The 57671-nt window shown below is 61.5% G+C and carries 45 protein-coding genes (2 of these 45 only partly in view); 25 read left to right on the forward strand and 20 right to left on the reverse strand.

Annotated features, from left to right (window positions below; translation table 11 throughout):
* A protein-coding gene (locus KKQ10_RS10085; RefSeq protein WP_127652176.1) for an MFS transporter crosses the window boundary here: on the forward strand, window positions 1-1261 show its 3' portion. It extends 86 nt beyond the left edge of the window; only the last 1261 of its 1347 coding nucleotides appear in the window; the start codon falls outside the window, past its left edge; it ends in the stop codon at window positions 1259-1261.
* A 35-nt stretch (window positions 1262-1296) separates the two neighbouring features.
* The gene (gudD, locus tag KKQ10_RS10090) at window positions 1297-2640 is read left to right on the forward strand and encodes a glucarate dehydratase (protein ID WP_215500990.1); all 1344 of its coding nucleotides are present in this window, start codon (window positions 1297-1299) and stop codon (window positions 2638-2640) included.
* Window positions 2641-2757: 117 nt separating this feature from the next.
* Here the strand turns inward: gudD and KKQ10_RS10095 are convergent, their stop codons facing one another.
* Window positions 2758-3630, reverse strand: coding sequence for a LysR family transcriptional regulator (locus KKQ10_RS10095; RefSeq protein ID WP_215500991.1), 873 nt, complete (start codon window positions 3628-3630; stop codon window positions 2758-2760).
* Between the two features lie 160 nt (window positions 3631-3790).
* Here KKQ10_RS10095 and ampC point away from each other — a divergent pair, with 160 nt between their 5' ends.
* Entirely contained in the window at window positions 3791-4957 is a 1167-nt protein-coding gene (gene ampC, locus KKQ10_RS10100; protein WP_215500992.1) for a class C beta-lactamase, read from the forward strand.
* Window positions 4958-5026: 69 nt separating this feature from the next.
* Here the strand turns inward: ampC and KKQ10_RS10105 are convergent, their stop codons facing one another.
* Window positions 5027-5593 carry a DUF4174 domain-containing protein gene (locus KKQ10_RS10105; protein WP_127652180.1) on the reverse strand — a complete coding sequence of 189 codons (567 nt, stop codon included), beginning with the start codon at window positions 5591-5593 and terminating at the stop codon, window positions 5027-5029.
* Window positions 5594-5800: 207 nt separating this feature from the next.
* Between KKQ10_RS10105 and KKQ10_RS10110 the strand changes: the two genes are divergently transcribed.
* A complete protein-coding gene (locus KKQ10_RS10110; protein ID WP_127652181.1) occupies window positions 5801-6265 on the forward strand; it encodes a GNAT family N-acetyltransferase in 465 nt (154 codons plus the stop codon).
* 57 nt (window positions 6266-6322) lie between these two features.
* Here the strand turns inward: KKQ10_RS10110 and KKQ10_RS10115 are convergent, their stop codons facing one another.
* The 3 genes from KKQ10_RS10115 to KKQ10_RS10125 all read right to left on the reverse strand — a co-directional run bounded on the left by KKQ10_RS10115 (window position 6323) and on the right by KKQ10_RS10125 (window position 8419).
* Window positions 6323-6637 (reverse strand): hypothetical protein, encoded by a 315-nt coding sequence (locus KKQ10_RS10115; RefSeq protein ID WP_215500993.1) that lies wholly within the window; start codon window positions 6635-6637, stop codon window positions 6323-6325.
* Between the two features lie 9 nt (window positions 6638-6646).
* Window positions 6647-7432 carry a sulfite exporter TauE/SafE family protein gene (locus KKQ10_RS10120; protein ID WP_215500994.1) on the reverse strand — a complete coding sequence of 262 codons (786 nt, stop codon included), beginning with the start codon at window positions 7430-7432 and terminating at the stop codon, window positions 6647-6649.
* A 237-nt stretch (window positions 7433-7669) separates the two neighbouring features.
* Window positions 7670-8419 (reverse strand): hypothetical protein, encoded by a 750-nt coding sequence (locus KKQ10_RS10125; protein WP_215500995.1) that lies wholly within the window; start codon window positions 8417-8419, stop codon window positions 7670-7672.
* 344 nt (window positions 8420-8763) lie between these two features.
* On the opposite strand from KKQ10_RS10125, the gene KKQ10_RS10130 reads away from it, so the two are divergent.
* From KKQ10_RS10130 to KKQ10_RS10140, 3 genes are all read left to right on the forward strand, one after another.
* Window positions 8764-9912 carry an aldose epimerase family protein gene (locus KKQ10_RS10130; RefSeq protein WP_215500996.1) on the forward strand — a complete coding sequence of 383 codons (1149 nt, stop codon included), beginning with the start codon at window positions 8764-8766 and terminating at the stop codon, window positions 9910-9912.
* 165 nt (window positions 9913-10077) lie between these two features.
* The gene (locus tag KKQ10_RS10135; protein WP_215500997.1) at window positions 10078-10899 is read left to right on the forward strand and encodes an aldo/keto reductase; all 822 of its coding nucleotides are present in this window, start codon (window positions 10078-10080) and stop codon (window positions 10897-10899) included.
* A 28-nt stretch (window positions 10900-10927) separates the two neighbouring features.
* Window positions 10928-11398 carry a DUF1810 domain-containing protein gene (locus tag KKQ10_RS10140; protein WP_215500998.1) on the forward strand — a complete coding sequence of 157 codons (471 nt, stop codon included), beginning with the start codon at window positions 10928-10930 and terminating at the stop codon, window positions 11396-11398.
* On the opposite strand, the gene KKQ10_RS10145 is transcribed toward KKQ10_RS10140, so the two are convergent.
* Window positions 11363-13723, reverse strand: coding sequence for a DNA polymerase II (locus KKQ10_RS10145; RefSeq protein ID WP_164747915.1), 2361 nt, complete (start codon window positions 13721-13723; stop codon window positions 11363-11365). The two genes, KKQ10_RS10140 and KKQ10_RS10145, sit on opposite strands and share 36 nt — an antisense overlap.
* 356 nt (window positions 13724-14079) lie before the next feature.
* Here KKQ10_RS10145 and KKQ10_RS10150 point away from each other — a divergent pair, with 356 nt between their 5' ends.
* The gene (locus KKQ10_RS10150; RefSeq protein ID WP_215500999.1) at window positions 14080-14520 is read left to right on the forward strand and encodes a CBS domain-containing protein; all 441 of its coding nucleotides are present in this window, start codon (window positions 14080-14082) and stop codon (window positions 14518-14520) included.
* 84 nt (window positions 14521-14604) lie between these two features.
* Here KKQ10_RS10150 and KKQ10_RS10155 read toward each other — a convergent pair whose 3' ends face one another.
* Window positions 14605-15228: a glutathione S-transferase N-terminal domain-containing protein gene (locus KKQ10_RS10155; RefSeq protein WP_215501000.1), complete on the reverse strand. Its 624-nt coding sequence runs from the start codon at window positions 15226-15228 to the stop codon at window positions 14605-14607.
* Window positions 15229-16321: 1093 nt separating this feature from the next.
* Between KKQ10_RS10155 and KKQ10_RS10160 the strand changes: the two genes are divergently transcribed.
* The 9 genes from KKQ10_RS10160 to KKQ10_RS10200 all read left to right on the forward strand — a co-directional run bounded on the left by KKQ10_RS10160 (window position 16322) and on the right by KKQ10_RS10200 (window position 27480).
* Window positions 16322-17146 (forward strand): energy transducer TonB, encoded by an 825-nt coding sequence (locus KKQ10_RS10160; protein ID WP_215501001.1) that lies wholly within the window; start codon window positions 16322-16324, stop codon window positions 17144-17146.
* 51 nt (window positions 17147-17197) lie between these two features.
* Entirely contained in the window at window positions 17198-17905 is a 708-nt protein-coding gene (locus KKQ10_RS10165) for a MotA/TolQ/ExbB proton channel family protein (RefSeq protein ID WP_127652191.1), read from the forward strand.
* A complete protein-coding gene (locus KKQ10_RS10170; RefSeq protein ID WP_003223575.1) occupies window positions 17905-18306 on the forward strand; it encodes an ExbD/TolR family protein in 402 nt (133 codons plus the stop codon). The genes KKQ10_RS10165 and KKQ10_RS10170 overlap by 1 nt, the downstream gene beginning before the upstream one ends.
* Before the next feature lie 207 nt (window positions 18307-18513).
* Window positions 18514-21225 carry a TonB-dependent receptor gene (locus KKQ10_RS10175; RefSeq protein WP_215501002.1) on the forward strand — a complete coding sequence of 904 codons (2712 nt, stop codon included), beginning with the start codon at window positions 18514-18516 and terminating at the stop codon, window positions 21223-21225.
* Between the two features lie 147 nt (window positions 21226-21372).
* Window positions 21373-23238: an extracellular solute-binding protein gene (locus KKQ10_RS10180; protein ID WP_215501003.1), complete on the forward strand. Its 1866-nt coding sequence runs from the start codon at window positions 21373-21375 to the stop codon at window positions 23236-23238.
* A 1-nt stretch (window position 23239) separates the two neighbouring features.
* Window positions 23240-24304, forward strand: coding sequence for a microcin C ABC transporter permease YejB (locus tag KKQ10_RS10185; RefSeq protein ID WP_215501004.1), 1065 nt, complete (start codon window positions 23240-23242; stop codon window positions 24302-24304).
* Window positions 24304-25326 carry an ABC transporter permease gene (locus KKQ10_RS10190; protein ID WP_127652194.1) on the forward strand — a complete coding sequence of 341 codons (1023 nt, stop codon included), beginning with the start codon at window positions 24304-24306 and terminating at the stop codon, window positions 25324-25326. Before KKQ10_RS10185 ends, KKQ10_RS10190 begins: the two co-directional genes overlap by 1 nt.
* A 1-nt stretch (window position 25327) precedes the next feature.
* Window positions 25328-26932 (forward strand): ABC transporter ATP-binding protein, encoded by a 1605-nt coding sequence (locus KKQ10_RS10195; protein ID WP_215501005.1) that lies wholly within the window; start codon window positions 25328-25330, stop codon window positions 26930-26932.
* A gap of 185 nt (window positions 26933-27117) precedes the next feature.
* Window positions 27118-27480, forward strand: a complete 363-nt coding sequence (locus tag KKQ10_RS10200; RefSeq protein WP_215501099.1) for a hypothetical protein — start codon at window positions 27118-27120, stop codon at window positions 27478-27480.
* A gap of 70 nt (window positions 27481-27550) precedes the next feature.
* On the opposite strand, the gene KKQ10_RS10205 is transcribed toward KKQ10_RS10200, so the two are convergent.
* A complete protein-coding gene (locus KKQ10_RS10205; protein WP_215501006.1) occupies window positions 27551-28642 on the reverse strand; it encodes a DUF1615 domain-containing protein in 1092 nt (363 codons plus the stop codon).
* 194 nt (window positions 28643-28836) lie between these two features.
* Here KKQ10_RS10205 and KKQ10_RS10210 point away from each other — a divergent pair, with 194 nt between their 5' ends.
* The gene (locus KKQ10_RS10210) at window positions 28837-30372 is read left to right on the forward strand and encodes an FAD-dependent oxidoreductase (protein WP_215501007.1); all 1536 of its coding nucleotides are present in this window, start codon (window positions 28837-28839) and stop codon (window positions 30370-30372) included.
* A 109-nt stretch (window positions 30373-30481) separates the two neighbouring features.
* On the opposite strand, the gene hemB is transcribed toward KKQ10_RS10210, so the two are convergent.
* On the reverse strand, window positions 30482-31456 hold the full coding sequence (gene hemB / locus KKQ10_RS10215; RefSeq protein WP_215501008.1) for a porphobilinogen synthase: 975 nt from the start codon (window positions 31454-31456) through the stop codon (window positions 30482-30484).
* A 237-nt stretch (window positions 31457-31693) separates the two neighbouring features.
* On the reverse strand, window positions 31694-32392 hold the full coding sequence (locus KKQ10_RS10220) for a glutathione binding-like protein (RefSeq protein WP_215501009.1): 699 nt from the start codon (window positions 32390-32392) through the stop codon (window positions 31694-31696).
* A 295-nt stretch (window positions 32393-32687) separates the two neighbouring features.
* Here KKQ10_RS10220 and KKQ10_RS10225 point away from each other — a divergent pair, with 295 nt between their 5' ends.
* Window positions 32688-33362 (forward strand): histidine phosphatase family protein, encoded by a 675-nt coding sequence (locus tag KKQ10_RS10225; RefSeq protein WP_127652200.1) that lies wholly within the window; start codon window positions 32688-32690, stop codon window positions 33360-33362.
* A gap of 109 nt (window positions 33363-33471) precedes the next feature.
* On the opposite strand, the gene mnmH is transcribed toward KKQ10_RS10225, so the two are convergent.
* Window positions 33472-34575, reverse strand: coding sequence for a tRNA 2-selenouridine(34) synthase MnmH (gene mnmH / locus KKQ10_RS10230; protein WP_215501010.1), 1104 nt, complete (start codon window positions 34573-34575; stop codon window positions 33472-33474).
* Window positions 34575-35609, reverse strand: a complete 1035-nt coding sequence (gene selD / locus KKQ10_RS10235) for a selenide, water dikinase SelD (protein WP_215501011.1) — start codon at window positions 35607-35609, stop codon at window positions 34575-34577. Before selD ends, mnmH begins: the two co-directional genes overlap by 1 nt.
* 177 nt (window positions 35610-35786) lie before the next feature.
* Between selD and KKQ10_RS10240 the strand changes: the two genes are divergently transcribed.
* Complete coding sequence (locus tag KKQ10_RS10240; RefSeq protein WP_215501012.1) at window positions 35787-37154, forward strand: OmpA family protein; 1368 nt, start codon at window positions 35787-35789, stop codon at window positions 37152-37154.
* Between the two features lie 54 nt (window positions 37155-37208).
* On the opposite strand, the gene KKQ10_RS10245 is transcribed toward KKQ10_RS10240, so the two are convergent.
* Window positions 37209-47732: an autotransporter-associated beta strand repeat-containing protein gene (locus KKQ10_RS10245; RefSeq protein ID WP_215501013.1), complete on the reverse strand. Its 10524-nt coding sequence runs from the start codon at window positions 47730-47732 to the stop codon at window positions 37209-37211.
* Window positions 47733-48170: 438 nt separating this feature from the next.
* On the opposite strand from KKQ10_RS10245, the gene KKQ10_RS10250 reads away from it, so the two are divergent.
* Window positions 48171-49130 (forward strand): nucleoside-specific channel-forming protein Tsx, encoded by a 960-nt coding sequence (locus KKQ10_RS10250; RefSeq protein ID WP_127652204.1) that lies wholly within the window; start codon window positions 48171-48173, stop codon window positions 49128-49130.
* A 15-nt stretch (window positions 49131-49145) separates the two neighbouring features.
* Window positions 49146-50168 carry a purine-nucleoside phosphorylase gene (locus KKQ10_RS10255; RefSeq protein ID WP_215501014.1) on the forward strand — a complete coding sequence of 341 codons (1023 nt, stop codon included), beginning with the start codon at window positions 49146-49148 and terminating at the stop codon, window positions 50166-50168.
* A gap of 122 nt (window positions 50169-50290) precedes the next feature.
* Here the strand turns inward: KKQ10_RS10255 and KKQ10_RS10260 are convergent, their stop codons facing one another.
* The 3 genes from KKQ10_RS10260 to KKQ10_RS10270 form a co-directional block, all read right to left on the reverse strand.
* The gene (locus KKQ10_RS10260) at window positions 50291-51247 is read right to left on the reverse strand and encodes a quinone oxidoreductase family protein (protein ID WP_215501015.1); all 957 of its coding nucleotides are present in this window, start codon (window positions 51245-51247) and stop codon (window positions 50291-50293) included.
* A gap of 31 nt (window positions 51248-51278) precedes the next feature.
* Entirely contained in the window at window positions 51279-51452 is a 174-nt protein-coding gene (locus KKQ10_RS10265; RefSeq protein ID WP_127652207.1) for a DUF1427 family protein, read from the reverse strand.
* A 204-nt stretch (window positions 51453-51656) separates the two neighbouring features.
* On the reverse strand, window positions 51657-52424 hold the full coding sequence (locus KKQ10_RS10270; protein WP_252191553.1) for an AraC family transcriptional regulator: 768 nt from the start codon (window positions 52422-52424) through the stop codon (window positions 51657-51659).
* A gap of 146 nt (window positions 52425-52570) precedes the next feature.
* On the opposite strand from KKQ10_RS10270, the gene KKQ10_RS10275 reads away from it, so the two are divergent.
* Entirely contained in the window at window positions 52571-52798 is a 228-nt protein-coding gene (locus KKQ10_RS10275; protein WP_127652209.1) for a DUF6555 family protein, read from the forward strand.
* A gap of 39 nt (window positions 52799-52837) precedes the next feature.
* A complete protein-coding gene (locus KKQ10_RS10280; protein ID WP_127652210.1) occupies window positions 52838-53110 on the forward strand; it encodes a hypothetical protein in 273 nt (90 codons plus the stop codon).
* A gap of 23 nt (window positions 53111-53133) precedes the next feature.
* Here the strand turns inward: KKQ10_RS10280 and KKQ10_RS10285 are convergent, their stop codons facing one another.
* The 3 genes from KKQ10_RS10285 to KKQ10_RS10295 form a co-directional block, all read right to left on the reverse strand.
* Window positions 53134-53301 (reverse strand): metallothionein, encoded by a 168-nt coding sequence (locus KKQ10_RS10285; protein ID WP_081730276.1) that lies wholly within the window; start codon window positions 53299-53301, stop codon window positions 53134-53136.
* Window positions 53302-54205: 904 nt separating this feature from the next.
* Entirely contained in the window at window positions 54206-54661 is a 456-nt protein-coding gene (locus tag KKQ10_RS10290; RefSeq protein WP_215501017.1) for a DMT family transporter, read from the reverse strand.
* Between the two features lie 3 nt (window positions 54662-54664).
* Window positions 54665-55150 carry a DMT family transporter gene (locus KKQ10_RS10295; RefSeq protein ID WP_127652212.1) on the reverse strand — a complete coding sequence of 162 codons (486 nt, stop codon included), beginning with the start codon at window positions 55148-55150 and terminating at the stop codon, window positions 54665-54667.
* Between the two features lie 112 nt (window positions 55151-55262).
* Between KKQ10_RS10295 and KKQ10_RS10300 the strand changes: the two genes are divergently transcribed.
* The gene (locus tag KKQ10_RS10300; RefSeq protein ID WP_215501018.1) at window positions 55263-56198 is read left to right on the forward strand and encodes a LysR family transcriptional regulator; all 936 of its coding nucleotides are present in this window, start codon (window positions 55263-55265) and stop codon (window positions 56196-56198) included.
* A gap of 119 nt (window positions 56199-56317) precedes the next feature.
* On the opposite strand, the gene ctpM is transcribed toward KKQ10_RS10300, so the two are convergent.
* A protein-coding gene (gene ctpM / locus KKQ10_RS10305) for a methyl-accepting chemotaxis protein CtpM (RefSeq protein ID WP_215501019.1) crosses the window boundary here: on the reverse strand, window positions 56318-57671 show its 3' portion. The gene runs 329 nt beyond the window's last position; the window shows 1354 of its 1683 coding nt (coding positions 330-1683); its start codon lies off the right edge, out of view; it ends in the stop codon at window positions 56318-56320.

The following is a 57671-nucleotide window of genomic DNA, read 5'->3' on the forward strand; positions in this document are numbered from 1 at the left end:
GCTCTTCGTGATCATGTTCATCGTCAATTACATTGACCGGGTGAACATCGGTTTCGTCCGCACCCACATGGAACACGATCTGGGCATTGGTGCCGCCGCCTACGGCTTCGGTGCCGGCCTGTTCTTCATCGGTTACGCGCTGTTCGAAGTCCCGTCCAACATGCTCTTGCAGAAAGTCGGCGCGCGTATCTGGCTGACCCGCATCATGCTCACCTGGGGTCTGGTCGCCGCCGGCATGGCGTTCATCCAGAACGAAACGCACTTTTACATCCTGCGCTTCCTGCTCGGCGTGGCCGAGGCCGGGTTCTTTCCCGGGGTGATCTACTACTTCACCCGCTGGCTGCCGGGTGCCGAACGCGGCAAGGCGATCGCGATTTTCCTCAGCGGTTCGGCAGTCGCCTCGCTGATCTCCGGCCCGCTGTCCGGCCTGCTGTTGCAGATCAACGGCCTGGGCATGCACGGCTGGCAGTGGATGTACTTCATCGAAGGGATGTTTTCGGTCGGGCTCTGTGTGTTCGTCTGGTTCTGGCTCGATGCCAAACCCCACGACGCCAAATGGCTGACCCGCGCCGAACAGGATGCGCTGGTCACGGCCATCGACGATGAACAGAAGGCCCGCGAAGCCGCGACGCCGATCCGGCCATCGATGGGCAAACTGCTCAAGGACCGGCAGATCATTCTGTTTTGCCTGATCTACTTTTTCATCCAGTTGACGATCTACGCCGCAACGTTCTGGCTGCCTAGCATCATCAAGAAAATGGGCGAAATGAGTGACTTCCAGGTCGGGTTGTTCAACTCGATTCCGTGGTTGCTGTCGATCATCGGCATGTACGCCTTCGCAGCCTTCTCGGCCAAGTGGAAGCACCAGCAGGCCTGGGTGGCGACCGCGCTGTTGATCGCGGCGGCGGGAATGTTCATGTCCACCACCGGCGGGCCGATCTTCGCCTTTGTCGCGATCTGTTTTGCGGCACTGGGCTTCAAATCCGCTTCGTCACTGTTCTGGCCGATTCCGCAGGCGTATCTGGACGCGCGGATCGCCGCAGCGGTGATTGCGCTGATCAATTCGGTGGGCAACCTCGGCGGCTTCGTCGCGCCGACCACTTTCGGCCTGCTCGAAGAGCACACCGGCTCGATTCAAGGCGGCCTCTACGGTTTGGCCGCGACCTCGATCATCGCCGCGATCATCGTCTTCGCCGCGCGCACCACCCCCAAGTCCGCTGCTGACCTCGCCGTGGCCGAAGCCGCGGCGAAACACGCCTGACTTCTGTTTTGATGAATGCTGACAAGGATAAAAACATGACTGCACACGACACCGCCAAAGCGCCGATCATCACTGACATGCAAGTCATTCCAGTGGCCGGTCACGACGGCATGCTGCTCAATCTGAGCGGCGCCCATGGGCCGTTTTTCACCCGCAACATCGTCATTCTCAAAGACAACGCCGGTCACACCGGCGTCGGTGAAGTGCCCGGTGGCGAACGCATCCGCCAGACGCTGGAAGACGCCCGCAGCCTGGTGATCGGTAGCCCCATCGGCAACTATCAGAGAATCCTCAATCAGGTGCGCCAGACCTTCGCCGAGCGTGATGCCGGCGGTCGTGGCCTGCAGACGTTCGACCTGCGCATCACCATCCACGCCGTCACCGGCCTCGAAGCCGCCCTGCTCGACTTGCTCGGCCAACACCTCGACGTACCGGTTGCGGCATTGCTCGGCGAAGGCCAGCAACGTAATGAAGTGAAGATGCTCGGTTATCTGTTCTACGTTGGCGATCAGCGCGAAACCAGCCTCGCCTACCGCCGCGAACCGGACGCCGATAACGACTGGTTCCGCGTGCGACACGAGAAGGCCATGACCGCCGAAGCGGTGGTGCGCCTGGCCGAAGCCGCCCAAGCGAAATACGGCTTCAAGGACTTCAAACTCAAGGGCGGCGTACTCAGTGGCGATGCGGAAATCGAAGCCGTGACAGCGCTGGCCGAACGCTTCCCGGACGCACGCATCACCCTTGATCCGAACGGCGCCTGGTCACTGAAAGAAGCGATCCGCCTGTGCCGCGACCAGCATCACGTGCTGGCTTACGCCGAAGACCCGTGCGGTGCGGAAAACGGTTACTCAGGGCGCGAAGTCATGGCCGAATTCCGCCGCGCCACCGGGCTGAAAACCGCGACCAACATGATCGCCACCGACTGGCGCGAGATGGGCCACGCGATCCAGTTGCAGTCAGTAGACATTCCGCTGGCCGACCCGCACTTCTGGACCATGCAGGGCTCGGTGCGTGTCGCGCAGTTGTGCCATGAGTGGGGGCTGACCTGGGGCTCGCACTCCAACAACCACTTCGATATCTCCCTGGCGATGTTTACCCATGTCGCGGCGGCGGCACCGGGTGACATCACCGCCATCGACACCCACTGGATCTGGCAGGACGGCCAGCGCCTGACCAAGGCGCCGCTGCAGATTGTCGACGGCTGCGTGCAGGTGCCAACCAAACCGGGGCTGGGCGTGGAGCTGGACATGGATCAACTGGCCAAGGCCCACGAACTCTACAAAGGCATGGGCCTCGGCGCGCGGGATGACAGCGTGGCGATGCAGTTCTTGATTCCGGGATGGACGTTCGATAACAAGCGGCCGTGCCTGGTGCGTTGATGCGCTGCTGATGCTTCCCCTGTAGGAGCTGCCGCAGGCTGCGATCTTTTGATCTTGATCTTCAAAAATCAAAGTCAAAAGACCGCAGCCTGCGGCAGCTCCTACAAGGGTTTTGTGTCAGGCAGTGATTTGTAGCAGCCACTGTTTGAACGCCGTCATCGCCGCCGTTTCCGACCGCGATTGCAACCGCGTCAGCCAATAGCTGCCGGTGGTGATTTCAATCGCAAACGGCTGGCGAATCACGTCCGCCGCCAGTTGCCGGGCGAACATCAACGGCGGCGCCAGCGCCACCCCGCTGCCCTGCAGCGCGGCCTCCATCATCGCCAGCGATGAGTCGAACACAATGCTCTGCGGCGGTGCCGCGTGGGTCGCCAGGCCGGCAGCGTGAAACCATTCCGGCCATTCATCGGTGCGATAGGAGCGCAGCAAGCGCTGTTGCAGCAGATCCCCCGGCGTGTGCAGTTGCCGGGCGATTTCCGGCACGCACAATACCGACAGTGGAGCGTCGAGCAGTCGCGTGGCCTCGATGCCATGCCACGCCCCGGCACCGAAACGAATCGCATAATCCAGCCCTTCGGCAGCGACGTCGACCCGATTGTTGTGCGTCGACAGGCGCAAGTCGACCAGCGGATGTTTCGCCTCAAAGTCCGCCAGCCGCGGCAACAACCAGCCGACCGCGAACGTCCCCACCGCCCCGACGGTCAACGTTTCGCGGTATTGTCCACCGGCCAGACGTTCGAGCATCTGCGCAATGTGATCGAACGAGGTCGTCAGCACCGGCAACAGGGTTTCGCCTTCACCGGTGAGCATCAGCCCGCGTGGCAGGCGCTTGAACAGGGTGACGTTGAGTTGCGCTTCGAGGCTTTTGACCTGATGGCTCACCGCCGCCTGGGTCACGCACAGCTCCACGGCGGCACGGGTAAAGCTCAGATGCCGCGCCGAAGCTTCGAACGCGCGCAGTGCATTGAGCGGCAATTGAGGTCGAATCATGCCCAGTCCCAAATTTTTCTAATGGCTCATGCGAAATTTCATCGTTTGCCGATTGCGTCCGCACTGCCTAAATTGACGGCGCTGATCAGCCGCCCAACAGGAAAATCGCCCGCAGTGTAGCGGGATAACACCATCAACACTCATGGAGAGTGGTTCACTCATGTCCTTCGTCAATCCGAGTAAAGTCATTTCCTGCAGTGCCTTTGGCCTGCTTTTCGGCGCTACCGCGTGCATCGCCGCCACGCCCACCGACGAGCAACTGCAAGCCGTGGTGAAAAACGCCGTGACCCCGGTGATGCAGCAACAGCACATCCCTGGTCTGGCAGTTGCGATCACGGTTAACGGTCAAGCGCATTACTTTAACTACGGCGTTGCGGCCAAGGACACCGGGCAAGCGGTCAGCGAAAACACCCTGTTTGAAGTCGGCTCGGTGAGCAAGACCTACACCGCGACACTCGCCGGTTACGCACAAGCCATCGGCAAACTGGAATTCTCCGACAAGGCCAGCCAGCACTGGCCCGAGCTGAAAGGCAGCGCTTTTGATCACATCAGCCTGCTGCAACTGGGCACCTACAGCGCCGGCGGCCTGCCACTGCAATTCCCGGAGGCTGCGGATTCTTCCGACAAAATGCTCGGCTATTACCAACAGTGGAAACCGACCTTTCCGGCCGACAGCCATCGCCTCTACTCCAATCCGAGCATCGGCCTGTTCGGTTACCTGGCCGCAAAAAGTCTCGGCCAGCCGTTCAATCAGGTCATGACCGAAACCCTGCTGCCGAAACTCGGGCTCAAGCACACCTTCCTGTCGGTGCCGGCGTCTGAACAAAAGCTCTACGCCCAGGGCTACGACAAGAACAACAAACCGATTCGAGTCAGCCCCGGCGCCCTCGATTCCGAAGCCTACGGCGTGAAAACCAGCACCGCCGACCTGCTGCAATACGTCGAGGCCAACCTCAACACCGCCAAACTCGAAACACCCCTGCAAAAAGCCATCGCCCTCACCCACACCGGCTACTACACCGTCGGCGACATGACCCAAGGTCTGGGCTGGGAACGCTACCCCTACCCGATCAGCCTCGAACGTCTGCAAGCCGGCAACTCCACGGAAATGACGATGCAAGCGCACAAGGTCAAATGGCTGGTCTCGCCACAGCCGGAACCGGCCAATGTGCTGTACAACAAAACCGGCGCCACCGGCGGCTTCGGTGCGTACGTGGCCTTCGTGCCGTCGAAAGACCTCGGCATCGTGATTCTGGCGAACAAGAACTACCCGAACGCGGAGCGAGTGAAGATTGCGCATAGCATCTTCAGCGCGCTGACTGACTGAAGCACAAAAGAAGGCAATAAAAATGGGCGACCTGCAGAGGTCGCCCATTTTTTGTTTCAGGTCGCTGGATCAATCATCCGGCATTTCCGGTGGCTTGCTCGGTTTCGCCGGTTTGGTCACCTTGGCGCCCTTCTCGCCTTTCTTGGTCGTCGGTTCGGTGGTTGCAGGGGCTGCAACCGTTGGCGGCGCGATGTCTTTTTCGCTCGCCGGCAACGCATCAACCGTGTCGAAGACTTTCTTCAAGTCCACAGATTTTGCTTCATCGCCCGAGGCCGAGAGTTTGGTCTCGCCGTCCTTGCCGAGCAGGAACACTTTCGGGTACGCCCCGGCGCCCAGCTTCAGCGAACGCAACAGGGCCATGGTGTCCTGCTGGCCGAGGTCCTTGCCGTCGAGCTGTCCGGCCATATTGAGAATGGTGTAGACCTTGATGTTGCGATCGGTGACGCCCTTCTTGTTCGCCGGATCTTCCAGCGACTTTTTCAGCCCCACCCACACCGGGTCGACGGTGCTTGAAGCAATCACGATCAACGGTCGGGATCTGCCCAGGTCCCCGGCGATGGGCGAATCGTTGTCTGCGGCGAACAAGGGGCCGGCAATCGCCAGCAAGAGTGTCAGGGTCAGTGACCTGATGAGCATGCGCATCTCCTTTTGATATCCACGCTCTAATGATTGCGCATCGTGGCGATTGTTCCGGGCAGGCCCGGCAAATATGTTTCGCCTTGCCAGAAGCTTAGGTCAGCCCCGTCATTGCGCAACCGGATGCGCGCAATCGTGAGGTGGATTTGATTACCTTTTATGACCGCATTAGGGTGGCAGTTCGACCGACGAAATGGAGTTCTGCGTATGCACATCGACTACCTGTGCGATCACCCGCATCTGATTGAGGAACTGGCCGCGCTCAATTTCAAGGAATGGGGCGAATTCCGTGACGGCGATACCCTTGAGGCCCGTACCGTGCGGATGCGCGCGGCTTGCGGCAAGGGCGCGATTCCCTGCGCGGTGGTGGCCATTGAAGACGGCAGATTGCTCGGTGGCGCGCTGCTGATCGACAGTGACATGAAGATCCGCCCGCAACTGACGCCGTGGCTGGCGGGGGTCTATGTGAAGGCTGAGGATCGCGGGCGCGGAGTCGCATCGCAGCTGGTCAACAGGATTGTCGATGAGGCGGCGGCGCTGGGCGTGTCGCAGTTGTATCTGTACACCGACGCGGCGCAATCGCTGTACGCGCGACTGGGTTGGGAGGTGATCGAGGATCTGCTGTACGACGATCTGCCGGTGACGGTGATGAAGTTTGTCATCCAGCGCTGATGGGTTTTGATCCTGTGGCGAGGGAGCTTGCTCCCTCGCCACAACGGTTCAGTGCGTTCAGTCCAGCACGGACGCCAGCACTGAAGCATCGACTTGGCGCCCGGCAATCCTGAGCTGCCCATCCTCCAGGCTGATACTCAACGTTACCGCCGGCCGATCACCCGGATATTTGCGCAGCAACAGATCAATGCCACTGGCCGTTTCATCGGCCGTGGCAATCAGGTCCCACAGGCTGTCACTCAAATCCAGCAGCTCCCGCCCGCTCCGTTGATCGACCACCCGTGGCGCATACAGCCAGTGGCTCATGCGCATTTCCCGGGGTTCGACGGTGATGGCCAGACGCTCGTTGCAGTGCAGGGTGGTTTCGCTCATGGCTATCGATCAGAACGCCAGTTTGTAGCCGATCAGCAGCAGCATGGTCGCCAGGCACGGGCGCAGCAATTCATCGGAAATGCGCCCGGTCAGGTGGCTGCCGAGCCAGATGCCCGGCAGCGACCCCATCAGCAGGAAGGCCAGCACGCCCCAATCCATGTTGCCCATGCTCGCGTGGCCGAGGCCGGCAACCAGGGTCAGTGGCACGGCGTGGGCGATTTCGGTGCCGACCAGGCGGCGGGTCGGCAGCAGCGGATAGAGGATGAACAACGCGACTGTGCCGAGGGCGCCGGCCCCGATCGAGGTCAGGGCGACCATGGTGCCGAGGATCAGGCCGGTGATCACCGTCATCACATTCAGGCGCACGCCGCTCGGGTTGTAGTTGCCGCCGGCGCGTTTGTGAGCGAATTCCAGCAAGCGTTTCTTGAACAGAATTGCCAGTGCTGTGGCGAACAGCACGAAGCCCAGGGCTTGTTTGATGATCGCGTTCATCGCCTCGGGCGCGGTGTGCAGGGTACTGAGGAACCACAAGGTCATGGCGACCGCCGGTACGCTGCCCAGAGTCAGCCAACCGGTGATGGCCCAGTCGATGTTGTTGTTCTTTTTGTGAACGAGCACGCCACTGGATTTGGTAATGGCTGCGTACAACAGGTCAGTGCCCACTGCGGTTGCCGGGTTGATGCCGAACCACAGCAGGATCGGCGTCATCAACGAACCGCCGCCGACGCCGGTCATGCCGACAATAAAACCCACCACCAGCCCGGCGATGATCAGGCCGAAATTTGCCAATTCCATTAAGACGTCCAGAAAAACGACAGGAAAAATCTGGTCCGCAGCATAGCGATTTTTCATATAACCACATATATCGATGCGGTCTATCGTTATGCCTTTGCAAGACAGACAGAAGCCTTTGTAGGAGCGAGCCTGCTCGCGAATGGCGGCCTGTCAGTCAGCAATGATGTGGCTGATACGGCGCTTTCGCGAGCAGGCTCGGTCCCGCAGGGGAAAGAAGTTTACAGCCCGCGGTAGCGTTTATTGAACCGGGAGGAAGTTCAGGAACAGCAGACTTTGCGCGTAATTCAGGCCAATGCGCCGGTAGCGCTCATCGAGCATCTGCGTCAGCAAGTCGAGCCGCGCGACGATCTTGCCGAACTCGGTGGCGAAACTCAGGTTGCTGCCCTCCTCCGAAATTTCATTGGAGAACAGCAGCGGCTGGCCTTCCTTGTTCTGCCGCTGCGCCAGAATCCACGTCGCTTTCTCGATGTTGCGCGCGGCGTTATGCACGAAGGTCGGGTTGATCGCATCGGTCATGTAGAACTCGACACGGTTGCCGTGGGCGGTGACCAGCATGCTGCCGATGGCATAAATGAACGCGCCGACCCGATCACCGAGAAACTCCGGACTCATCGCGTAACTGAGTGCCGCCAGATCCTTGCGCCCACCCAGCACCGGCAACGGTTGCTGCTGCTCGACTGCCAGGCGCACTTGTTTTACGGCGGTGCTGATGTCGAGGAAGCCCGACTTGCGCAGCTCTTGCGGGTTGCGCAGATACAGCTTGCCCATCAACCGGTAAAGACTGTTGAGGTTGTCGCGCATCGCCAACGTGGCCATGCGGTCGACACTGGTCTGCAAGAATTCCTGCGGCTGCCCTTCACGCATCTGAGCAATAAAACCGTTGCCATCCTGGTGGCTGCAGCCGCTGAACAGCAACGACGACAGACACGCCAACAGCAGGCACGGGCGGCGAACAACAGCAGCGATCAGGTCACAAACTCTCGGCATGAATTCTCGAACGGGCACATTCCTGCGCGGCGGGCGTCGCCGCATCCTGGCCATGGATAGAGCCGTTAATTGCGAAAAAGTGCAGTGGCGAGTGTTCCCGGCTGATATCTGGCGAAGGAACGCCAAGCAAATTAGTCAGTCTTTATTGTTGAAATAAACGATGAACAAGCTATAAATCTTCTTTCACGACGTAAATAGATTGACTAGTTAACCTGTAGGAGCTGCCGCAGGCTGCGATCTTTTGATCTTCGTTTTTAGAATCAAGATCAAAAGATCGCAGCCTGCGGCAGCTCCTACAGGGAGTCGTGGTCTTTTCAAAACAACAACAAAAAGGAAGGTCAACCATGCTTCAATCACGTCACCTGCTTTCCGGCCTCGGACTGTCCCTGATGATCGCCACCCTTTCCGCCAACGCGGCGGGCCTGACCGCCGAACACAAAGCCTTCGGCAAAACCAACGACGGCACGCCCGTCGAGCAATACATCCTGCGCAACAGCCACGGCATGCAGGCGACCGTGATCACCTACGGCGCCACCCTGCAATCGCTGCTGGTACCGGACAAACACGGCAAGTCCACCGACGTGGTGCTGGGTTTTGATGATGTCCAGGGCTACCAGAAAGGCACCGCCTATTTCGGCGCAACCATCGGCCGCTTCGGCAATCGCCTGGCCGACGGCGCGTTCGAACTCGACGGCAAACGCTATCAGGTGCCACAGAACGACAAGTCCAACGCCTTGCACGGCGGCACGCTGGGTTTTGACAAAAAGGTCTGGAAAGCCGAGCCGGTCAAAGACAAGGACTCGGTCGGTGTGACCCTGACCTACCTGTCGGCGGACGGCGAAATGGGCTTCCCCGGCAATCTCACCACACAAGTGACCTATCGCCTGACCGACAGCAACGAGCTGCGCATCGACTACAAGGCCAACACCGATAAACCGACGGTGCTGAACCTGACCAACCACAGCTACTTCAACCTGGCCGGCGCCGGCAATGGCGACATCCTCAAGCAGGTTGCTACCTTGCACGCCAGCCATTACACCCCGGTCACCGGCAAGCTGATCCCCACCGGCGAACTGGCCCCCGTGGCCGGCACGCCGATGGATTTCACCCAGCCCACTGCCATCGGCACCCACATCAAGGCTGATCATCCACAGCTGAAATTCGCCGAGCCGAAACAGGGCGGCTTCGATTTCAACTGGGTACTGGATACAAAAGGTGATGTGAGCAAAGTCGCCGCCGAAGTCAGCGATCCGCAGTCCGGGCGCCATCTGCAGTTGTACACCAGCGAGCCGGGCGTGCAGTTCTACACCAGCAACTTCCTTGACGGCACCGTCAAGGGCAAGGGTGGCAAGGTCTATCCGCATTGGGGCGCGTTTACCCTGGAGACCCAGCACTATCCGGATTCGCCGAATCAGCCGGATTTCCCGAGCACGCGGCTGGATCCGGGGCAGACTTACAGCCATAGCGTGGTGCTGAAGTTTTCTGCCAAATAAAAGCTGAAGATCAAAAGATCGCAGCCTGCGGCAGCTCCTACAAGGGAAACACGGTCCCACTGTAGGCGCTGCCGCAGGCTGCGATCTTTTGCTTTTGAGCCCCATGGAACCCCTGCGCTATCCTGCTGCCCACTAAGGTATCGACCATCAGGACAGGAGGTTTGAATGCGTACCCTCGAACTGGCAGGCGTGCAGGTTCCGGTGATTGGCCAGGGCACCTGGCGCATGGGCGAAGACCGCTCGGCGCACAAGCGTGAAGTGGCCGCGTTGCGTCAAGGTATCGAACTGGGCATGAGTCTCATCGACACGGCAGAAATGTACGCCGAGGGCGGTGCCGAATCAGTCGTCGGCGAAGCCATCGCCGGCCTGCGCGACCAAGTGTTTCTGGTGAGCAAGGTCTATCCGCACAACGCCAGCCGCAAAGGCATCCCGCAAGCCTGCGAACGCAGCCTGCGTCGGCTCGACACCGATTACATCGACCTCTATCTGCTGCACTGGCGCGGCCAGTACCCACTGGAAGAAACCGTCGAGGCCTTCGAGCGTCTGCGCGAGGACGGCAAGATCGGTCGTTGGGGCGTGTCGAATTTCGATGTCGACGACCTCGAAGAACTGTCCTCCCCGGCCTGCGCCACCAATCAGGTGCTGTACAACCTGGAAGAGCGCGGCATCGAATTCGATCTGCTGCCCTGGTGCCAACAGCAGCGCATGCCGTTGATGGCGTACTGCCCGATCGGCCAGGGCGGCGCGATGCTCGCTGAACCGCTGCTCAAGCAGATTGCCGCTCGTCACAACGTGACCCCGGCGCAGGTTTCACTGGCGTGGATTCTGCGTCAGGATGGGGTGATTGCGATTCCCAAGGCTGTGCGACCGGAACACGTGCAACTCAATGCACAAGCGGCGCAGTTGCAACTGGATGCCGGGGATCTGGCGGCGCTGGACCAGGTATTCAAAGCGCCACAACGCAAGCAGCGGCTGGCGATGGTCTGAGTCGCTGACCGCTGGCGAGGGCTTCGTCATGAGAAGCACTGATCAGTACGACCCGTTCAACCTGCAGCGTTTCGTCCTGGCCCAGGACCCGGTGTTCGAACGGGTCCAGCGTGAGCTCGGCGAGGGGCGCAAGCGCAGCCACTGGATGTGGTTTGTGTTCCCGCAGTTCGCCGGCCTGGGTGGCAGCGAGATGTCCCGGCGCTTCGCCATTCAGTCCGCCGCGGAGGCCCGGGCCTATCTGGCCCACGACCTGCTCGGCGCACGACTGCGAACCTGCACGCAGTTGGTGCTGAACATCCGCCAGCGTTCGATTGCCGAGATTTTCGGCCACCCTGATGACCTGAAATTCCACTCCTCGATGACCCTGTTTGCGCAGTTCAGCGCCGACGACGGCCCGTTCAATCAGGCACTCAAACGCTACTTCCATGGAATTCTCGACGAATGGACCCTGCAACTGCTGGACTCAAAACAGGCCCAGTTGCCCCCCGATCAGGGTTGAGAAATCGTCGTCGACAAACGGCAGAATCGCGTCCGCCACCGGTTGCAGCTGACGGGTGATGTAGTGGTCGTAGTCGATCGCGGCGCGGCGCACTTCCAGCGGTTCCGGCCCGGCCAGGGTGATGACGTAACTGATCCAGCCACCGTTCTGGTACTGCCGCGGGCGACCGTGCTGCGCGTTGTAATCGTCGGCCAGCCGTGCGGCGCGAACATGCGGCGGCACGTTGCGTTCATAGTCGTCGAGGGTGCGACGCAAGCGCTTGCGATAGACCAGTCGCTCGTCGAATTCGCCGGCCAGGGTCTTGCGCACGTAGTCGCGCACGTAATCCTGATACGGCTTGCGTTGGAAGATCCGCTCGTAGAGTTCCTGCTGGAACTGCCGCGCCAGCAGCGACCAGTCGGTGCGCACGGTTTCCAGGCCCTTGTAGACCATTTCTTCGCTGCCGTCCGAACGGGTCACCAGTCCGGCGTAGCGCTTCTTGCTGCCCTCTTCCGCGCCGCGAATGGTCGGCATCAGAAAGCGTTTGTAGTGGGTTTCGTACTGCAATTCGAGGGCGCTTTGCAGGCCGTATTCCTCGCGCACGTGCTCGCGCCACCAATCGTTGACGTGTTTGACCAGCGCCTGACCGATCTGCGCCGCTTCGTCCTGCCCATGCGGGCGGCGCAGCCAGACGAAGGTCGAGTCGGTGTCGCCGTAGATCACCGCATGGCCCTGCGCTTCGATGAGCTGGCGCGTGCGCAGCATGATCTCGTGGCCGCGCAGGGTGATCGACGACGCCAGGCGCGTATCGAAAAACCGGCAACCGCTGGAACCGAGCACGCCATAGAAGGCGTTCATGATGATTTTCAGCGCCTGCGACAGTGGCGCGTTGTGCTCACGCTTGGCGGTCTCGCGGCCTTCGGCAACCCGCGCGACAATCGACGGCAGGCAATGCCGTGTGCGTGAGAAACGCGCGCCGCGAAACCCCGGCACCGAATCCGCATCGTTCGGGTGTTGCAGGCCTTCAATCAACCCCACCGGGTCGATCAGAAAGGTGCGGATGATCGACGGATACAGGCTCTTGTAATCAAGCACCAGCACCGACTCGTACAGCCCCGGCTGCGAATCCATGACGAAGCCGCCCGGGCTGGCCTGTGGCGGATTGGTCCCCAGGTTCGGTGCCACAAAACCCTGACGGTGCATCAGCGGCATATACAAATGGGTGAACGCCGCCACCGAGCCACCGCTGCGATCCGCCGGCAGACCCGTGACGCTGGCACGTTCGAGCAAAAACGTCAGCAGTTCGGTCTTGGCGAAGATCCGCGTGACCAGTTCGCAGTCCTTGAGGTTGTACTTGGCGAGCGCCGGTTTGTCCTCGGCGAACATGCGGTTGATTTCGTCCATGCGCTGGTACGGGTTGTCGATCGACTTGCCTTCGCCGAGCAGGGTCTGGGCGACGTTTTCCAGGCTGAACGAAGGGAAACTCCAGGTCGCCGAACGCAGCGATTCGATGCCGTCGATGATCAACCGCCCCGCTGCCGAGGCAAAGAAATGGGTGCGACTGCCGTGTTCGCGCCACTGCATTTCATCGCCGCCACGGCCGATTTTCAGCGGCACCCCGAGGCGCCGCGCGTGTTCGTGGAGGATGCGCAAATCGAACTGCACCAGGTTCCAGCCGATGATTGCATCGGGGTCATGCCGAGCGAACCAGGCGTTGAGTTTCTTCAGGATGACGGTGCGCGAATCGCAATATTCCAGATCGAAGTCGACGATGCTCGCGTCACCGTTGGGCGCGCCGAGCATGTACACCTGACGCTGGCCGCAGCCTTCCAGAGCGATGGAATACAGCTCGCCGGTTTCGGTGGTTTCGATGTCCAGCGAGACCAGCCGTAGTTGCGGTCGGTATTTTGGATCAGGTTTGAGCTGGGCATTGAGCAGCACGCCATCGGCATCGGCGGTACCGCTGAACAGCACCGGCGCGGTGATGAAACGCTCCATCAGGTAGCGCTCGGGCGGGCGCACATCGGCTTCGAAGACGTCGACACCGGCGCGACTGAGCGCGGTTTCCAGACGCAGCAACTGCCCATGTTGCTGGCAATACAGCCCGAGCACCGGGCGATGTTCAAAATCCTGCAGCGCCAACGGGCGCAGTTCGACGTTTTTTTCGTCCTGCAGCAGACGCTCGGCCGCCTCGCGCTGTGCGGCGGGGATAAACGCCACCGACGTCTGCGGCGCCAGTCGCACACGGCGCGGCCCGGCGTCGGTCGCCAGCCAGAACTCGACTTCGGTGCCGGCCGGGGTATCGCGCCAATGCCGGGTCAGGACGAAGCCCTGCTGTAAATCCACCACTGCGACCTCAGGAATTGAATCAGAGGGGCATTCTACGCTGCCCTTGCTGATACAGGGTTTCCCTGTTGACCTGACTCCTATGGTGAGGGGGCTTGCCCCCGTCGGCCCGCGCAGCAGGCCCAATCCTGCGTATCAGCTCGGCCAGATAATTGAGGCCGTGAATTTACGACTGCTTCGCAGCCGAACGGGGGCAAGCCCCCTCGCCACAAACGTCGTTCACCGTTCCGCAGGTTTGGGGGCAAGAAAATTCGGCAAATGACGTTTTTTGCGTGCTATCTGCCGCTTTGCCACCTTGCCCTGCGCGCAAGGGTCTACGATGCTTGAAGAACAACGACAACACCTGAGAAACCGCCATGAAGACCGTCGCCCAACTGCTCAAGCTCAAAGATCAGAACAATCAGGAAGTGCACCAGATCAAACCCGGTCACATGGTGCTCGAAGCGCTGATGAAGATGGCCGAAAAAAACGTCGGGGCCTTGCTGGTGGTCGAGGACGACAAAGTGGTCGGCATCATCAGCGAACGCGACTACGCGCGCAAACTGGTGCTGCACGGGCGCTCATCGGTCGGCACACCAGTGCGCGACATCATGGTGAAGGACGTCATCACCGTGGACACCCACCAGACCGTCGACACCTGCCTGGGGATCATGTCCGACAAACGCCTGCGGCACTTGCCGGTGGTGGAGAACGGCAAGCTGATCGGCCTGCTGTCGATCGGCGACCTGGTGAAAGAGGCGATTGCCGAACAGGCGGAGCTGATCAAGCAGTTGGAGCAGTACATTCGCGGGGAATAACAGCACAGCAAAAGATCGCAGCCTTCGGCAGCTCCTACAGAAAGCAGTGTAGGAGCTGCCGAAGGCTGCGATCTTTTGATCTTTTCAGGTGGGCCAATGCCGGGCAAACACCGGTGCCAGCACCGGATGCCGGTCAATGCGCTGCAACCACGCATAAAACCCCGGGCGAGTCTGGCGCAGATGCTCGCGGCTGCCCGCCCAGCGCGTCACCACCGCCGCCAGCACGTCCAGCGCGCCGGGCGCTTCGTCGTCCAGGTACAGCTCGGCGGAAAACTGGTCGGCAAACACTTCCCAACTCCAGTGCAAGCGCTCGCGGGCGCCGGCCATCAGGTTCTGCCGCGAGGCTTCGTCGGGCATCACCAGCCAGCGCTCGGGGTAATCGATGACACCGATGGCGGCGTAGCAATTACTGGCGATGTAGACCATGCCGCGAATGGCCTGATCGCGATCGACGGCCTTGGCCGGCAACAAGCCGGACCCGGGAAAGCTCAGGCCCAGGTGAATCAGAATCGCCACACTCTCGGTGATCGCAGTGCCGTCCGGCAATTGCAGGGTCGGCACCTGTTTCAGTGGATTGAGGCGTGCCAATGCTTCGGCGGCTTCGGCCGAGGCTTCGATATCGATAAAGCGATACGCGATCTGGCACAACTCCAGCGCCGCTTCGATGGCTGCTGCGCCCGAGTTTCTGTGCCCGTAAAGTTGATACATGCCCCCTCCTCGATCCCGACAGTTCTGGTGTAGCCCTATTTATAGCGGGTGTATCCGCTTTGGCACGTTTTTCCCATGCATTTGCGACTTGCGAATTCAACCGTCGCAAAACAGCGCTTACGGTGCCCATCCCGCACCAAGAGCAATCATCGAACGCTATCCGCGTTCTTGTAAGGTGCGATACCGAACCAAAAGTTCGCGTATCCGAGCTGGCAACAAGGAGGTCACTGCGTGAATCTTCATTCGCTCTGCCGCTTCACGGCCTGTGGGTATTCATCCGCGCAAAGCCGAGTTCGCCTGAACAGTCCCGGCCATCAAAACATTTACCTTATTACCTGAACCGAACAGTCATGCACTGCGTTTGGCGCAATTGATTGCGCCCGCGGCAACACACTATTTATTTTTTAAATACAACGCATGAAGTTAGTGAGCGAACGACGTTCAGCGACCGATAGCAGGATTGTCGAACAATAACTTCCCGCATTTTTTAATTGCACCAAAAACGCTCTCCAGGATTACAACTCACGAACACTTGAACATGGTTTTCAATTGAACAAGAACAAGGAAACGACCTGTGACCCGCTAATACATTGACCCGCACCAAATCAGTCCGCCGCGCACCATCAAATGCCCTGGCAGACCCGAGCTCAGCTGCTCTGACTGGCTATTTCGCCGGATACAGCGCCCCGTCTGACTCGCCTGCAAAAAAGCCCCGGTATTCGGGGCCGTGGACAGCCACGCACTAAAGAAAATCCGGCCGACCAATAAAACTTATATAAATGCGACATGAGTAACAGCCGCGAAATAACAGATCTACATTTCAGCAACATTTGGCACAGCGGTTGCTAAACGAACTTCGACCGCAACATCTGCAGGCGCTGCCAAAGGCTGCGCCTACATAGAACAACACCAGGGAATGGCTAATGAGAAAAAATCAACGGCACTAAACCAGTGAGTTTGCCCAAGCCTGATGAATAGATAGTTCAACAATCGGCTTGCGCACACCTTGAAGAAAGTTGCACCCACCCACTCGAACATCACCCCAATGTTCGGACGGCACCTTATTGCCCTTCATCAACCCGAGGGAGCTTTAATGAACGACGCGGTAAAGCACAGAACCCTGCCGGGACCGTTACGGGAGGCGCCAATCCCGCCGCCACCGGGCAGGCCGGCCTTCACAGCCAATACCTCGCAACCTGGCGGTTTGAACAAACAGCAGATGCTGTTGCTGGTGGCCGTGTCGGCGCTGATACATGGCGGCGCCTGGTGGTTTCTCCAGCAGACCCGGCCCGAGCCACTGCCGACACCGCCGCAGATCCCGGAAATGACCGTCGAGCTGACCAGCCCGACGCCCCCGGCACCGCCCACGCCGGAACCGCCGCCACCGCCTCCGCCACCACCGCCGCCCGAGCCGGAACAACCGGTGGAAGACGAAGACGCGGTCAAGCCACCGCCCAAACCGGTGGAGAAACCCAAACCGATCGAAAAACCGAAACCGGTCGAGAAGCCCAAACCGGTGAAAAAGGTCGAGCCGCCAAAGGCCCCGCCCGCCCCGGCACAACCGGCCGCCCCTGCTGCGCCGGCCACACCGAGCGCGCCACCGGCCCCTGCCGCCGCGCCCGGGCCGGTCAAGGAATCGGCAGCGATTTCCGGCCTCGCCAGCCTCGGCAACCCGCCGCCGGAGTACCCGTCGCTGGCACTGCGGCGCAATTGGGAAGGCAGCGTGGTCCTGCGGATTCAGGTGTTGGCCAACGGTCGCGCCGGTTCGGTAACGGTGACCAAGTCCAGCGGCAAGCCACAACTGGATGAAGCCGCCGTCGCCGCAGTGAAGAACTGGAAGTTTATTCCGGCCAAGCGCGGTGACACGCCGATTGACGGCTTCGCCACCCAGACCATCGATTTCAAATTGCCGCAATAACGGCACATCCCAACGAACTCACAACCGACTTAATGCAAGCGAGGTGTAGCCATGAACCCTTCACTGTCTTCGATGATTGTCCCCGGTGTGCTCTGGGGCCTGGTGCTGTTTTCCGTGGTCAGCTGGGCGATCCTGCTGGTCAAGTCGGCGCAATACCTGCGCCAGAAAGCCCAGAACAAACAGTTCAGCAAAGCCTTCTGGGGCGCGCCGGACCTGCTCACCGCCGCCGAACACGCCAGCCAGTATCCGGGCTCGCTGGCGCGCATCGCCAGCAGCGGTTTTGAAGCCTTGCTGGTAGAAGAATCGCCGCGCACCACGCAACAACTGGCGCACACCATCAACCGCTCGGATCGTCTGGAACGCAACCTGCGCCAGCAGATCCAGAAGGAACGCCGCTCCCTGGAAAACGGTCAGGCGATCCTCGCCAGTATCGGCAGCACCGCGCCGTTCATTGGTCTGTTCGGCACCGTGTGGGGCATCATGGAAGCCCTGCAAAGCATCGGCGAAACCGGGTCGGCCAGCCTTGAAGCGGTCGCCGGCCCCATCGGCCATGCACTGATCGCCACCGGCGTGGGTATCGCCGTCGCCGTGCCGGCAGTGCTGATTTACAACTTCTTTCTGCGCCGCCTGAAACTGGCCTCGGCGGACATGGATGACTTCGCCCACGACTTCGACGCCCTCGCCTCGCGCAGCGCGTTTTCCATCAGCCGTCAGGCCATCGCCAGCAAAACCACAGCCGCCGTGCGGGAGGCCAGCTGATGTCGTTCTCCACTCAAGACAGCGATGAAGTGCTCAGCGAAATGAACGTCACGCCACTGGTGGACGTGATGCTGGTGCTGCTGGTGGTGTTCATCGTTACCGCGCCGTTGATGACCAACGCGATCAAAGTGAATTTGCCGAAAACCGACGCCGTCGCTCCCGCCGAAAAGAAAGACCCGGTGGTGGTCAGCGTCGATCAGGACGGCAAGTTCTATCTGGCAAAAACCGAGCTTGCGCCGGAGTCCCTGGAAGCCAGCCTCAAGGAGGTCAAGGCCAAGGACGCCGAAGTGCGCGTGCAGCTGCAGGCCGACGCCAACGTCAACTACGGCCAGGTGGCCAAGGCCATGGCGTCCATCGAACGCTCGGGCATCAGCAAGATTTCGGTGATGACCACCCACTGAGTGCGGTGTCGGGCGCGCGTTGAGAACCGCGCCCGACACCGCAGATCGCATCCCGTCGCAATCAGCCGACCGAAAAACGCTGCGCGTCTTCGGAGGGGATCGGCTTGCTTGAAGAAAGTGGTTTTTCGCGGCGCGGCACCCCCGTGACCTGCGCAATCAGGGCTCACAAGGCCATTTCGATAACGTCTAACAAAGTCGGAAACAACCATGCTGATGAACACTCCACGCTTTACGCTCAAACCCTTGGTGGCCACGATCTCTCGTCACCGTTTTGTTCCGTTGTACCTGGTGGCCATGGGGATGGGCGCCGGGACTGTGCAAGCCGCCGAGGAAGACAATTCCACCGTGCCGGCTGCAGCGGCGGTGGTGGCGCCGACCACGCAACTGCAACGGGTGGAAGTGACCGGTTCGGCGATTCGCCGGGTCGATGCCGAAACGGCGGTGCCGATCACCATTCTCAAGGCCGATGAGCTGCGCAAACAGGGCGTGACCACCACCGCCGAACTGGTGCAGCGGATCACCGGCAGCCAGTCGATCAACAACAGCGCCGGTTCGGTTGGCGCCGCCACCGGCGGCGCTTCGTTCGCCGACATGCGCGGCATCGGCGCGAACAAGACCCTGGTGCTGCTCAACGGTCGACGGCTGGCCAACAACGCCTTGTCCGGCACCAACTCGGCCGGTGGCGCGGTGGATCTGAACATGATCCCGTTCGCCGCCATCGAACGCGTGGAAGTTCTGCGCGACGGTGCCTCGGCGTTGTACGGCACTGACGCCATCGGCGGCGTGATCAACTTCATCACCAAGAAATCCATGACCGACGGCCAGTTGACCCTCGGCGGCGAAACCCCGACCCACAGCGGCGGTGGCGCCACCAAAGACATGAGCGCCAGTTGGGGCTACGGCGACCTGGAACAAGACCGCTTCAACGTCCTCGGCGTGTTCAATTACAACAAGCAGCAGAACCTCGATGCCAATGATCGCTCCTTTGCCCGCGACTATGTGCCCGGCCGAGGTCTGGATCAGACCTCCGGCACGGCGTTCCCCGGCAACTACAGCCAGAACGGCAACGCCACCAACCCGTTGGCCAACAGCAATTGCAACGGCCCCAACCTGGTGGCGCGCGACGGCTTGTGCCGCTTCAGCACCCGTGAATTCATCGACCTGGTGCCGCAGACCGAGAAGACCTCGTTCTTCGGCAAGACCACCGGCAAGCTGGCGGATGACCACAACGTCAACCTCGAATACTTCTGGTCTCGCAACAACAACGCCACGGCGATCGGCCCGGCCCCGCTCACCGGCCTGAGCCTGGATTCCTCGTCGCCCTACTACCCCGGCAACGGCATCACGCCCGGCCCGACCGGCTTCGCCCTCGACCCGAGCCAACCGGTCGACGTGAACTGGCGCGAAACCGCTGCAGGCCCGCGTGAATCGAAAGACCAGAACACCAGCCAGCGCTTTTTGCTGAGCTTCGACGGTCTGGTCGGCGGCTGGGATTACAACGTCGGCGCCTCGTACAACCAGAACAAAATCGTCTCCAGCGTCACCAGCGGTTATGTCAGCGATCAGGCGATGATCGACGGCCTGGCCAGCGGTTTGCTCAACCCGTTCGGCCCGCAATCGGCTGCCGGCCAGCAGTACATCGACGCGGCTGCGTACCACGGCGCCTACTCCACCGCCGTCGGCCGCGTGGCCGGTTTCGACGGGCGGATCAGTCGCGAAATCGGTGACTGGTTCGGTGCCGGCCCTGCCGGTCTGGCGCTGGGTGGCGAGTACCGCAAAGAGAAATTCCATCAGGACTTCGAGCAGTTTGCCGGCGATATCCAGAGCCTGGGTATCGACCCGGCCGGCAGCGTCGAGGGCGACCGCAGCGTGAAAGCCGCGTACGCCGAAATCAACGTGCCGGTGCTCGACAGCCTCGAACTGTCCGCGGCCGTGCGGCACGACAAATACAGCGACTTCGGCAGCACCACCAACCCGAAATACTCGTTCCGTTATCAACCGCTCAAAGAGCTGGTGGTGCGCGGCGCGTACAGCGAAGGGTTCCGTGCGCCGTCACTGTACGAGCTGTATTCGCCGCGCAGCATCACGTACACCCAGGGCTACTACAACGACCCGGTGCTGTGTGCCGGCGGCGTGGTGCAACCGGGCGGCAACGGCGGGCGCGATTGCGGCCAGCAGTTCCTCAACCAGATCGGCGGCAATGAAGACCTGGCCCCGGAGAAGGCGCGCAACGTGACCCTGGGCTTCGTCTATCAGCCGGTCAGCAACCTGTCGGTGGGTCTGGATTTCTGGTGGATTCACATCTCCAACCAGATCCAGCCGTTCCCCGAATCCACCGTGTTCGATCAGGCCGGCACCTACCCGGATCGCTTCGTGCGCAACGCCGACGGCACGCTCAACTACATCGTCACCGGCAACGCCAACCTCGGCATCGTCGAAACCAACGGTGTCGATGTGTCGCTGGACTACCGTTTCCCGAACACGCCATACGGTCAATTCGGCCTGGGGCTGCAAGGCACCTACGTTGACGAGTACGACTTCCAGAGCACCATCAAAGGCCCGTTCACCGACAAGGTCGGCGACTTCGAAGGTGACGGCGTGATCGCGCGCTGGAAACACAACCTCACCGGCAGCTGGACTTTCGGCGCCGCACGGGCGTCGCTGACCAACCGCTTCACCACCGGTTACAACGACTACGACCGCGATACCCACGCGCGCGTGGCGTCGTATTCGGTCTGGGACCTGTCGGCCGGCTACACCTTCAACAAGGTGCTGGATGTGGATGCGGGGATGAAGAACATGTTCGACCGCAACCCACCATTCTCCAACCAGGCCTACAACTTCCAGAGCGGCTATGACCCGCGCTACACCGACCCGCTGGGCCGCACCTTGTTTGCGCGCATGACGTATCACTTCTGACTGAGAGCACCGCAACTCCTGTAGGAGTGAGCCTGCTCGCGATAGCGTTTTTTCAGTCAACCTTGCCGGGTCTGACTGGGCCTCATCGCGAGCAGGCTCACTCCTACAGTTTGATCTGTGTTGTTTCAGGGACTGAGGAGTGACTTCATGACTTTCATGCGCAACATGGCCGCCCTGCTGCTCGGCAGCGCACTGCTGTGCACCGGCACCTCGGCGCTGGCCGGCGGCAGCTACGCGCTGACGGTGTACGGCGAGGCGCCGAAGTATCCGGCGAACTTCGAGCATTTCGATTTCGTCGATCCGCACGCGCCCAAGGGCGGTTCGCTCAGCCGCGCGTCGATGGAGATCGGCCAGTACAACTACATCAGCCCGTATGCCGATCAGGGCATTTCCGTGGTGCAAGTCAACGACTGGGTGTACTCGCCATTGGCGTTTCGCTCGCTCGATGAGCCGTACACCGTTTACGCATTGGTCGCGCAGCAGATCGAGCGCGACCCGCAAGGCCTGTGGGTGCGTTTCACCCTCAATCCAAAAGCACGCTTCGCCGACGGCACGCCGATCACCGCCGAAGACGTGCGCTACACCTTCAACCTGCTGATGACCAAGGGCAGCCTCAGTTATCGCCAGCAATACGCCGACGTGCAGGACGTGCTGATCGAAGGCCCACGGCAGGTGCGCTTCACCTTCAAGAACAACCTCAACCGCACCCTGGCGCTGGACCTGGCGACGATGCGCGTGCTGCCCGAACACTGGTGGAAGACTCGCGATTTCGCCAATGGCGGCGGTTTCGAGCCGCCGCTGGGCAGCGGCCCGTACCGCGTGAGCAAGGTCGACGCCGGGCGCAGCATCAGTTTCGAGCGCGATCCGCACTGGTGGGGCAAGGACCTGCCGGTCAGTCGCGGCATGTACAACTTCGACACGCTCACGGTGAATTTCTACGGCGACACCGACGTCGCCCGTCAGCTGTTGCAGGCGGGTGCATTCGACTACAACCGCGAGTTTTCCTCGTCCGGTTACGTGGTCGGTTACGACAGCCCGGCCCTGCGCGACGGTCGTTTACAGCAGTCGATCCTCGCTCCGGAAAAACCGACGGCGGCACAGGGCTTCGTGTTCAACCTGCAGAACCCGATCTTTCAGGATCGCCGCGCGCGTCAGGCGATCAGCCTGCTGTGGGATTTCGAGTGGACCAACAAGCAGATGATGCGTGGCTTCTACGTGCGCCAGAACAGCTTCTGGCCGAAGAGTGAAATGGCCGCCACCGCGCTACCTGATGCCGACGAGTTGAAGATCCTCGAACCCCTGCGCGGGCAGATCCCGGACGAGGTGTTCACCACGGTTTATCAGGCACCGAAAACCGATGGCAGCGGCTACATCCGCGACAAGCAACTGCAAGCCTTGAGGCTGCTCGCCGAGGCGGGCTGGACGCCACAACACAATCGGCTGGTCAACGCCGCCGGCGAGCCTTTGGAATTCACTTTTCTCGACGGTCAGGGCGGTTTCGACCGCATGCTGCTGCCGTTCAAACGCACCCTCGCACAAATCGGCATCACCCTGAATTTGCGGCGCATCGATTCGGCGCAGTACATCAACCGCCTCAACGCCCGGGACTACGACATGATCGTCACCAGTTTCCCGCGCAGCGGCGACCCGATCGTCTCCCCCGGCCGCGAGTTGTACAGCCTGTACGCCTCACAAAGTGCCACGCAAGTCGGCAGTTCGAACTCGATGGTGCTGGCCAACTCGGCGGTCGATCAACTGATCGACGGGCTGGTCAAGGCCGACACTCGCGAAGCCATGGTGCATTACGCGCGCGCCCTCGACCGGGTGCTGCAATGGGGTTACTACATGATTCCCAACTACTACTCCAAAGGCACGCCGACGGTGTATCAGAACCGCTTTGGCATGCCGCCGGTACAACCGGCGTACGACGAAGGCCTCAACACCTGGTGGGAGGTCTCGGCCAAGCCGTTGACCGCGCAACAGATGCACACCCAGCTTGCGGGGGGCCAGTGACATGCTGCGTTATCTGAGCCGACGTCTGCTGCTGATCATCCCCACGTTGCTGTGCATTCTGGTGGTCAATTTCCTCATCGTGCAGGCCGCACCGGGTGGCCCGGTGGAGCAAGCCATTGCGCGTTTGCAGGGCTTTGGCGGGCACAGCATGGGCGGTGGTGGCGAGGTCGCTGCGGTTGGCGGTGCGGGCCGTAGCAGCCGTGGCCTCGACCCGGCGCTGATCGAGGAGATCAAACACCATTACGGCTTCGACAAACCGATGCACGAACGCCTGTGGCTGATGCTGAAAAACTACGTGCAGCTGGATCTGGGCAGCAGTTTCTTTCGCGGCGCCAAGGTCACCGATCTGATCGTGCAGAAGCTGCCGGTGTCGTTGTCGCTCGGCCTGTGGGCAACGTTGATCACCTACCTGATTTCAATCCCGCTGGGCATTCGAAAGGCAATCAAAAACGGTAGCGCGTTCGACGTCTGGAGCAGTACCGCGATCATCATTGGTTATGCGATGCCGGCGTTTCTGTTTGCGATGTTGCTGATCGTGGTGTTCGCCGGTGGCAGCTACGTCAACTGGTTTCCGGTGCAGGGCCTGGTGTCGGATAACTTCGACAGCCTCGGCACGTTGGGCAAGATTGGCGACTACCTCTGGCACCTGGTGTTGCCGGTGACGGCACTTGTGATCGGCGGGTTCGCCACGCTGACCATCCTGACCAAAAACAGCTTCCTCAACGAGATCAGCCGTCAGTACGTGATCACCGCGCGGGCCAAGGGGTTGACCGAACGCCGCGTGCTCTACGGCCACGTGTTTCGCAACGCCATGCTGTTGGTGGTGGCCGGTGTGCCGTCGGCGCTGATCGAGGTGTTTTTCGCCGGCTCGCTGTTGATCGAAACCATCTTCAACCTCGATGGCCTCGGGCGCATGAGCTACGAGGCGGCGGTGTCGCGCGACTATCCGGTGGTGTTCGGCGCGCTGTTTCTGTTCACCCTGTTCGGCCTGTTGATCAAGCTGATCGGCGACCTCTGCTACACCCTGCTCGACCCGCGTATCGACTTCTCGGCGAGGACTGCCTGATGTTCACACTTTCCCCTCTGGGTCAGCGTCGTGTCGCGCAGTTCAAGGCCAACCGCCGTGGACGCTGGTCGTTGTGGCTGTTTATCGGCCTGTGCCTGATCTGCCTCGGCGGCGAATTGATCGCCAACGACAAACCCTTGGTGATCCGTTACCACGACGCGTTGTACTTTCCGATCCTCAGCGATTACCTGGAAACCGATTTCGGCGGTGAGCTGCCGTTTCAACCGGATTACGCCAGCGCTTACGTGCACAAATTGATCGAGGATCAGGGCGGCTGGATGCTGTTTCCACCGATCCCGTTCAGTTACGACACGGTCAACTACGACCTCGCGGAACCCGCGCCGAGCCCGCCCTCCGCGAGCAACTGGCTGGGCACCGACGATCAGGCACGGGACGTGTTGGCGCGGGTGATTTTCGGCACACGGATTTCGATTCTGTTTGCGCTGATGCTCACCGGCATCAGTGCGCTGATCGGCATCGTTGCCGGGGCGTTGCAGGGTTATTACGGCGGTTGGGTCGACTTGCTCGGGCAACGGGTGCTGGAGATCTGGTCGGGGTTGCCGGTGCTGTATCTGCTGATCATTCTGTCCGGGTTCGTCTCGCCGAGTTTCTGGTGGTTGCTGGGGATCATGGCGCTGTTTTCCTGGCTGGCACTGGTGGATGTGGTGCGCGCCGAGTTTTTGCGCGGGCGTAATCTCGAATACGTCAAAGCCGCGCGGGCACTGGGCCTGACCGACAGTGAACTGATGTGCCGGCACATTCTGCCCAACGCGATGACCTCCACCCTCACCTACCTGCCGTTCATTCTGACCGGCGCTATCGCCACCCTCACCGCGCTGGATTTTCTCGGCTTCGGCATGCCGGCCGGCACCGCCTCGCTGGGCGAGTTGATCGGTCAGGCCAAACGCAATCTGCAAGCACCATGGCTGGGGCTGACGGCGTTTTTTGCGCTGGCGCTGATTCTTTCGTTGCTGGTGTTTATCGGTGAGGCCTGCCGTGACGCGTTCGATCCCCGGAGCTGACATGAAAGACAACCTGATTGAAATCCGCGACCTGCGCGTCGCCTTCGCCGGGCAAGCAGTCGTGCATGGTCTGAACCTGGATATCCGCCGTGGCGAGTGCCTGGCGCTGGTCGGTGAATCCGGTTCGGGCAAGTCGGTGACGGCGCATTCGATCCTGCGCTTGTTGCCGGGTAAAACCGTCAGCAGCAGCGGCTCGATCCACTACAACAGCATGGACTTGCTGCAGGCCAGCGAACAGCAGATGCGCGGTTTGCGCGGTAACCGGATCGCGATGATCTTCCAGGAGCCGATGACCTCGCTGAATCCACTGCACACCGTGGAAAAACAGATCAGCGAAGTGCTGGAGATTCACAAAGGCCTCAAGGGCCGCGCGGCACGTGAGCGGACGCTGGAATTGCTCGCACTGGTGGGTATTCGCCAACCTCTGCAGCGTTTGAAAGCCTATCCGCACCAGCTCTCCGGCGGCCAGCGGCAACGGGTGATGATCGCGATGGCGCTGGCCAATGAGCCGGAACTGCTGATCGCCGATGAGCCGACCACGGCGCTGGATGTGACGGTGCAGCAGAAGATTCTCGAACTGCTGATCGAGTTGCAGCAACGCCTCGGCATGTCGCTGCTGCTGATCAGTCATGACCTCAATCTGGTACGGCGCATCGCGCAACGCGTGTGCGTGATGCGCCACGGCGAAATCGTCGAGCAGGCCGACTGCGAAACGCTATTTCGTGCGCCGCAACATCCTTACAGCCGCCTGCTGATCGAGGCCGAACCGAGCGGTGCGCCAGTACCGAGTCAGTACGACCACAACTTGCTTGAGGTGGATGATCTGAAGGTCTGGTTTCCGTTGCCCAAGGCGCTGTTCAGCCGTCAGCAGGACTACATCAAAGCGGTGGACGGCGTGAGTTTCACCCTGCAGCGGGGCAAGACCCTGGGCATCGTTGGCGAGTCCGGATCGGGCAAGTCGACGCTGGGCCAGGCGATCCTGCGGCTGGTGGAGTCCGAGGGCAATATCCGCTTCGGCAACAAGCAACTGAGCCTGCTCAATCAGCGCTTGATGCGGCCCTTGCGACGGCAGATTCAGGTGGTGTTTCAGGACCCGTTCGGCAGCCTCAGCCCACGGATGTCGGTACAGCAGATTATTGCCGAAGGCTTGCTGACCCACGGCATCGGCACCGAGGCCGAGCGCGAGGCGGCGGTGATTCGCGTACTCGAAGAAGTCGGCCTCGACCCAAAGAGTCGCCATCGCTATCCCCACGAATTTTCCGGCGGCCAGCGCCAGCGCATCTCCATCGCCCGCGCATTGGTATTGGAGCCGGCACTGATTCTGCTCGATGAACCGACATCGGCGCTGGATCGCACGGTGCAGAAACAAGTGGTGGACCTGTTGCGGCAATTGCAGATCAAGCATGGGCTGACGTATCTGTTTATCAGCCATGACCTGGCGGTGGTCCATGCGCTGGCTCATGACTTGATGGTGATCAAGGACGGCAAAGTGGTTGAGCAGGGATCGTCGCGAGAGATTTTTGCCGCACCAAAACACCCTTACACCCAGGAACTGCTGAAAGCCTCCGGCCTGAGCGTGCCCCGCAAAACCGCCGAACTTGTGTAGGAGCTGCCGCAGGCTGCGATCTTTTGATGTTGTTTTTCAGGATCAAAAGATCGCAGCCTGCGGCAGCGCCTACATCAACCATCATTGCTATCGATGTTCACCATCACGGCAATGAAGTTCTCATAAAAAATCTGCGGCGTAACATCTGCTCCATACCAACCAACAACACCCCGGAGCACACCATCATGAAACGCCAAACCCTTCTCGGCATTGCTTTCTCGGTCTTCGCTATCAACGCTTTCGCCGTCACCCCGGCCCACACCATGATCGCTGAAGGCGGTTCGGACAAACTGATCGAAAGCCGTGTGGCTGAAGGTGGCTCGGATCGTCTGATTGAACGCCGCGTGGCCGAAGGTGGCTCGGATCGCCTGATTGAACGCCGCGTTGCTGAAGGTGGCTCGGATCGTCTGATTGAACGCCGCGTTGCTGAAGGTGGCTCGGATCGTCTGATTGAACGCCGTGTGGCTGAAGGTGGCTCGGATCGCCTGATTGAACGCCGCGTGGCCGAAGGTGGCTCGGATCGTCTGATTGAACGCCGCGTTGCCTGATGACTAGCGGTAAGCGCAACACCCCAGAGAAACCCGGCTCCCTAGGCCGGGTTTTTTATGCCTGTGTGTTTTATCCGGCCTTGGCCATGCAGCGCTTGTAACGCTCGTCCACACGCTTGGCAAACCACGCCGTGGTGAGTTTGCGGGTGATCTTCGGACTCTGCAGCACGATCCCCGGCAACACAGCACGCGGCAGCTTTTTCCCCTCCGCTTGCTCGGCCAGTTCGAACACTCGTTGATAGAGTCTGGTCTCTTCAAACTCCAGGGTTTTGCCCTTCTCCAGTTGATCGCGAATGGTCGGGTTGCGCATGCCCAGCGACTTGCCGAGGGTGCGCACCGCCAATTCCGTGCCGCCGGGCATGATCGAATCGTAGCGGATCAGGTCACCATCGAGCGCCAGCGGGATGCCGGAAGCACGGCTCACCGCATTCTGAAACGCAGCATTGCGGCTGGCGTACCACCCCGCATTGAAATCGGCAAAGCGATAAAGCGGCTCGCGATAACTCACCGGATAACCGAGCAAATGCGCGATGCCGAAATACATACCTCCACGGCGACTGAACACTTCTCGGCGGATCGTGCCGTCTACCGGGTACGGGTAATCCTTGGCGTGCTGCTCGGCAAATTCGATGCTGACCTGCATCGGCCCGCCGGTGTGTACCGGGTTGAAGCCGCCGAAAAGCGTGCGCCCCATCGGCACCCTGCCGATGAAGTCGTCGAAAATGCCACTGAGTTCTTTTTCACTGCGCGCGGCGTTCAAGCGTTCACTGTAGGTTTTGCCGTTGGTGGAGCGCACTTGCAGAGCACCGCTGACCAACAGGCTGGGAATATGCACTTTGGCGGCGCGGCGATCGATTTCGTCGCGGGCGATTTTGCCCAGGCCAGGCACCGTGGGGTCGGCCTGAAAGGTGGATTCCTGCTCGGCGACGGCCAGTACCGAACACAGATTCTGCGTGGTCGGGCTGATGTTCTGCGCGGCAAACGCGGCGTAGATATCAGTGGCCCAGCCTTGCCGAGCAGCCGTCTTGGCCGGCATCAGCCGCACGATCTCGGCCTTCACTTCAGCGGGTGCACGGCGCACCGGTTCCTGGCTGTGCTGCCCCGCGCAACCGGCGAGCACCAGCAGTGCGGCGAGTGTGATTGGTAATCGAAAGTTGTGCATGAAGCGTCATCCAGTCCGTTGTGCCGGGTTCACCATACGTTCAATGACATGGCGCAGGCTAGGACTGTAAGGGTCTGGTCATGTTCCCTCGGGTTTCACCATTCCCGTGGCGGGGCCTTTTCCGTCTGGCTGACAAACTGGCCGCCGCGCCCTGCTGATCCATACTTGCTGCACAGGCAACGGAGGACAGGCCCATGAACCGCAGCGACGTACTGATCATCGGCGCCGGCCCGACCGGTCTGGTGCTGGCCCTGTGGCTGAGCAAACTGGGCGTGCGCGTGCGCATCCTCGACAAGACCTCCGCCCCCGGCACCACCTCGCGGGCGCTGGCGGTGCAGGCGCGGACCCTGGAGTTGTACCGGCAGTTGGACCTGGCCGACACCGTGGTGCGCAACGGTCACAAGGTTAGCGCGGCGAATTTCTGGGTCAAAGGCAAACCGGTCGCGCAGTTGCCGCTGCAACGCATCGGTGAAGGTTTGACGCCCTACTCGTTCATCGAAATCTTCTCTCAGGACCAACACGAACGGCTGCTGCTCGAACGCCTCGAAGACTATGGCGTGGTGGTTGAACGCAACACCGAGCTTGAGAATTTCGAGGAAACCGGCGACGGCCTCACGGCGCATCTGCGCTTGCCGGACGGGCAACAGGAAACCTGTCAGGCGTGCTTTCTCGCCGGCTGCGACGGCGCGCGCTCGGTGGTGCGCAAAACCCTCGACACAGACTTCCCGGGCGGCACCTATCAGCAGATTTTTTACGTCGCGGATGTGCAGGCCAGTGGCCCGGCACTCAACGGTGACCTGCACCTGGATCTGGACGAAGCGGATTTTCTCGCGGTGTTCCCGCTGGCCGGCGAAGGCCGCGCACGCCTGATCGGCACGGTGCGCGACGAACGTGCCGACCGCGCCGAAACCCTGCAGTTTGCCGACGTCAGCAGCCGCGCCATCGAACACCTGAAAGTACACATCGACCAGGTCAACTGGTTCTCCACCTACCGTGTGCATCACCGCGTGGCCGAGCACTTTCGCAGCGGCCGGGCGTTTCTGCTCGGCGACGCGGCGCACGTGCACAGCCCCGCCGGCGGCCAGGGCATGAACACCGGCATCGGCGATGCGATCAATCTGGCGTGGAAACTCGCCGCCGTGCTCAACGGCAGCGCCACGGCGAAACTGCTCGACAGCTACGAAACCGAACGCATCGCCTTCGCCCGCCGACTGGTGTCGACCACCGACAAAGTATTCACCTTTGTCACCGCCGAAGGGCGCATCGCCGATCTGCTGCGCATGCGCCTGGCACCGTTTCTGATCCCGAAAATGGCCATGTTCGAGGCCAGCCGCGAGTTCCTGTTTCGCACGGTGTCCCAGGTCACTCTCAACTATCGCGGCATGCCGCTGAGCCAGGGCACGGCCGGCCACGTGCATGGCGGTGACCGTTTACCGTGGGCGCATGACGGTGAGGGCGATAATTACGAGCCGCTGCGCCAGCCGTGCTGGCAGGTGCATGTGTACGGCGACACCAGCGACGAGATGATCGCCTGGTGCACTGAACACCACCTGCCGCTGCACGTGTTCGACTGGCGCCCGGCCTTTGAAACGGCGGGGTTGGGGCGTAACGGCTTTTATCTGCTGCGCCCGGATACCTATGTGGCGATGGCTGATAGCAGCGCTGATCCGAAGGTGATCGAGCGGTACTTCCGGGATCACGGCATCCGGCCCTACTTCAACTGCCCCTGATCCACCACAATCCTCTGTAGGAGTGAGCCTGCTCGCGATTGCGGTGTGTCATTCAACGACAATTCGACTGGCACACCGCAATCGCGAGCAGGCTCACTCCTGCATTTGCTTAGATCCCGGCCAGTGCCAGATCCATCGCAAAGTAAGTGAAGATCAGATCCGCCCCCGCGCGCTTGATCGCGCCCAGGCTTTCACGCACCACACGGTCCTCGTCAATCGCACCGGCCTGCGCGCCGAACTTGATCATCGCGTACTCGCCACTGACCTGATACGCCGACAGCGGCAGGTTCGAGGCCTGGCGGATGTCGCGGATGATGTCCAGGTACGCGCCGGCCGGTTTGACCATCAGCGCGTCGGCGCCTTCCTGCTCGTCGAGCAGCGATTCGCGCAGGGCTTCGCGGCGGTTCATCGGGTTCATCTGATAGCTTTTGCGGTCGCCCTTGAGCGCGCTGCCGCCGGCTTCGCGGAACGGGCCATACAGCGCCGAGGCGAATTTGGTCGAGTAGGCCATGATCGCGGTCTGGGTGAAGCCGGCCTCGTCCAGCGCCCGGCGAATCGCCTGCACCTGACCGTCCATCGCCGCCGACGGGGCGATCACGTCAGCACCGGCACGGGCTGCGGCAACGGCCTGTTTGCCGAGGTTGATCAGGGTCTGGTCGTTGTCGACTTCGTGGTGGTGCATCACGCCGCAGTGGCCATGATCGGTGTATTCGCAGAAGCAGGTGTCGGACATCACGATCATTTCCGGCACCGCGTCCTTGGCAATGCGCGACATGCGCGAGACCAGGCCGTCTTCGCGCCAGGTGTCGCTGCCGTTGGCGTCCAGGTGATGGGACACACCGAAGGTCATCACCGACTTGATGCCGGCACGGGCATAGCGCTCGATTTCGCTGGCCAGCTTGCGCTCGGGAATGCGTACCACCCCTGGCATGCTCTTGATGGGCACGAAGTCGTCGATTTCTTCTTCGACGAAAATCGGCAGCACCAGATCATTCAGGGTGAACTCGGTTTCCTGGAACAGACTGCGCAGGCTCGCATTGCGGCGCAGACGGCGGGGACGTGCTTCGGGGAACTGGCTGGACATGGTTCTTCCTGAAAACGGGCAGATGAGACGAAAGTCGTAGGGGGCGAAGCTTATGCCTTCGGTGGGCGCAGGTACAAACCTGGATCAATCAAGAGTGCATTACCGGGTGCGCAATAATCCGTCAGCCAACACACGTTCCCGAGTAGGAGCTGCCGAAGGCTGCGATCTTTTGACGTTGATTTTTACAAGAAAGATCAAAAGATCGCAGCCTTCGGCAGCTCCTACAGAGGACAGAAGTCACGAAGGAATGGTCAAACCCCGCACCACCGCCGGCCGCGCCAGAAAGCGCTCCAGCACCCGGGTCACGTTCGGGAAATTGTTGATCCCGACCAGATCCCCGGCCTCATAGAACCCGATCAGGTTGCGCACCCACGGGAACGTGGCGATATCGGCGATGGTGTAGCGCTCGCCCATGATCCAGTCGCGGCCTTCCAGGCGTTTGTCGAGCACGTTGAGCAGGCGCCTGCTCTCCTCGACGTAGCGATCACGCGGTCGCTTGTCCTCGTAGTCCTTGCCGGCGAATTTGTTGAAGAAACCGAGCTGGCCGAACATCGGGCCGATACCGCCCATCTGGAACATCAGCCACTGAATAGTCTCGTAACGCAGCGCGCCTTCCTGCGCCAGCAACTGGCCGCTCTTGTCGGCGAGGTAGATCAGGATCGCGCCGGACTCGAACAGCGGCAACGGTTGGTCCTCCGGGCCGTGGGGGTCAAGGATCGCCGGAATCTTGTTGTTGGGGTTCAGCGACAGGAACTCGGGGGACAACTGGTCTTGTGTGTCGAAGCCTACGCGGTGCGGCTCGTACGGCAGGCCGATCTCTTCGAGCATGATCGAGACCTTGACGCCGTTGGGGGTCGGCAGGGAATAGAGCTGAATCCAGTCTGGGTATTGCGCGGGCCATTTCCGGGTGATCGGGAACGCGGACAGATCGGTCATGAGAAGCATCCAGTCGCAAGGAAAGCACTGATCATAATGTAGGAGCTGCCGCAGGCTGCGATCTTTTGATCTGGCTTGTAAAAACCCAATCAAAAGATCGCAGCCTGCGGCAGCTCTTACACGAACCGTAACATCCCTCGGCTAATTTGCATGAACCAAACCCGCCTCAGAGGACTCTGAGCTATGCCCTTCGCAAAGGAAGCGCGACACACGACATGGACAACGCCCGGCGCTGGGAGCCCGAGGCGCAAGGGTTTGTCAGCCTTAACCGAATTAGCTGAAGAACCTTTATTCAATGACGAACCTCATGAGATTCGCCAAACGCTTCAAACATCGCGCCTACGTGGCCCTGCCCTCGCTGCTGGCGGTGAGTGCGCTGACGTTGTCGCTGGAATCGAGCCAGATTCGCGCACAACCGGTGGACGGCACCCAGACCCTGGTCTTCCTGCGCCACGCGGAAAAACCTGCGGGCGGGCTCGGCCAGCTCAACTGCCAGGGCCTGAACCGCGCGATCGAGTTGTCGACCTTGCTGCCGGAAAAATTCGGCAAGGCCGATTACGTGTTCGCCGCCAACCCGACGCGCAACGTCGAGGAAGGTGAGCTGGACAACTCCTACAGCTACATCCGCCCGCTGATGACCATCAGCCCCGCCGCGATCAAGCTCGGCCTGCCGGTGAACATCGAGTTCTCCGCCAACGACACCAGCGACCTGGCGCGTGAACTGACTGAAGACAAGTACCACAACTCAACCATCTACACCGCGTGGTCGCACGGCTATCTGCCGGAGCTGATCAACGAGGTCGCGGGCAAGGCCGTCGGCGAAAAGCAGACCATCACCGATGACTGGGCGGCCGGCGATTTCGATTCGCTGTATGTGCTGACCCTGACCTGGCACAACGGCAAGGCCAGTTTGCAGAGCCACAGCTACAAGCAGGGGCTGGATAACGGCAAGGTGACTTGCCCGACTTGAGACTGGTGGTGTTTTTGCGGCCGCCATCGCGAGCAGGCTCACTCCTACAATTGGAGCGCATTCCCCTGTAGGAGTGAGCCTGCTCGCGAAGGGGCCAGCAATGGCAGCATCAAGCTTTCTGATTCACCCGCTCGCGAAGATACTCCAGCACCGCCCCGCGCTCCCCGGCAAACTCGATCCGCCCGCCCTTCTTTTCGCGCTGGAACACGTACATCGGGTCGTAATACTCGCGCAGCAACCCTTCGATCCAGCCACGGTGCAAGTCCACCGCCCCGCTACGCCCCTGCTCGGCCAGCGCATCTTCCATCAACAGCAACATCCGCCGATGCCGCTCGCCACCGAGGCGTTTCTGCACGTTGTTCAGGCTTTCCAGCAAGCGCTCGGAGAACAAGGTAAAACCGTCCTCGCCATGCACCGCCGAAAACTCGGCCGACAGGTCCACCACGTAGTCGCGCAGGATCCGCTCCACGCGGTCCTCAAAACGGTCTTCCAGCCAGACCATCGGGTACTGCTGCATGCCTTGATACAGCGGCAGTGGCAGCGCACAACTGCCCACCACCCGACTCTCATCTTCCAGCACAAACTGCTCGATACCGGCATCGCGCTTCTTGAGGATGTCGATGGCCAGCCGGTTTTCGAAATCAATGTTCGACGGTTGGCCGGTGGCGCGTTTGCCGAAACTGGAACCACGATGATTGGCGTGACCTTCCAGATCCAGACCGTTGCGTAATTGCACCAGTACCTCGGTCTTGCCGGTGCCGGTCATGCCACCCAACAAGACGAAATCACACTGGCTGATCGCTCGCTCAAGGGTGTCGAGCAGAAAGGTGCGCATTGCCTTGTAACCGCCGCCGACGCGCGGATAGTCGATGCCGGCCTCGTCACGCAGCCACTGTTGCGTGATCTGCGAGCGCAGGCCGCCACGAAAACAATAGAGATAACCCTCAGGATGGGCCCGGGCGAAGTCGGCCCAGGCCTGGATGCGCTCGGCCTTCACCGCGCCGGACACCAGTTGATGGCCCAGTTCGATGGCGGCGTGCTGACCGTGCTGCTTGTAGCAGGTGCCGACCTTCTGCCGCTCGATGTCGTTCATCAGCGGCAGATTGACCACACCGGGGAATGCGCCTTTGTGAAACTCGACCGGCGCACGGGCATCCATCAGCGGCCGGTCGTTGAGGAAAATATCGTGGTAATCGGTGCAGTCGCGTGACATCAAATCACCTCGACTGCGTGGCTCTGTCGCTCAACCAGCTCACCGATCGGCGCCAGGTTCAGGCCCAGTTCGGCGGCCACGGCGAGGAACTCGTCATTGCCTTGCGGGGTAACGGCAATCAGCAGGCCGCCGCTGGTCTGCGGGTCGCACAGCACGCGCTTGTGCAGCTCCTGCAGACGGCCGAGCTTGCTCGAATAGCTGTCGAAGTTGCGCAAGGTGCCGCCGGGCACGCAACCCTGTTCGAGGTAGTACTCGACGCTGTCCAGACGCGGCACATGGTTGTAGCCGATGCGTGCGGTCAGCTGGCTGCCGTCGGCCATTTCCACCAGATGCCCGAGCAGGCCGAAACCGGTGACGTCGGTCATCGCGGTGACGCCGGCGAGTTTGCCGAAACGGCTGCCTGGCTTGTTCAGGGTGCACATCCAGTCGCGGGCTACGCCGACGTCGGCGAGGCGCAATTTGCCCTTTTTCTCGGCGGTGGTGAGGATGCCGATGCCCAGCGGTTTGGTCAGGTACAACAGGCAGCCGGCAGTGGCGGTGTCGTTGCGCTTCATGTGGCGCTTTTCGACAAGGCCGGTCACCGCCAGGCCGAAGATCGGTTCCGGCGCATCGATCGAATGCCCACCAGCCAGCGGAATGCCGGCGGCGTCGCACACCGCCCGCCCGCCGCGAATCACTTCCCGCGCGACTTCCGGCGCCAACACATTCACCGGCCAGCCGAGGATTGCAATCGCCATCAACGGGTCGCCGCCCATCGCGTAGATGTCGCTGATCGCGTTGGTCGCGGCAATCCGGCCGAAATCGAACGGGTCGTCGACAATCGGCATGAAGAAATCGGTGGTCGACACCACACCGCGCTCGGCATCGATCTCGTAGACCGCCGCGTCATCACGCGAAGCATTGCCGACCCACAGTTTCGGATCGAGGTTTTGCGCACCGCTACCGGCCAGAATCACTTCCAGCACCTGCGGGGAAATCTTGCAGCCACAACCGGCACCGTGGCTGTATTGGGTCAGACGAATCGGCTCGCTCATGAGAGGGTCTCTGGCAGGGAATGGGGCGAATTCTAGCAGAGCGGGTCTGTTGGTCAGTGATCCTTCAACCTTTCGATTAGCACAAGGCATATTGACATCATCGTGTAAACGTCCAGACTTCCGCGTCTTCGCACAGACCTGCGCCTACTCCCGTTTATATGAATTTCAAGGAAGAAAATGTCCGAACTTCTCACATCAGTGGAAAAATATGGATCGCTCACTGCAAAATTAATTGTGGCTTTAGGTGTTTGTATTACCTGGGGTTACTGTGCCTTTATAATTAATTTTTTCCCAACCGGTTTAACCGTTGCAGATAGCCTTGTCTTTATCTTTATCGCCTTAGGCTTCGGCATTTTGTATGTTTACTGGCTGCTTTTTGGATTCCTAGGAGCTTACTTTTTCGTCTCTTTCTTCCAGGAACCTCACATCAGAGCTCGTTTATTTTCGGCCGTGATGTTTTTGGTTTTCGCTGGGTGCCTAGTTTTTTTGGCCTGCATCATGAAAGACGCTTCATCTCTATTGGCCCCTTTATTTAGTGGAGCCTTGCTATATCTAACAATCATTCACTGGAAGCCTGATGTCGCCAGAGCAACTATTAAGCAACGACGTGAAAGAGCACGCATGCGGATAATGATCTTTTTCACTGCCTTATTCTTGCCACTCACCGTGGCGGTGCCTGTTATTGGAATCATAATAGATAGCTCATTCGGACTTATTGGCATTACTCAAAAAAATGTCTCACTGGCAGTGAGCGAAGATAATCAGAAAATCATTAATGATGTGGCAAAAGAATTCGACATCTCCGTTTATGGCTGCTCGGAAAATGGAAAAAAGACTAACATCGTTCACCATTTTAATGTTCTCTGGCACGGTTTAGGCGAACGAAGCCTTGTAGAGTTGCTTACGCATGATGGCAATGGATGGAAGCCCAAGGCACGAATCGAACTCGATCGTAGCGGACTTAAGATCTTGAAACCCACTAACAAAGAAACTACTTTCAACACCTGCCTCACACTCAACTCCGACACGCTATTTGGCACCTACGAAGACAACATCAGCAAGTACGGGAAGCTTCAACTGAAGGTCTTCAGCGACGAAACAAAGAATAAGTTGAATGCTGACCACTTACAGATTCTATCGGCAAAAATCATTGGATACACAGATAGAGTTCCCGTATCAAAAAATAGCGACTCCAATTTTGACTTATCCATTCGACGAGCCAACAGCGTCCACACCGAACTCAAAGAATATGGACTATTAACTGACATTCCGGAGTCTGAAATAAAAAGCTCCGGACAAGGCTCACTACTTTCCAAGTCCAATTGCTCCAGGGAACTCAACCCTGCCGAACTAAAAGAGTGCTTGGCTGTAGACCGGCGTGTTGAGATCGAACTTAAACTGCAGATGAAACCAACAGAAAAGCAGACTTCCACTGATCCAGCGCCCCAAAAAGACATGAGTGTATGTGATTTTGTTTTCTGCAAAATCGGACTCAAAAAATGTCCTGATAAAGTCCCAGCTACCATGGCACCCAGCGATAACTGATCGACTTTCAAAAAAAACCGCCCTTTCGGGCGGCTAAAGTACTTCGACCATGATTCAGAAGCTTTGACTGAAGCTGATGTTGAACGCGCTGTCGTTGTTGTCGCTCGACACCTGGCCCGAGTAGCCGATGCCCAGCTTGCCGGTCGGGGTGACCTGGAAGTCGATACCGGCTTCGAGCAGTGCGCTGTCCTTGGCAATCGGCACGCCCTGGGTGCTGAACGAGGCGCCGCCGTCGATGAAGGTCAGGTCGGCGTCAGGCTTGGTGTCGCCGTAGGCATGACGCCAGCCGATGGCGGCACGTGGCGTCAGTTGGCTGCCGTTGGCCAGGGTCACCAATTTGCCGACGCGTACCCCGAGCGTCGAGTAGGTGATGTCCTGATCGGCGTCGGCCTTCAGGCGCCCCACTCCGCCTTTTTCCTTGGCCGTGTCGCTGTCGTAGTTGACGTAGGCGAGCCCTGCGAACGGTTCGATGGCAACGCCGGCGGCGTTGATCGCGTAACCCACTTCACCGAACACCTGAGCACTGCGAGCATCGTAATCAGCCTTCAGACGATCGTTGTAGCTGCCGACGCTGACATCGCGCTTGGTCTCGATGCTGTGCCAGCTGTAAGCCGCGCCGAGGCGCACCGCCAGTGCATCGAACTGCGAGTTCAGGTAACCGGCCAGGTGGTAGCTGTCGACCTTGGCATCGGAGTTGCGATCATGCGCGTTGAGGTTGCTGCGGGTGTAACCGGCGGCCATCCCGGCACGCCAGGTGTCGTCCAGCGCCTTGTCGGTGCCGAGCATGAAACCGCCGAGGTTGCGATCGACTTTCGCCGTGTTGCTGTCGCCGCCCATGTCACCCCAGGCACCGATGGCCCGAATCCAGCCGACCATTTCCTCGTGGCAACCGTTGCTGCTCAGTTGGGTGTCGCTCGGTGCCAGGGTTCTGCGTGGATCATCCAAAGCGCTGCACGACGGCTGGCGCATCCGGTCGTTGACCGCCTCGCGGATGAAGCGCGAGTCTTCGAGCATGGCGCTTGCGGTGCTGGCGTGGATTTCCCCGGAGAGGCTGTCAAAGGCATTGCGCGCCCCGGCCACGCTGAGGTTGACGATCTGGTTCTGCAGCGCTGCGCCGGCCGCCCCGTTGTTCGTCAGTGCCGTGGCCGTGCCGCGCTGGTTACCCGTGGCAGCGACGTCGGCGAACGAGTTGCCGTTGCGGCTCACGGTCAGGTTGACCGAATCGGCACCGTAGACCAGCGAGCTGCTGAGGAACGCGTACTGCGGCAGATCGGCCGCACTGAAGGTGCCGGTCACGCCGCCGCCCGCAGTGATCAGCGAGTAAGTGGTGTTGCCGGTGAACGGCGCAAGGCTGTTGACCACCAGACCACCACTCAGGGCTGCCGTGCCACCCACCGCCAGTGGCGTGGCGGTCGGCGAGCTGACCGTCAGCGCCAACACACCGTCGCTGGCGTTGGTCAGGTTGCCGGCCACGCTCAAGGTGCCGTCAGCGCCACCGGAAGCCACCACACCGTGGTTGAGTACCGAACCAACGCTGCCATTACCGCTCAGGCCTGCGCCGTTGGCGACGGTGACCTGCCCGCCCAGCGACGCCCGGGCCGCACGACTGCCGACTTGCAGCAGGCCTTGATCGACCGCGACAGTGCCGCTGAATGGCTGGTTGCCAGTCAGCAACAAGGTGCCGGTGCCACGTTTGGCCAGCTCCCCGGTACCGCTGAGAATGCCATTGAACTGGCCATCGACATTCTGCTGAAACACCAGCAAGGCGTTGTCGGTGATGTTGCCTTGCAGGCTGGTGGTGTTACCGATCAGCGTACCGCCGCTGACCGTGGTGCCACCGCTGTAGGTATTGGCAGCCGAGAGAATCAAGGTGCCGGAATCGAGTTTCTCGATACCTCCCGTACCCACCAGCGGTGCGGAGATTTCAGCGCTGGCGCCGGCATTCACCCGCACCGGCGCCAGACTGCCATCGGCACCATTGACCGGCGTCAGCGTACCGCCAGCCCCCGGAACCACGCTGTAGCCACTGGTAAGGAATTGCAGGCCGGTGAAGTTTTGATTGCCCTGCACGGTGACGACACCTGGCTGGCCGCCGAACACGGCGAACTGACCATTGGACGCCAAGGCTTGCGTACCGCTCGGATCGGTCCAGTTAGTCCCCGGGCCCCACACGCCACTGCCGCCGCCGATGCTGCCATCAGGGTTGGTGGTGCCGCCGTTCCAGAACTGCACTTCACCCGGGGTACCCTGCACCAGCAGGTTGACCTGATTGGCAATCGCGGTTTGCAGGGTCAGGTTGGCCGCCGATACCGGCAGGCTGCCGTAGACCAGACCGTTGTCGGTCAGGCTGCCGCCGTAGCGGAACAGTTGATAGACCCCGGTGCCGAAGCCGCCGGCGTTGCTGATGTTCAGCGTGCCGTCGAGGGTCAGGTTGCCGCCGACGTTGACCACCGTGGTGGAACTTGCGGCCGAGCCGAGGCTGAAGTCCAGATTGGTGCCCGATGACAGTGCCAGCGCACCGACCGACAATGGTGTGGCGGTGCCACCACCGGTCAGCGTCGCGCCGCTGGCCAGTTGCACGTTGCCACCCAGTTGCCCGCTACCGCCGACTGTCGCGCCGCTGGCGACATTGACGTTGGCGCTGTTGAGCACGCCGTTGACGATCAGGTTGCCAGCCTGTACCGAGGTGTCGCCGGTGAAGGTGTTGTTGCCGGTCAGCAGCAGCTGACCGGTGCCGGTTTTGTTCAGCGTACCGCTGCCGGTGAGGGTGCCGGTGTAGCTGCCGTCGGCGTTTTGCGCGAAGGTCAGCGCCGCGTTGTTGACGATGGCGCCTTGCAGGCTGCTGGTGTCGCCCGTGGTGCTGCCACCGTTCAGCGTGGTGCCGCCGCTGTAGGTGTTGGCGCCACTGAGCAGCAGATCGCCGCTGCCGTTTTTCACCAGACTGCCGGTGCCGGTGACGGCGCCCAGCAACGTGGTGTTCTGGTTGCCGGCCAGGGTCAGTTGCGCACCGAGGTTGACGGCATTCGCCAGTTGCAGCGCCGAGGTGCTGTCGAGGGTGCCGTTGCCGGTCACGCTCAGTGCGCCGCTGCTGATTGCGCTGTTGTTACCCAGCACCAGCGTGCCGCCAGCGAGTTGAGTGCCACCACTGTAGGTGTTGCTGCCGTTGAGGGTCAGGCTCGACGCGCCAGTCTTGATCAGGCTGCCCGCACCGCTGACCACACCGCCGAGGGTCAAGGCGTTGCTGCCGGCGACGCTCAGGCCACCGTTGAGCACCACGTTATTGGCGAGACTGACCGCCGCGTTGCTGTCCAGCGCCGTGCCGTCCGCAGCGGTCAGCACGCCGGTGCCAAGCGCCGCGTTGTTGCCGACGACGATCTTGCCGCCGTTGAGCGCAGTGCCGCCGGTGTAGCCGTTGGCGGCGTTGAGCACCAGCGTACCGCTGTCGTATTTGCCAAGGGTGCCGGTGCCGTTGAGTGCCACGCCGACGGTCGCAATGACGTTCGGATCGACCCGCACCGAGGCATTGCCCAGCGAACCGTTGACCAGATTCAGCGAACCCGCCGTGCCGCTCTGCAGGCTGTAGCCGTCGGTGACGAACTGCATGCCAGTGATGGTTTGCGCGCCGTTGACGGTCACAGTGCCCGCCGTGCCCTGGAACACTGCGAAGTTGTTGGTCCAGGCCTGATTCGTGGTGCCGTTGACATCGGTCCAGTTGGTGGTGCCGGTGCCCCAGGTACCGCTGCCGCCATCCACCGAACCGTTGGCCACCAGTTGGTTGCCGTCCCAGAACTGCACGGTGACGCCCGGTGCGATAACCAGCAGGTTGATCTGGTTGGCCAGCGCGGTTTGCAGGGTCAGATCGCCCGGCGTGACGCTGCCCGGCACCGTGCCGATCAGCAGGCCGTTGTCGGTCAGGCCGCCGGTGTAGTTGATCAGGCGATACACGCCGCTGCCAAAACCACCGATGTCGCTGACGTTGAGGTTACCGTCGAGGGTCAGGTTGCCGCCGACATTGACCAGCGCATTGCCGCCACCGGCGACCGGTACGCCGAGGCCGACGTCGAAGTTGGAATTGCCGTTGAGCACCAGCGAATCCACCGACAAGGTGCTGCCGGTCGCGCCCGCCAGATGCCCGCCGTCGGCCACTGTCACCGCACCGGTCAAGGTGCCGCTGCCACCGAGGGTACCACCGCTGTTGACCAGCACGTTGCCGCTGGCCAGCGAACCGTTGACCTGCAAGGTGCCGGCGTTGACGTTGGTGTCGCCGGTCAGGTCGCTGATGCCGCTGAGGGTCAGGGTGCCAGTGCCGAGTTTAGTCAGGTCGCCGGCCCCGCTGAGGACACCGGCGAAGGTGCTGCTGGCGTTGTTGCCGCCGAGGCTCAACGTGTTGCCAGTGCCAACCAACGCCGTACCGCTGCCGGTCAGGCTGGCGAGGCTGCCCGAGGCGCCGAGATTGAGCGCTGCGCCGCCGCCCAGGCTGACCGTGGCGTTATTGCCCAATGCCGTGCCACCCAGGGTGGTCAGGCTGCCGGACAACACGTCAAAGGTGCCGCTGAAGGTGTTGTTGCCGGACAGCGTCACGTCGGCCAGGCCGTTCTTGGTCAGGGTGCCCGCCCCGTCGATCACGCCGCCGAGGGTCAGGTTGTTGTTGCCGGCCAGACTCAGGTTGGCATTGAGGTTGACGTCGTTCGCCAGTACCAGCGGCGCGCTGTTGTCGAGGGTCGATGAACCGGCCACGGTCAGCGCACCGCTACCCATCGAGGCACCGGTGCCGAGGGTCAGCGTACCGGCGTTCAGGGTGGTGCCACCGGAGTAGGTGTTGATGCCGTTGAGGGTCAGGTTCGACGCGCCGTCCTTGATCAGCCCACCCGCGCCGCTGACCACGCCAGCGAGGGTCAGGTTGTTGCTGCCGGTGTTGCTCAGGTTGGCGTTGAGCAGCACGTTGTTGCCCAGGCTCAGCACGCTGGTGCCGGCCAGCGCCGAAGCGCCGGCCACGGTCAGGTTGCCCAGGCCCAGCGCCGAGTTACTGCCGGCGGTCAGGGTGCCGGCATTCAGGGTGACGCCACCAAGGAAGTTGTTGTTGCCACTCAGGGTCAAGTTGGCCGCACCGCTCTTGGTCAGGCTGCCGGCGCCGTTGAGCGTGCCGGCCAGCGTCAGATCCGCCGTGCCGCCGACGCCGACATTGCCGGCGAGGTTGACCGCGTTGTTCAGCGAAACCGCGCTGCTCGCATCAAGCGTGGTGCCCCCAGCAGCGTTCAGCGTGCCGGAACCCAGCGCCGAGTTCGACGCCAGAATCAACCCGCCGGCGTTCAAGGCCACCGGGCCTAGGAAGGCATTGTTGCCGCCGAGGGTCAGGTTCGCCGCGCCGTTTTTGATCAGCCCGCCGGTGCCGCCAATCACGCCAGTGAGGGTCAGCGCATTGCTGCCGACCACGGTCAGGTTGCCATTGAGTGTGGCGGCGTTGCCGAGGGTCACGGCGGTGTTGCTGTCGAGTTGCGTACCGGCGTTGGCGGTCAGCGTGCCGCTACCCAGTGCGGTGTTGCTGCCGACAATGATCTTGCCGCCGTCCAGTTGTGTGCCGCCGCTGTAGGTGTTGGCGCCATTGAGCACCAGGGTGCCGCTGTCGAGTTTGTTGAGAATGCCGCTGCCATCAATATTCACGCCGAGGGTGCCAGTCACGCCCGGATCAACCCGTACCGCCGTGGTGCCGCCGGTGCCGTTGACGGCGGTCAGTTGCCCTGCCGTGCCATTGACCAGGTTGTAGCCGTCGGTGACGAACTGCAGGCCGGTGAACAGTTGCGTGCCGTTCACCGTCACAGTGCCCGCTGCGCCCTGGAACACCGCGAAGTCGCCGGCCCACGGTTGATTGACCAGACCGTTGGCATCGGTCCAGTTGGTGCCGACCGCGTTCCAGGTCCCGCTGCCGCCATCGACAACCCCGTTGGCGATGGTCTGGCTACCATCCCAGTAACGAATGTTGACGTTCGGTGCCGACACTTGAACGTTGATCTGATTGGCCACGCCAGTCTGCACCACCAGATCACCGAGGCCATAACCGACCGGCACGCCGGCAACATCCAGCCCCAGGTCGGTCAAGCTGCCGGTGTAGTTGAACACGCGATACACCCCGACACCGAAACCGCCGGCATCGGTGACGTTGAGATTGCCGTCGAGGGTCAGGTTGCCACCGACGTTCATCAGCGACGAGGTCGACGGTGTGCCCAGTGCCACATCGACATTGCTGCCGGCGCCCAGCACCAGCGACGAGGCCGACAAAGTATTGCCCGACGACAGCGCCAGATGCCCGCCGTTGTTGATGTTCACCGTGCCGAGCGCCGAGCCGGTACCGGTCAGGGTGCCGCCGGTATTGACGTTGACCTGTGCACTGGCCAGCGAACCGCTGAGGTCCACCGTACCGCCGTTGATCGCGGTGTTGCCGGTGATGCCGTTGATGCCGGTGAGATTCAACGTGCCGGTGCCGACTTTGGTCAGGCCACCGCTGCCGCTGAGATCACCGTCAAACGTGCTGGTGACGTTGCCACCGCCGACGGTCAACGTGTTGCTGCCGGTCAGTTGCACGCTGCCGCTGCCGGTCAGCGCACCGAGGCTGGCATCGCTGCCCAGATTCAGGCCGGCGCCGGCGCTGATGTTGACGCCGGAAGTCGCGCCCAGCGCATTGGTGTTGAGGGTGGTGACGCTGCCGGAGACGATATTCAGTGCACCGGTGAAGGTGTTGCTGCCGGCCAGGGTCAGGTCCGACAGCCCGTTTTTGGTCAGGCTGCCGGCGCCGTCGATGATGCCGTTGAGACTCAAGTCGTTGTTGCCGACCACCGTCAGGCCGGCATTCAGCGTGATCGCATTGCCGATGCCGAATGAGGCGCTGTTATCCAGCGTCGCGGCGCCGCCGACAGTCAATGCGCCACTGCCCAGGCCGTTGGCATTGCCCAGGGTCAGGGAACCGGCGTTGAGGGTGGTACCGCCGCTGAAGGTGTTGTTGCCATTGAGCGTCAGGTTGGCCGCACCGTCCTTGATCAACTGGCCGGTGCCGCTGGTGACGCCGCCGAGGGTCAGGTTCTGCGTGCCGCCCACGGTCAGCGCGGCATTCAGGGTGACGTCGTTGTTGAGGCTGACCAGCGGCGAGTTGCTGTCCAGCGTCGCGGCGCCCGCGACGGTCAGTGCACCGGAGCCCAGCGCCGAACTGTTGCCAACGGTCAGGGTGCCGGCATTCAGCGTGGTGCCGCCGAGGTAGTTGTTGGCCGCGTTGAGAATCAGATTGGCCGTGCCGCTTTTCACCAGACTGCCAGCGCCGCTGACCAGACCGGTCAGGGTCAGGTCAGCCGTGCCACCGACGTTCAGCGCCCCGGCCAGGGCCACCGCGTTGTTCAGGCTGACCGCCGTGTTGGCGTCCAGCGTGGTGTTGGCCGCCGCATTCAATGTTCCGGCACCCAGCGCGGTGTTGCTGCCGACAATCAGCTTGCCGGTATTGAGTGCGGTGTTGCCGAAATAGGTATTGGCACCGTTGAGGGTCAGGGCGGCCGCGCCGTTCTTGACCAGGCCACCGATGCCGGCGACCACCCCGCCGAGCGTCAGCGCATTGCTGCCGCCGACGGTCAGGGTGCCGCCGAGGTTGACGTTGTTCGCCAGCGTTGCAGCCGTGCCGGCATCCAGCGTCGTGCCGTTCGAGGCGTTCAGTGCGCCGGTGCCGAGTGCGGTGTTGGAGCCGACGATCAGCGAGCCGGCATTCAGCGCCGTGGTGCCGGTGTAGGTGTTGTTGCCGCTGAGGGTCAGGCTCGACGCGCCGGTCTTGATCAGGCCGCTGCCGCCACTGATCACACCGCCAAGGGTCAGGGCGTTGGCGCCGCCGGCGGTGAGGTTGGCATTGAGAATCACGTTGTTGCTCAGGGTCACGGCCGAGCTGCTGTTGAGCGTGCCCGCGCCGTCCACCGACAAATCGCCGGTGCCCAGTGCGGCGCCGTTGCCAACCGTCAGGCTGCCGGCATTCAGGCTGGTGCCGCCGCTGTAGGTATTGGTGCCGTTGAGCGTGAGATTGGCGGCGCCGTTTTTCACCAGTTGGCTGGTACCGCTGATCACGCCGCCGAGGGTCAGCGCGTTGCTGCCGCCGATCCCCAGGCTGTTGTTGAGAATGATGCCGTTGTTCAGCGTCACCGCGGCATTGCTGTCGAGGGTCGACACACCGCCGACGGTGATGTCGCCGCTGCCGAGCGCCGTGCTGGTGCCCGCCGTGAGGGTACCGGCGTTCAGCGCGATGGCACCAAGGAAGGTGTTGCTGCCATTGAGAATCAGGTTGGCCGCCCCGTTCTTGGTCAGTCCGCCACTGCCGCTGACGATGCCGCCCAGGGTCAGGTCGGCGCTGCCGCCAATGTTCAGGTTGCCGCCGAGGCTGACCGCGTTGGTCAGCGCCACGGCGGTGCTGGCATCGAGGGTGGTGCCTGCTGCGGTGGTCAACGCGCCGGTGCCCAGCGCAGTGCTGGAACCGACAATCAGCGTGCCGGCATTCAGCGCAGTCCCACCGGCGTAGGTGTTGTTGCCGCTGAGGCTCAGGCTCGCGGTGCCGTTCTTGATCAGGTTGCCGGCGCCGCTGACGACCCCGCTCAGGCCCAATGCCTGGGTGCCGCCAATGGTCAGATCCGCCGCCAGCGCGACGGCGTTGGCCAGGGTCACTGCGGTGGTTGCATCCAGCGTGGTGCCGGCCGCCGCGCTCAACGCGCCGGTCCCCAGTGCGGTGTTGCTGCCGACAAACAGGCTGCCGGCATTGAGGAGCGTATTACCAGCGTTGGTGTTGTTGCCGGTCAGGGTCAGGCTGGCGCTGCCGCTTTTGCTGATGCCGCCGGTGCCGGACAACACGCCGCCCAGGGTCAGGGCATTGCTGCCGAGCACGTTGAGCGCACCGGTCATGGCGATGTTGTTGGCCAGGGTGACGTTGGCAGTGCTGTCGAGGCTGGTGCCGGCGGCGGTGTTAAGCGCGCCGCTGCCCAGCGAGTCGTTGTTGGTCACCAGCAGGCTGCCGGCGCTCAGGGTGGTGGTGCCGGTGAAACCGCTGTTGGCACCGCTGAGGGTCAGGCTGCCGGTGCCGGTCTTGGTCAGGCCGCTGCTGCCGGTGATCAAGCCGCCGAGCGTCAGCGCGCCGGTGCCGCCGGCCGTCAATGTGCCGCCGAGGCTGATCGCGTTGTTCAGGTTGATCGTGCCGGGCGCGCTCAAAGTGGTCGCGCCGGTGACGTTGAGGGTGCCGGTGCTCAGCGCCAGGTTGTTGCCCAACTGCACGGTGCCACCGTTGAGTGTGGTGTTGCCCAGGTAGGTGTTGGCGGCGCTGAGGCTCAGTTGCCCGGAACCGACTTTGGTCAGGCCGCCGCTGCCGGAAATCACCCCGCTCAGGGTCGTTGCGTTGGTGCCTTGCACGGTCACGCCACCGGCGCCGAGGGAGATCAGGTTGCTGATGTTCAAACCGGCGTTGCTGGCCTGCAAGATCCCGCCGTTGGAAGTCAGCACACCGCTGCCGAATGTGGCGTTGTTGTTGAACTGGGCGACACCGCCATTGAGCGTGGTCGCGCCGCTGACCAATGGCCCCTGCAGGGTCCAGGTGCCGCTGTTGATGGTCAGGTTGTTGAAGTTGACGTAGGTGGCGCTCGAAGCCGTGCCGACCCCGGTGGTGCCGCCGCCGACGCCGATCGGGTTCTGCAGGATCAGGCTGTTGGTGCCGCCCGCGCCGCCGTCGACGGTGCCGGTCGGGGCGAAAGTCAGGTTGATGCCGATCAGTCCGCCGAGGCCGACGCTGATTTGCACGCCGTCACCGACACTGACCGACGAGCCGGTGATCGCCGTAAAGGTGTTGGTACTGCTCGCGCCCATCGACACGCCGCCAGTGATCGCGCCGGCGTTGGTGAAGGTGTTGCCCGCCGCCGAAGTCTCGAAGGCGATCCGGCCGTTGATGACGCCGGTGCTGCTGTTGGTCATGTTGACCTGCGAACCGCCGTAGACGCCGACCACCGGAGTATCGGCCAGGGTGATGCCACCGACCGAGAGTCCGGTCGAGGTGATGGTGCCGTTGTTGATGATGCTGGTGGTGCCGGCCGCGGCGTTGTTCACCGCAATGCCCAGGCCGTCAACGCTGGTCAGGTTGAGCCCAAGCAACATGCCGGTGCCGCGAATGATCCCGCTGGCGTTGTTGAGCACGCTGACCGTACTCGTTGCGCCAGTGCCGATGAAGGCACCGCCGCTCAACACCGACACCAGCCCCAGCAGCGCCGGGTCGATCGTGCCGGAGTTGTTCAAAGTGATGTTGACCCCGGTCAGGTCCATCACGTGACCACCGAGGGTCGCGTTCATTTGCGCGCCGGAGTTGACGTTGACTGTCAGGCCGCTGGTGGCGCTGGAAAAGTTGTTGAGAAACAGCGGCAGACTCGGCACACCGGTACAGGTCACCGTGGAACCGGCCGTGGAGCACGTGGCCAGGGCAGGTGCGCTGACGCCACCGAACAACAGCCCGGCAACGCTCAGGTGCACAGCAAGGGAAAGAGGGGAGAAACGCGAAACGAGGGCAACGCCAAACCTTGCTTCCACGGGCTACTCCTTATCGTGGCCAGATTCTTCCTTGAAGGCGTGTAGCCGTGCTTATTCCACACGCGAATCAAGACTGCGACGGTCATCACAAAAACCGCGTCATGGGTGACAAGCTAGTAGACGCCCCGTCATGGAGCACTGATTAAATGGTGTTAATACTTTAATACTAGCCGTCTAGAACGGGGCTTTCGGCCAGCAGACACGCGGATTGGAACGCGCAATCCCCCTCTGTAGGAGCTGCGGCACGCTGCGATCTTTTTGATTTTGCTTTAAAGATCAAGATCAAAAGATCGCAGCGTGCCGCAGCGCCCACAGGGCAACCAGAGAGAGTTGGTACGCCTTGTGCAAACGTTTGCGACCTGCCAATACCGGCTTTTTCGAAACAAAACCGTACGGACCCGCAGAACCGGGCCTCGATCTGCAAAAAAAGGACTTTGAATGCACGCCGCTTCCCTGCTTCGCGCCCCGTTTGCGCGCACGTTTGCCGTTTCCTTGCTACTGACCGGCGTTACCGGAGTTCTCAGCCACACCGCGCTGGCGCAACCGGCCCAACCCGAAGAATCCGCCCAGGGCGAGACCCTCAGCCCCGAAGCCAGCCCGCCAAAGGAAGGTGCGTACCTGTCGGACTGGTACAACCAGGACCTGACGCTGATCGGCAGCAAGGACATCAGTTTCGGTCCGCAACCGGCCGACGATATCTACCTGGAATACGAGTACTTCGGGCGCAAGGGGCCGTTCGAGCTGTACGGCTACGTCGACATCCCGAAGATCTTCAACATCGGCAACAGCCACGACAAAGGCGTGTGGGACCACGGCTCGCCGGTGTTCATGGAGCACGAACCGCGCATCTCCATCGACTACCTCGCCGGCCGCAGCCTGGCCATCGGCCCGTTCAAGGAATGGTACGTGGCGTTCGACTGGATCTACGATCACGGCAGCCGCAAGGAGAATCGCGCCAACACTCTGTACAGCGGTTTGGGCACCGACATCGACACCCATTCGCGGGTCAACCTGTCGGCCAATCTGTACGGGCGTTACCAGTGGGAAAACTACGGCGCGAGCAATGAATACTCATGGGACGGCTACCGTGCCCAGTTGAAGTACATCGTGCCCATCGACAAATTCAGCAACGGCGCGTCGCTGACCTACATCGGCTTCACCAACTTCGATTTCGGCTCGGACCTGCACAAGGACAATCCGGCGCGCACCGCCAACGCCACGGTGGCGACCAACGTGCTGCTGTACTCGTTCACCCATTTGCGCTTCACCCTGGTCGGCCGTTATTTCCACAACGGCGGCAACTGGGAGGACGGCAGCGAGCTGAACTTCGGCGACGGCAATTTCCGCGCACGCTCCAACGGTTGGGGTTACTACGCCGGCATCGGCTACCAGTTCTGAATTCAGGAGATTCTCATGCAAGCAATGACGCGTCTGACCCTGGCCGCTGCGGCCCTGCTCTCTTCCACCACTTGGGCGGCTGAGGCGCCGATCCAGCCGAAAGTGGTGCTGATCACCATGTTCGCCCCCGAGGCGCAGCACTGGATCGAGCGCCTGGACCTGAAACAGGAAATCCGCGTGCCGGGCCTGTCCGCCGAGTACCCGACCATCCGCTGCAACACGCAACAGGTGTGCCTGCTGACCACCGGCATGGGCCAGACCAACGCCGCCGCCTCGACGCTGGCATTGGCCCTGTCGCCGAAATTCGACCTGCGCAAAAGCTACTTCCTGATCGCCGGGATCGCCGGCATCAGCCCGAAACACGGAACCATCGGCACCGCCGCGTGGGCGCATTACCTGGTGGAATTCGGTACGCAATGGGAGCTGGATTCGCGCGATGCGCCGGCGAGCTGGCCGACCGGCTACCTCGGCATCAACACCAAAGGCCCGAACGAAAAACCGCCGCTGGACTACAAGACCGAAGTCTTCGAACTCAACCCGACGTTGCAGGCCAAGGCCTTCGCCCTGAGCCACAAGGTCGAGCTGAGCGAGAGTAAGGAATCAGCGGCGTGGCGCCTGAAATACCCGTCCGCCCCGGCCAACCAGCCGCCAGTCGTCACCCGTTGCGACACGCTGGCGGGCAACACCTGGTTCTCCGGCACCCGCCTGAGCGAACGCGCCGAGGTCTGGACCAGACTGCTGACCGACAACAAGGGGGAATACTGCACTACTCAACAGGAAGACAACTCCACCTACGAAGCCTTGTTGCGCGCCAGTCGCGAAGGCCTGGTCGATGTACAACGCCTGGCGGTGGTGCGCGCCGGCTCCGACTTCGACCGCCCTGCCCCGGGCGGCAGCGAAGTCGACAACCTGCTCAAGTACGCCGATCAGGGCGGGTTCGCGCCGGCGCTGGAGAACCTCTATCGCACGGGTAATCCGCTGGTGCAGGACATCCTGAAACACTGGTCGGCGTGGGAGAACGGCGTCCCGCAATCCTGAGCCCACCATAAACCCCCTGTAGGAGTGAGCCTGCTCGCGATAGCGGTGTGTCAGATAACCCATTTGTAATTGACACTCCGCTATCGCGAGCAGGCTCACTCCTACAGGGGGGGACGTGGTGCTTATGGAATCAGGATGATCTTGTCACCACTGCCTTGATTAATCTCTGCATAACGCTGCACACCCTCCGCCAGCGGCACCTCCACCAACCCTTGCGGCAATGGCAGCCGGTCTTCATCGAAGAACCGCCCGAACTGCTCCAGCATCGCCGCACAGGCTTGCACGCCGTACAACAGCGAGTTGATCCCGACCACCGAGCCGCCCTTGCGGTACAGCGCCAGCGCCGGCAACTGCACATGGCCGTCGACCGGGGCCGCGATGATCGCGATGCGACCGAACGCTGCGAGCGCCGCCACCGAGGCCGGCAACCAGAAACCGGTGGTGTCGAAGATCACATCGGCGCCGCCGCTGTACACCGCGTTGACCTGTGCACCGAGGTCTTCGGGTTTATCCAGCTGGATCGTCTGGAAGCCCTGCGCCTGCAAATCCTTGACCTGCTCCGGCCGCCGCGCCGCCGCCAGTAGCTGCGCACCACGGACCTTGGCCAGCGCCAATGCCGCCGTCGCCACCGCACCGCCGCCGATCACCAGCAAACGGGTTTCAGCACTCACCAGGCTGCGCTCCAGTGCATCCCACGCCGTGGTGTACGGCACGCCGAGGCTGGCAGCCTGGGCGAAGCTCAAGTGCGATGGTTTGTGTGCCACGCCGTTGGCCGGCAGCTTGACGAACTGCGCGTGCGAGCCATCGGCAAAAAAGCCCAGTTCACGCCCGGTGCCCCAGACTTCCTGACCGAGCAACGCCTGCGGCCCTTCGACCACTACACCAGCAAAATCGCGCCCGGGAATTCGCGGCAAGGTGGTGTAAGGAAAACGCCCGAGCACGTTCTTCACGTCGCTGGGGTTCAGGCCGGCCGCCTTGATCTCGACCAGCACTTCATCGGCGCCGGATACCGGAGTGGCGACATCGACGAAACGCAGGGAGGACAGATCGCCGGTTTTATCGAATTGCAATGCTTTCATGAGGACATCCACCGAAGGGAGAAAGGGAAATTCACGAGAACCAACCGGCGACCAGTTGCCGGCCCATCGGCCATAACTGCTCACCCGCGAGCATGCCAAGCAGCCCCACCAGGGCGATGGCCGGTGGCGCCGGAGAACGAAAATTCAGCGCGCCATAGAGCAGGCCGACGCCCAGGCCGATGGCCAGCGAAATCAGGTAGTTCATGGGGAACACTCCGCCACGTGAAAGGAATGGGCAGAGTCTAGGGAAGGATGGGCAGCGGTATCGGCCAAGGACTTCTGAATTCCGGCCAAATCTCAGGCGATGCAATCCCCTGTAGGAGCTGCCGCAGGCTGCGATCTTTTGACTTTGATTTGTAAAAACAAGATCAAAGGATCGCAGCCTGCGGCAGCTCCTACAGGGGGGCGTTCAGGCAGTGGCGAATTGCGAGGGCGCCACGCCCAATTCCCGGCGGAACATGTCACTGAAACTGCTCGGCGAATAACCTAACTCGCGGGCAATCGCACTCACTGGCACGCCCTGAATCAACTCCGCCACCGCCGTCGCCAGTTGCACCTGCCGCCGCCATTCGGCAAAGCCCATGCCGAGGCTGTCCTTGAACAACCGCGCCAGCGTGCGCACGCTGGCCCCGGCGTTTTCCGCATGCTGCTCGAACGGGATCTCCAGCGACGGCGCCGCCATCACCGCCTGGCACAGGTTCATCAGACGCCGGTCGGAATCGTCCGGCATCGGGATCTTCAATTGCGAGCGCCGGGCGCGCTTGAGCTCCAGCAACGCGAGCCCGACCAAGGCGTCGTAATAGGCCGGCTCACCGCTGTCGCCCTGCTCCACCAGCCCGACGATCAACTCACGCAGCAACCCGCCGACCTCGATCACCTGCACCGTCTCATCCAGCGTCGCCGCCAGCGCCGGGCGCAGGTAGATATTGCGCATCTGCAGGTCCGAGACCACGCGAATCCCATGCGGCACCCCGGGCGGCAACCACACCGCCCGCTGCGGCGGCACCACCAGCGCTTCCTGCGGGGTCTCGACCCACATCACTCCGCTCATCGCATACAGCAACTGTCCCCAGACATGCTCATGCGGCTCGATGAACAAACCGCGCGGATAGGTACGCGCCAGCGGCTGCACCGGCACATCGGTATCACTCAGATCGGGGGGCGCAGCGAGGGCCATGGCGAGCATTCATTGGCGGTTGGCGGAGCGGCCATGGTAACCAGTGCGCCGAGGTGTCGCCAACGATAGATACCGTCGGACAATCCGAGTGAATTTTCCCGGTGCGCCGCGATCCTTCTAATACCACAGGGAGGAATACGGGCTTTATGAACAACGCAAAACTGTTTGTCATCGACTACACCCTTCACGGCACGCCGAAATCGTTCATTATCCGCTCGGACAAAATGGACAACGCCGAGGCGTGGCACTGGGCAAGCTGCGACGCCGGCGTGGGTCGCATCCCGCGCTTCGGCCGGGAAAAAGTGCAAAAGACCAGCAAACCGATGGCGGAGAAATTTGGCGTGGAAAACGTCAAATGGCGACCAGCGAGCTAGACTCTCGCCAGGCAACGGGGAATTTTCGGGGGGATACACATGAGCGACCTCTTCAGCCCGGCGCATCTGGATTACGGCCTCGACACCCTGTTCGGCCGCATCACCAAAAGCGTCGACTGTCGGCTGGGCCTGGAACCCGTCGAAGGTGACCCCTATCGCTTCGCCGTACGCGTGCCGGCACCGTTACCGGAAGACCTGGACCAGGCGAAAACCGTGGTGGTTCGAGTGGAAGGTCGACGATTGCAAGGCACGGTGCGCCATACCGAACGGCTGGATGATGAAAGCCTGAAACTGGAAGTGGAGCCTGATTAGGCTCCACTTTTTTATGCGCGCGGTTATTTGGGGTGAGCGCAATGGCAGCCCTTGCTTGAACACTCCTCGCCGCCCTTGTGGTGGTGCGCGCAGGCCTCGCAGCAATAGTGTTTGCCGTGCACGGCGTAGGCGTGGTCGCCTTCTTTGATCGTGCATTTACAGTTGGGGCAATCGCATTTTCTATCTGGCATGGGTCAGACTCCTTTTTTGGTGGTTGTCCGGGGCTTGTGGGGCAAGCCGTAGATAACAGTGTAGGAGCTGCCGAAGGCTGCGATCTTTTGATCTGGTTTTTTCGGGGGGATTGGGTGTATATCCATTTCTGCTGGCCATATGGGGTGAATATCCGTTTCCTCGGGTGCTGCTGCTGGCGGTTTCGCTCTTACAGCGAGTCACCTTTTCCAGACGCCGAAAAGGTAACCCAAAAGGCTTTGCCCCGGCGTACGGCACTTCGCTGAGGCTCAGTGTCCCCTCGCTACGGTGTCCATCAGGGGGCATCGCCTACGGCTTGCTTCGCTGCACCTCCTCTCGATGTATGCGGCTTCGCCGCACGGCGCTGCGCGCCTATCCCCTGATGAACACCTTCGCTCGGCCTGCCGAAGGGGCTGAAGGTCAAAAGCAACATCAAGAGCCAAAGCCAAAACAGATCAAAAGATCGCAGCCTTCGGCAGCTCCTACATCGGGGTTGGGTGCAGTCAGTTAGAGATTGGTTAGCTGGCAGGCCGCCATCGCGAGCAGGCTCGCACACAGAAAGGCAAAAGCAGACCACATGCTCTTCACCACTCAACAGGATGAGCGTTAGCTCGGCTGCAGCTCTTGATCTGCCGGCCCCTTCGGCAGGCTGAGTGGAGGGGTTTATCCGGGGGTGGGAGCGCAGCGACCGTTTGGCGAAGCCAAACACATCGAGAGGAGGTGCAGCGAAGCAAACCGTAGACGATGCCCCCGGATGAACCCCGGAACGAAGGAACCCGAGCCACGGCGAGGGCCGAACGCCGGGGCCTAGCGTTTTGGTTACTTTTTGGCGTTTGAAAAAGTGACTCGCCGTAAGGGCGAAACCGCCAGCCGCCATACCCGAAGAAACGGATATGCCCAAAAAAATCAGTCAACAGAACGCAAACTGCTGCGATACATAAAGACCAAAGCCAACCCCAGACAAACCATCGCCAACACCCGAGAAGACGAAAGCTCAATCGCCGGATTGCCCAACCAGCCAAAGTTATCAATCAACATCCCCATCCCAAGCTGGCCAACAATCACCGCCACCGTCGCCACCGCCGTGCCCACCACCGGCACCGCCCCGACCATGACCATCATGTAAACCACCCCAAACAGTGCCCCGGTCAACTGCCACTTCGGCACGTCCAACAGACTCACCGCATGCGCCGGCTCGAAAAACAGAATCAGCAACCCGGTCGTCACCGCCCCCACCACGAAGGTCAGCAAACTACTGCGCAACACCCCGACGGTCTCCCCCAGGCGCCCATTGATCGCCGCCTGCACACTCAACACCGCACCGGCCAGCACCACCACGGCCAACAAAATAACCAGACTCATCACTCAACCTCGCGCAATCAAAACCAGTGCCACCACAATCAACCCCAACGCCAGCCAGCGCTCGGCATTGACCTTCTTGCGCGTCGCGCCAAACCAGCCGAAATGGTCGATCAGCACACTCTTGCCCACCTGCCCCGAGAGAATCGCGATCATCGTCATCGCAATCCCGATATGCGGCGTCGCCAATGTCAGCACCACCACGTACATCGGCCCGAGAAAGCCGCCGATCAATTGCCAGCGCGGCAGATCGGTCAGCGCCGGGCCTTTCTGCGGCCCCGCGAACAGCAACAGCAGAAACAGAATCGCCGAGCCCACGCCGAAGATGCTCAAGGTCGCCCACAAGTGCCCGACCTGCCCCCCCAGCGGCCCGAGCAACCCCGCCTCCACCGACAAACCCATGCCCGCCAGGATCACCAGCGGCAGCAACAGCAGGCGCAACCGCGGTTTGCTCACCGGCGCCGCCACACTCACCTCATCCAACGTCTGCATAACCAAAACCCGTGCAAGTAAACGATGGCGCGGATTATCGGCTGGCGCCGCTGTGCGATAAATGGGAGCATCCGGACAACACTTTTGCGCAACTCGCACAGCAGGACGATTCATGCACGGGCTCAATGAACTCGGATTCAAGGCAATCAGGCTGTTTGTGGCGGTGCTCGACCACGGCAGTTTTTCCGAAGTGGCCCGCCGCGAGGGCGTGGCGCCCTCTTCGATTTCGCGGCAGATCCAGTTGATGGAGCAGGCACTGAACCAGCAATTGCTCTACCGCCACACCCGCGCCGTCAGCCCGACCGAGGCCGGACGCATGCTTGGTCACCACGCACGGCTGGTGCTGGTGCAACTGGAGGAGGCCGAACAGGCATTGCAGGAACAGCAAAGCGAACCCACCGGACTGGTGCGGATCAACGCGCCGGTGGTGTTCGGCCAACGGCATCTGACGCCGTGGCTCGGCAAATTGTGTGCGCGCTATCCGAAGCTGCAACTGGACATCCAGCAGACCGACCATTACGTCGACCCGTTGCAGGAAGGCGCCGACCTGCTGTTTCGCATCGGCCCGCTGCACGATTCGAGCATGCAGGCACGGATTCTCGCGCCGCACCGCTTTCAAGTCGCGGCCAGCCCGGCGTACCTCAAGCGCCACGGCACGCCGCAACATCCCGACGACCTCGCGCAGCACCAGTGCCTGGCCTACAAAGGCGCGACCGGCCAGCAGCGCTGGTTCTTCCGTCAGGACCAAGGCGACTGGACACCCTACTCGGTCAAAGGCCCGATCACCGGCAACCACGCCGACACCCTCACCCAGGCCGCCGAACAAGGCCTGGGGCTGGTGATGTTTCCGTCATGGCTGATTGGCGAAGCGGTGCGCGAAGGCTCGCTGGTGCCGGTACTGGGCGAGTATCAAGTGTCGAACAGTCTGGAGCCGCAGCAGATTGCGGTGCTGTGGCCGGGCAGCCGGCGGCTGTCGGTGAAGGTGCGTACGGTGATTGATTTCTTTGTCGAATGCTTCGGCGAAGTGCCCTACTGGGACAGACCTTGAGCCATGCACGCTCCCTGTAGGAGCTGCCGAAGGCTGCGATCTTTTGATCTTGCTTTTAAAAGATCAAAGTCAACAGATCGCAGCCTTCGGCAGCTCCTACACAGCGTTCTGCGGTAGTTTCAGATACGGAACTGGCCTACAAGTTTGCCCAGCCGCTGCCCCAGCTCCGCCAGGCTGCGCGAGGTCTGCGCACCCAACTGGGTCTCATCCGCTACGCTGTCCACCGCCACGGCGATCTGATGCACGCTGCGGTTGATCTCTTCGGCCACCGCCGTCTGCTCCTCCGCCGCACTGGCGATCTGCGCGTTCATCGAGTTGATGGTCGCAATCAGCTCTGCCATCGCATCCAGCGACGCCCCGGCCTGATTGGCCTGCGCCGAGGTGCCATCCCCCGCTTCGCTGGAACGGCGCATCGCCTCGACCGCCGACTGCGTGCCCGCCTGCAAGCGATCGATCATGCCCTGAATTTCCTGGGTGCTGATCTGTGTGCGGCTGGCCAGCGCCCGCACTTCGTCCGCCACCACCGCAAAGCCGCGCCCGGCCTCCCCGGCGCGTGCGGCTTCGATCGCGGCGTTCAGCGCCAGCAGGTTGGTCTGCTCGGCAATCGAGCGGATTACCCCGAGCACGCCGACAATCGACGACACGTCCTGCTGCAGGCTGTCGAGCGACACGCCGCTGCTGCGAATGTCATCCACCAGCGCATGAATCTGTTTGATGCTGCCGGCCACCACGCGTTTGGCGCTCTGGCCTTCTTCATCGGTCTGCTGCGCGGCGACCGCCGCGTTCTGCGCGCTCTTGGCGACTTCCTGAGCGGCGGCGGACATCTCGTTGATCGCCGTGGCGACCTGATCGGTCTCGTGACGCTGACGCTCCATCGCCTGATCGGAGCGCTGGGCCTGATCCGACACCTGGGTCACCAGGCCGGTCAGTTGCGTGGTCATCTCGGTGATCTGCCGCACCAGGCCGTGGATCTTGTCGACGAAACGGTTGAACGAGCCGGCCAGTTCGCCGAGCTCATCCTGGCTGGTGATGTTCAGCCGGCGCGTCAGGTCGCCCTCGCCTGCGGCGATATCATCGAGGTTGGCTTTCATCAGGGTCAGCGGGCGCAGAATGGTGTTGGCCAGCAGCAGGCCCGCTGCGGCGATCACCAACAGCACCAGCACCGCCACGCCGACGATGCTCAGGATCACGCCTTGCATGCGCTCCTGCACTTGCGCCTCGACCAACGCCACTTGCGCTTCAATGCCGTCGAGGTTGACCGAGGTCCCCACCGCCATGTCCCACTTCGCCAGGTATTCGGTGTAACCGAGTTTCGGCACCAGCACCTGCGCGTTGCCCGGCAGCGGCGAGCTGTATTGCAGATAGTGGGTGCCGTCCTTCGCCACGCTCACCAGACCGCGGTTGACGTAAACGCCGTTGGGGTCGCGGTTGTCCTTGAAGCTTTTGCCCACGCCTTCGGGGTCGTTGGCCTTG

Source organism: Pseudomonas sp. MG-9, from assembly GCF_018729515.1.
Lineage (GTDB): Bacteria > Pseudomonadota > Gammaproteobacteria > Pseudomonadales > Pseudomonadaceae > Aquipseudomonas > Aquipseudomonas serboccidentalis.

What these genes read in the sequence shown, in the direction of transcription:
- KKQ10_RS10115 (WP_215500993.1), bottom strand. Translation starts at nt 6,637, where the DNA reads ATGAGCGAAACCACCCTGCACTGCAACGAGCGTCTGGCCATCACCGTC.
- KKQ10_RS10275 (WP_127652209.1), top strand. Translation starts at nt 52,571, where the DNA reads ATGAACAACGCAAAACTGTTTGTCATCGACTACACCCTTCACGGCACG.
- KKQ10_RS10095 (WP_215500991.1), bottom strand. Translation starts at nt 3,630, where the DNA reads ATGATTCGACCTCAATTGCCGCTCAATGCACTGCGCGCGTTCGAAGCT.
- KKQ10_RS10160 (WP_215501001.1), top strand. Translation starts at nt 16,322, where the DNA reads ATGAACGACGCGGTAAAGCACAGAACCCTGCCGGGACCGTTACGGGAG.
- mnmH (WP_215501010.1), bottom strand. Translation starts at nt 34,575, where the DNA reads ATGTCACGCGACTGCACCGATTACCACGATATTTTCCTCAACGACCGG.
- KKQ10_RS10240 (WP_215501012.1), top strand. Translation starts at nt 35,787, where the DNA reads ATGTCCGAACTTCTCACATCAGTGGAAAAATATGGATCGCTCACTGCA.
- KKQ10_RS10105 (WP_127652180.1), bottom strand. Translation starts at nt 5,593, where the DNA reads ATGCTCATCAGGTCACTGACCCTGACACTCTTGCTGGCGATTGCCGGC.
- KKQ10_RS10185 (WP_215501004.1), top strand. Translation starts at nt 23,240, where the DNA reads ATGCTGCGTTATCTGAGCCGACGTCTGCTGCTGATCATCCCCACGTTG.
- KKQ10_RS10280 (WP_127652210.1), top strand. Translation starts at nt 52,838, where the DNA reads ATGAGCGACCTCTTCAGCCCGGCGCATCTGGATTACGGCCTCGACACC.
- KKQ10_RS10140 (WP_215500998.1), top strand. Translation starts at nt 10,928, where the DNA reads ATGAGAAGCACTGATCAGTACGACCCGTTCAACCTGCAGCGTTTCGTC.
- ampC (WP_215500992.1), top strand. Translation starts at nt 3,791, where the DNA reads ATGTCCTTCGTCAATCCGAGTAAAGTCATTTCCTGCAGTGCCTTTGGC.
- KKQ10_RS10150 (WP_215500999.1), top strand. Translation starts at nt 14,080, where the DNA reads ATGAAGACCGTCGCCCAACTGCTCAAGCTCAAAGATCAGAACAATCAG.
- KKQ10_RS10260 (WP_215501015.1), bottom strand. Translation starts at nt 51,247, where the DNA reads ATGAAAGCATTGCAATTCGATAAAACCGGCGATCTGTCCTCCCTGCGT.
- KKQ10_RS10300 (WP_215501018.1), top strand. Translation starts at nt 55,263, where the DNA reads ATGCACGGGCTCAATGAACTCGGATTCAAGGCAATCAGGCTGTTTGTG.
- KKQ10_RS10290 (WP_215501017.1), bottom strand. Translation starts at nt 54,661, where the DNA reads ATGAGTCTGGTTATTTTGTTGGCCGTGGTGGTGCTGGCCGGTGCGGTG.
- KKQ10_RS10225 (WP_127652200.1), top strand. Translation starts at nt 32,688, where the DNA reads ATGACGAACCTCATGAGATTCGCCAAACGCTTCAAACATCGCGCCTAC.
- KKQ10_RS10135 (WP_215500997.1), top strand. Translation starts at nt 10,078, where the DNA reads ATGCGTACCCTCGAACTGGCAGGCGTGCAGGTTCCGGTGATTGGCCAG.
- KKQ10_RS10110 (WP_127652181.1), top strand. Translation starts at nt 5,801, where the DNA reads ATGCACATCGACTACCTGTGCGATCACCCGCATCTGATTGAGGAACTG.
- hemB (WP_215501008.1), bottom strand. Translation starts at nt 31,456, where the DNA reads ATGTCCAGCCAGTTCCCCGAAGCACGTCCCCGCCGTCTGCGCCGCAAT.
- KKQ10_RS10165 (WP_127652191.1), top strand. Translation starts at nt 17,198, where the DNA reads ATGAACCCTTCACTGTCTTCGATGATTGTCCCCGGTGTGCTCTGGGGC.
- KKQ10_RS10265 (WP_127652207.1), bottom strand. Translation starts at nt 51,452, where the DNA reads ATGAACTACCTGATTTCGCTGGCCATCGGCCTGGGCGTCGGCCTGCTC.
- KKQ10_RS10285 (WP_081730276.1), bottom strand. Translation starts at nt 53,301, where the DNA reads ATGCCAGATAGAAAATGCGATTGCCCCAACTGTAAATGCACGATCAAA.
- KKQ10_RS10180 (WP_215501003.1), top strand. Translation starts at nt 21,373, where the DNA reads ATGACTTTCATGCGCAACATGGCCGCCCTGCTGCTCGGCAGCGCACTG.
- KKQ10_RS10255 (WP_215501014.1), top strand. Translation starts at nt 49,146, where the DNA reads ATGCAAGCAATGACGCGTCTGACCCTGGCCGCTGCGGCCCTGCTCTCT.
- KKQ10_RS10130 (WP_215500996.1), top strand. Translation starts at nt 8,764, where the DNA reads ATGCTTCAATCACGTCACCTGCTTTCCGGCCTCGGACTGTCCCTGATG.
- KKQ10_RS10210 (WP_215501007.1), top strand. Translation starts at nt 28,837, where the DNA reads ATGAACCGCAGCGACGTACTGATCATCGGCGCCGGCCCGACCGGTCTG.
- gudD (WP_215500990.1), top strand. Translation starts at nt 1,297, where the DNA reads ATGACTGCACACGACACCGCCAAAGCGCCGATCATCACTGACATGCAA.
- KKQ10_RS10195 (WP_215501005.1), top strand. Translation starts at nt 25,328, where the DNA reads ATGAAAGACAACCTGATTGAAATCCGCGACCTGCGCGTCGCCTTCGCC.
- KKQ10_RS10125 (WP_215500995.1), bottom strand. Translation starts at nt 8,419, where the DNA reads ATGCCGAGAGTTTGTGACCTGATCGCTGCTGTTGTTCGCCGCCCGTGC.
- KKQ10_RS10120 (WP_215500994.1), bottom strand. Translation starts at nt 7,432, where the DNA reads ATGGAATTGGCAAATTTCGGCCTGATCATCGCCGGGCTGGTGGTGGGT.
- KKQ10_RS10270 (WP_252191553.1), bottom strand. Translation starts at nt 52,424, where the DNA reads ATGGCCCTCGCTGCGCCCCCCGATCTGAGTGATACCGATGTGCCGGTG.
- KKQ10_RS10175 (WP_215501002.1), top strand. Translation starts at nt 18,514, where the DNA reads ATGCTGATGAACACTCCACGCTTTACGCTCAAACCCTTGGTGGCCACG.
- KKQ10_RS10205 (WP_215501006.1), bottom strand. Translation starts at nt 28,642, where the DNA reads ATGCACAACTTTCGATTACCAATCACACTCGCCGCACTGCTGGTGCTC.
- KKQ10_RS10220 (WP_215501009.1), bottom strand. Translation starts at nt 32,392, where the DNA reads ATGACCGATCTGTCCGCGTTCCCGATCACCCGGAAATGGCCCGCGCAA.
- KKQ10_RS10295 (WP_127652212.1), bottom strand. Translation starts at nt 55,150, where the DNA reads ATGCAGACGTTGGATGAGGTGAGTGTGGCGGCGCCGGTGAGCAAACCG.
- KKQ10_RS10155 (WP_215501000.1), bottom strand. Translation starts at nt 15,228, where the DNA reads ATGTATCAACTTTACGGGCACAGAAACTCGGGCGCAGCAGCCATCGAA.
- selD (WP_215501011.1), bottom strand. Translation starts at nt 35,609, where the DNA reads ATGAGCGAGCCGATTCGTCTGACCCAATACAGCCACGGTGCCGGTTGT.
- KKQ10_RS10250 (WP_127652204.1), top strand. Translation starts at nt 48,171, where the DNA reads ATGCACGCCGCTTCCCTGCTTCGCGCCCCGTTTGCGCGCACGTTTGCC.
- KKQ10_RS10200 (WP_215501099.1), top strand. Translation starts at nt 27,118, where the DNA reads ATGAAACGCCAAACCCTTCTCGGCATTGCTTTCTCGGTCTTCGCTATC.
- KKQ10_RS10170 (WP_003223575.1), top strand. Translation starts at nt 17,905, where the DNA reads ATGTCGTTCTCCACTCAAGACAGCGATGAAGTGCTCAGCGAAATGAAC.
- KKQ10_RS10190 (WP_127652194.1), top strand. Translation starts at nt 24,304, where the DNA reads ATGTTCACACTTTCCCCTCTGGGTCAGCGTCGTGTCGCGCAGTTCAAG.